Annotated in this window: 53 protein-coding genes and 1 pseudogene; 17 read left to right on the top strand and 37 right to left on the bottom strand. The window is 70.1% G+C overall.

The window, feature by feature from the left end:
* From ACZ6W9_RS35820 to ACZ6W9_RS35805, 4 genes are all read right to left on the bottom strand, one after another.
* The coding region (locus ACZ6W9_RS35820) for a lectin (protein WP_470121731.1) at positions 1 to 590 on the bottom strand (590 nt) is incomplete at its 3' end.
* A 518-nt stretch (positions 591 to 1108) separates the two neighbouring features.
* Positions 1109 to 1918 carry an alpha/beta fold hydrolase gene (locus tag ACZ6W9_RS35815; protein WP_470121729.1) on the bottom strand — a complete coding sequence of 270 codons (810 nt, stop codon included), beginning with the start codon at positions 1916 to 1918 and terminating at the stop codon, positions 1109 to 1111.
* A 19-nt stretch (positions 1919 to 1937) separates the two neighbouring features.
* Positions 1938 to 2507, bottom strand: a complete 570-nt coding sequence (locus tag ACZ6W9_RS35810) for a DJ-1/PfpI family protein (protein ID WP_389970473.1) — start codon at positions 2505 to 2507, stop codon at positions 1938 to 1940.
* A gap of 87 nt (positions 2508 to 2594) precedes the next feature.
* Positions 2595 to 3338, bottom strand: a complete 744-nt coding sequence (locus ACZ6W9_RS35805) for a GntR family transcriptional regulator (protein WP_470121726.1) — start codon at positions 3336 to 3338, stop codon at positions 2595 to 2597.
* 442 nt (positions 3339 to 3780) lie between these two features.
* Between ACZ6W9_RS35805 and ACZ6W9_RS35800 the strand changes: the two genes are divergently transcribed.
* The 6 genes from ACZ6W9_RS35800 to ACZ6W9_RS35775 all read left to right on the top strand — a co-directional run bounded on the left by ACZ6W9_RS35800 (position 3781) and on the right by ACZ6W9_RS35775 (position 10662).
* Entirely contained in the window at positions 3781 to 5151 is a 1371-nt protein-coding gene (locus ACZ6W9_RS35800; protein ID WP_389970467.1) for an extracellular solute-binding protein, read from the top strand.
* 80 nt (positions 5152 to 5231) lie between these two features.
* The gene (locus ACZ6W9_RS35795) at positions 5232 to 6098 is read left to right on the top strand and encodes a carbohydrate ABC transporter permease (RefSeq protein ID WP_470121724.1); all 867 of its coding nucleotides are present in this window, start codon (positions 5232 to 5234) and stop codon (positions 6096 to 6098) included.
* Positions 6098 to 7009 carry a carbohydrate ABC transporter permease gene (locus ACZ6W9_RS35790; protein ID WP_470121722.1) on the top strand — a complete coding sequence of 304 codons (912 nt, stop codon included), beginning with the start codon at positions 6098 to 6100 and terminating at the stop codon, positions 7007 to 7009. The genes ACZ6W9_RS35795 and ACZ6W9_RS35790 overlap by 1 nt, the downstream gene beginning before the upstream one ends.
* Positions 7009 to 8076, top strand: coding sequence for an ABC transporter ATP-binding protein (locus ACZ6W9_RS35785; protein ID WP_470121720.1), 1068 nt, complete (start codon positions 7009 to 7011; stop codon positions 8074 to 8076). The genes ACZ6W9_RS35790 and ACZ6W9_RS35785 overlap by 1 nt, the downstream gene beginning before the upstream one ends.
* A complete protein-coding gene (locus tag ACZ6W9_RS35780) occupies positions 8076 to 9152 on the top strand; it encodes an ABC transporter ATP-binding protein (protein WP_470121718.1) in 1077 nt (358 codons plus the stop codon). The genes ACZ6W9_RS35785 and ACZ6W9_RS35780 overlap by 1 nt, the downstream gene beginning before the upstream one ends.
* A 49-nt stretch (positions 9153 to 9201) precedes the next feature.
* Entirely contained in the window at positions 9202 to 10662 is a 1461-nt protein-coding gene (locus tag ACZ6W9_RS35775) for an NAD-dependent succinate-semialdehyde dehydrogenase (RefSeq protein ID WP_389970453.1), read from the top strand.
* On the opposite strand, the gene ACZ6W9_RS35770 is transcribed toward ACZ6W9_RS35775, so the two are convergent.
* Positions 10638 to 10826: a hypothetical protein gene (locus tag ACZ6W9_RS35770; RefSeq protein WP_389970450.1), complete on the bottom strand. Its 189-nt coding sequence runs from the start codon at positions 10824 to 10826 to the stop codon at positions 10638 to 10640. The genes ACZ6W9_RS35775 and ACZ6W9_RS35770 overlap by 25 nt on opposite strands.
* On the opposite strand from ACZ6W9_RS35770, the gene ACZ6W9_RS35765 reads away from it, so the two are divergent.
* Entirely contained in the window at positions 10825 to 12063 is a 1239-nt protein-coding gene (locus ACZ6W9_RS35765) for an iron-containing alcohol dehydrogenase (RefSeq protein ID WP_470121715.1), read from the top strand. The two genes, ACZ6W9_RS35770 and ACZ6W9_RS35765, sit on opposite strands and share 2 nt — an antisense overlap.
* Before the next feature lie 54 nt (positions 12064 to 12117).
* Here ACZ6W9_RS35765 and ACZ6W9_RS35760 read toward each other — a convergent pair whose 3' ends face one another.
* On the bottom strand, positions 12118 to 12876 hold the full coding sequence (locus tag ACZ6W9_RS35760; RefSeq protein WP_389970444.1) for a TetR/AcrR family transcriptional regulator: 759 nt from the start codon (positions 12874 to 12876) through the stop codon (positions 12118 to 12120).
* Between the two features lie 90 nt (positions 12877 to 12966).
* Here ACZ6W9_RS35760 and ACZ6W9_RS35755 point away from each other — a divergent pair, with 90 nt between their 5' ends.
* Positions 12967 to 13824, top strand: coding sequence for an NmrA family NAD(P)-binding protein (locus ACZ6W9_RS35755; protein ID WP_389970441.1), 858 nt, complete (start codon positions 12967 to 12969; stop codon positions 13822 to 13824).
* A gap of 167 nt (positions 13825 to 13991) precedes the next feature.
* Here the strand turns inward: ACZ6W9_RS35755 and ACZ6W9_RS35750 are convergent, their stop codons facing one another.
* Complete coding sequence (locus tag ACZ6W9_RS35750) at positions 13992 to 14939, bottom strand: SDR family NAD(P)-dependent oxidoreductase (RefSeq protein WP_389970438.1); 948 nt, start codon at positions 14937 to 14939, stop codon at positions 13992 to 13994.
* 105 nt (positions 14940 to 15044) lie between these two features.
* On the opposite strand from ACZ6W9_RS35750, the gene ACZ6W9_RS35745 reads away from it, so the two are divergent.
* Together ACZ6W9_RS35745 and ACZ6W9_RS35740 are read left to right on the top strand one after the other, a co-directional pair.
* Positions 15045 to 15710 (top strand): TetR/AcrR family transcriptional regulator, encoded by a 666-nt coding sequence (locus ACZ6W9_RS35745; protein ID WP_389970435.1) that lies wholly within the window; start codon positions 15045 to 15047, stop codon positions 15708 to 15710.
* A 342-nt stretch (positions 15711 to 16052) separates the two neighbouring features.
* Positions 16053 to 17003: a helix-turn-helix domain-containing protein gene (locus ACZ6W9_RS35740; protein ID WP_470121712.1), complete on the top strand. Its 951-nt coding sequence runs from the start codon at positions 16053 to 16055 to the stop codon at positions 17001 to 17003.
* Here the strand turns inward: ACZ6W9_RS35740 and ACZ6W9_RS35735 are convergent.
* Together ACZ6W9_RS35735 and ACZ6W9_RS35730 are read right to left on the bottom strand one after the other, a co-directional pair.
* Positions 17000 to 17581, bottom strand: coding sequence for a hypothetical protein (locus ACZ6W9_RS35735; RefSeq protein WP_389970429.1), 582 nt, complete (start codon positions 17579 to 17581; stop codon positions 17000 to 17002). The two genes, ACZ6W9_RS35740 and ACZ6W9_RS35735, sit on opposite strands and share 4 nt — an antisense overlap.
* Positions 17582 to 17948: 367 nt before the next feature.
* A pseudogene (locus ACZ6W9_RS35730) lies at positions 17949 to 18053 on the bottom strand (peptide-methionine (S)-S-oxide reductase MsrA); the annotation flags it as partial.
* A gap of 327 nt (positions 18054 to 18380) precedes the next feature.
* On the opposite strand from ACZ6W9_RS35730, the gene ACZ6W9_RS35725 reads away from it, so the two are divergent.
* Together ACZ6W9_RS35725 and ACZ6W9_RS35720 are read left to right on the top strand one after the other, a co-directional pair.
* Positions 18381 to 19292, top strand: coding sequence for a hypothetical protein (locus ACZ6W9_RS35725; RefSeq protein WP_389970426.1), 912 nt, complete (start codon positions 18381 to 18383; stop codon positions 19290 to 19292).
* Positions 19267 to 20109, top strand: coding sequence for a hypothetical protein (locus ACZ6W9_RS35720; protein ID WP_389970423.1), 843 nt, complete (start codon positions 19267 to 19269; stop codon positions 20107 to 20109). Before ACZ6W9_RS35725 ends, ACZ6W9_RS35720 begins: the two co-directional genes overlap by 26 nt.
* Before the next feature lie 87 nt (positions 20110 to 20196).
* Here ACZ6W9_RS35720 and msrA read toward each other — a convergent pair whose 3' ends face one another.
* Positions 20197 to 20856 (bottom strand): peptide-methionine (S)-S-oxide reductase MsrA, encoded by a 660-nt coding sequence (gene msrA, locus ACZ6W9_RS35715; protein ID WP_470121709.1) that lies wholly within the window; start codon positions 20854 to 20856, stop codon positions 20197 to 20199.
* Between the two features lie 167 nt (positions 20857 to 21023).
* Between msrA and rarD the strand changes: the two genes are divergently transcribed.
* A complete protein-coding gene (rarD, locus tag ACZ6W9_RS35710) occupies positions 21024 to 21944 on the top strand; it encodes an EamA family transporter RarD (protein WP_389970417.1) in 921 nt (306 codons plus the stop codon).
* Positions 21945 to 22082: 138 nt separating this feature from the next.
* Here rarD and ACZ6W9_RS35705 read toward each other — a convergent pair whose 3' ends face one another.
* From ACZ6W9_RS35705 to ACZ6W9_RS35620, 18 genes are all read right to left on the bottom strand, one after another.
* Positions 22083 to 22505 carry a VOC family protein gene (locus ACZ6W9_RS35705; RefSeq protein WP_470121707.1) on the bottom strand — a complete coding sequence of 141 codons (423 nt, stop codon included), beginning with the start codon at positions 22503 to 22505 and terminating at the stop codon, positions 22083 to 22085.
* 276 nt (positions 22506 to 22781) lie between these two features.
* Positions 22782 to 23777 (bottom strand): polyprenyl synthetase family protein, encoded by a 996-nt coding sequence (locus tag ACZ6W9_RS35700; RefSeq protein ID WP_362938710.1) that lies wholly within the window; start codon positions 23775 to 23777, stop codon positions 22782 to 22784.
* Positions 23778 to 23791: 14 nt separating this feature from the next.
* Complete coding sequence (nuoN, locus tag ACZ6W9_RS35695) at positions 23792 to 25345, bottom strand: NADH-quinone oxidoreductase subunit NuoN (protein WP_389970408.1); 1554 nt, start codon at positions 25343 to 25345, stop codon at positions 23792 to 23794.
* Positions 25342 to 26871, bottom strand: a complete 1530-nt coding sequence (locus ACZ6W9_RS35690; RefSeq protein ID WP_362938716.1) for an NADH-quinone oxidoreductase subunit M — start codon at positions 26869 to 26871, stop codon at positions 25342 to 25344. The genes nuoN and ACZ6W9_RS35690 overlap by 4 nt, the downstream gene beginning before the upstream one ends.
* Positions 26871 to 28739: an NADH-quinone oxidoreductase subunit L gene (nuoL, locus tag ACZ6W9_RS35685; protein ID WP_389970497.1), complete on the bottom strand. Its 1869-nt coding sequence runs from the start codon at positions 28737 to 28739 to the stop codon at positions 26871 to 26873. Before nuoL ends, ACZ6W9_RS35690 begins: the two co-directional genes overlap by 1 nt.
* 70 nt (positions 28740 to 28809) lie before the next feature.
* Complete coding sequence (gene nuoK, locus ACZ6W9_RS35680; RefSeq protein ID WP_179820454.1) at positions 28810 to 29106, bottom strand: NADH-quinone oxidoreductase subunit NuoK; 297 nt, start codon at positions 29104 to 29106, stop codon at positions 28810 to 28812.
* The gene (locus tag ACZ6W9_RS35675; protein WP_389970403.1) at positions 29103 to 30059 is read right to left on the bottom strand and encodes an NADH-quinone oxidoreductase subunit J; all 957 of its coding nucleotides are present in this window, start codon (positions 30057 to 30059) and stop codon (positions 29103 to 29105) included. The genes nuoK and ACZ6W9_RS35675 overlap by 4 nt, the downstream gene beginning before the upstream one ends.
* Positions 30052 to 30567: an NADH-quinone oxidoreductase subunit NuoI gene (nuoI, locus tag ACZ6W9_RS35670; RefSeq protein WP_179820459.1), complete on the bottom strand. Its 516-nt coding sequence runs from the start codon at positions 30565 to 30567 to the stop codon at positions 30052 to 30054. The genes ACZ6W9_RS35675 and nuoI overlap by 8 nt, the downstream gene beginning before the upstream one ends.
* On the bottom strand, positions 30554 to 31891 hold the full coding sequence (gene nuoH, locus ACZ6W9_RS35665; protein WP_362938722.1) for an NADH-quinone oxidoreductase subunit NuoH: 1338 nt from the start codon (positions 31889 to 31891) through the stop codon (positions 30554 to 30556). The genes nuoI and nuoH overlap by 14 nt, the downstream gene beginning before the upstream one ends.
* Positions 31888 to 34311 carry an NADH-quinone oxidoreductase subunit G gene (locus ACZ6W9_RS35660; protein WP_389970400.1) on the bottom strand — a complete coding sequence of 808 codons (2424 nt, stop codon included), beginning with the start codon at positions 34309 to 34311 and terminating at the stop codon, positions 31888 to 31890. Before ACZ6W9_RS35660 ends, nuoH begins: the two co-directional genes overlap by 4 nt.
* A complete protein-coding gene (gene nuoF, locus ACZ6W9_RS35655) occupies positions 34308 to 35594 on the bottom strand; it encodes an NADH-quinone oxidoreductase subunit NuoF (RefSeq protein ID WP_362938728.1) in 1287 nt (428 codons plus the stop codon). The genes ACZ6W9_RS35660 and nuoF overlap by 4 nt, the downstream gene beginning before the upstream one ends.
* Positions 35591 to 36280, bottom strand: a complete 690-nt coding sequence (gene nuoE / locus ACZ6W9_RS35650; RefSeq protein WP_362938731.1) for an NADH-quinone oxidoreductase subunit NuoE — start codon at positions 36278 to 36280, stop codon at positions 35591 to 35593. Before nuoE ends, nuoF begins: the two co-directional genes overlap by 4 nt.
* Positions 36277 to 37605, bottom strand: coding sequence for an NADH-quinone oxidoreductase subunit D (locus tag ACZ6W9_RS35645; RefSeq protein WP_470121702.1), 1329 nt, complete (start codon positions 37603 to 37605; stop codon positions 36277 to 36279). The genes nuoE and ACZ6W9_RS35645 overlap by 4 nt, the downstream gene beginning before the upstream one ends.
* Complete coding sequence (locus tag ACZ6W9_RS35640; protein ID WP_362938734.1) at positions 37602 to 38276, bottom strand: NADH-quinone oxidoreductase subunit C; 675 nt, start codon at positions 38274 to 38276, stop codon at positions 37602 to 37604. Before ACZ6W9_RS35640 ends, ACZ6W9_RS35645 begins: the two co-directional genes overlap by 4 nt.
* Before the next feature lie 58 nt (positions 38277 to 38334).
* On the bottom strand, positions 38335 to 38886 hold the full coding sequence (locus ACZ6W9_RS35635) for a NuoB/complex I 20 kDa subunit family protein (protein WP_179820475.1): 552 nt from the start codon (positions 38884 to 38886) through the stop codon (positions 38335 to 38337).
* 2 nt (positions 38887 to 38888) lie between these two features.
* Entirely contained in the window at positions 38889 to 39248 is a 360-nt protein-coding gene (locus ACZ6W9_RS35630; protein ID WP_362938737.1) for an NADH-quinone oxidoreductase subunit A, read from the bottom strand.
* A gap of 127 nt (positions 39249 to 39375) precedes the next feature.
* On the bottom strand, positions 39376 to 40653 hold the full coding sequence (locus ACZ6W9_RS35625) for a geranylgeranyl reductase family protein (RefSeq protein ID WP_389970391.1): 1278 nt from the start codon (positions 40651 to 40653) through the stop codon (positions 39376 to 39378).
* A gap of 146 nt (positions 40654 to 40799) precedes the next feature.
* Complete coding sequence (locus ACZ6W9_RS35620; protein ID WP_389970388.1) at positions 40800 to 41525, bottom strand: demethylmenaquinone methyltransferase; 726 nt, start codon at positions 41523 to 41525, stop codon at positions 40800 to 40802.
* A gap of 78 nt (positions 41526 to 41603) precedes the next feature.
* On the opposite strand from ACZ6W9_RS35620, the gene ACZ6W9_RS35615 reads away from it, so the two are divergent.
* Complete coding sequence (locus ACZ6W9_RS35615) at positions 41604 to 42989, top strand: hypothetical protein (protein WP_470121698.1); 1386 nt, start codon at positions 41604 to 41606, stop codon at positions 42987 to 42989.
* Here ACZ6W9_RS35615 and ACZ6W9_RS35610 read toward each other — a convergent pair whose 3' ends face one another.
* Positions 42990 to 43187, bottom strand: coding sequence for a DUF4229 domain-containing protein (locus ACZ6W9_RS35610; RefSeq protein ID WP_362938749.1), 198 nt, complete (start codon positions 43185 to 43187; stop codon positions 42990 to 42992).
* Between the two features lie 283 nt (positions 43188 to 43470).
* Here ACZ6W9_RS35610 and ACZ6W9_RS35605 point away from each other — a divergent pair, with 283 nt between their 5' ends.
* Positions 43471 to 43710, top strand: a complete 240-nt coding sequence (locus ACZ6W9_RS35605; RefSeq protein ID WP_179820504.1) for a BldC family transcriptional regulator — start codon at positions 43471 to 43473, stop codon at positions 43708 to 43710.
* Positions 43711 to 43849: 139 nt separating this feature from the next.
* Here ACZ6W9_RS35605 and ACZ6W9_RS35600 read toward each other — a convergent pair whose 3' ends face one another.
* Entirely contained in the window at positions 43850 to 44104 is a 255-nt protein-coding gene (locus ACZ6W9_RS35600) for a hypothetical protein (RefSeq protein WP_470121696.1), read from the bottom strand.
* 11 nt (positions 44105 to 44115) lie between these two features.
* Entirely contained in the window at positions 44116 to 45042 is a 927-nt protein-coding gene (locus ACZ6W9_RS35595) for a hypothetical protein (RefSeq protein ID WP_389970382.1), read from the bottom strand.
* A gap of 116 nt (positions 45043 to 45158) precedes the next feature.
* Here ACZ6W9_RS35595 and ACZ6W9_RS35590 point away from each other — a divergent pair, with 116 nt between their 5' ends.
* Positions 45159 to 45452, top strand: a complete 294-nt coding sequence (locus tag ACZ6W9_RS35590; RefSeq protein WP_362938758.1) for a PLD nuclease N-terminal domain-containing protein — start codon at positions 45159 to 45161, stop codon at positions 45450 to 45452.
* Positions 45453 to 45627: 175 nt separating this feature from the next.
* Here ACZ6W9_RS35590 and ccsB read toward each other — a convergent pair whose 3' ends face one another.
* The 6 genes from ccsB to ACZ6W9_RS35560 form a co-directional block, all read right to left on the bottom strand.
* On the bottom strand, positions 45628 to 46677 hold the full coding sequence (gene ccsB / locus ACZ6W9_RS35585) for a c-type cytochrome biogenesis protein CcsB (RefSeq protein WP_389970377.1): 1050 nt from the start codon (positions 46675 to 46677) through the stop codon (positions 45628 to 45630).
* On the bottom strand, positions 46667 to 48361 hold the full coding sequence (gene resB, locus ACZ6W9_RS35580) for a cytochrome c biogenesis protein ResB (protein WP_362938764.1): 1695 nt from the start codon (positions 48359 to 48361) through the stop codon (positions 46667 to 46669). Before resB ends, ccsB begins: the two co-directional genes overlap by 11 nt.
* Positions 48362 to 48395: 34 nt before the next feature.
* The gene (locus tag ACZ6W9_RS35575; protein WP_362938766.1) at positions 48396 to 49130 is read right to left on the bottom strand and encodes a cytochrome c biogenesis CcdA family protein; all 735 of its coding nucleotides are present in this window, start codon (positions 49128 to 49130) and stop codon (positions 48396 to 48398) included.
* A 30-nt stretch (positions 49131 to 49160) separates the two neighbouring features.
* Positions 49161 to 49745: a TlpA family protein disulfide reductase gene (locus tag ACZ6W9_RS35570; protein ID WP_389970373.1), complete on the bottom strand. Its 585-nt coding sequence runs from the start codon at positions 49743 to 49745 to the stop codon at positions 49161 to 49163.
* 200 nt (positions 49746 to 49945) lie between these two features.
* A complete protein-coding gene (locus ACZ6W9_RS35565) occupies positions 49946 to 50584 on the bottom strand; it encodes a histidine phosphatase family protein (RefSeq protein WP_389970370.1) in 639 nt (212 codons plus the stop codon).
* Positions 50585 to 50623: 39 nt separating this feature from the next.
* Positions 50624 to 51523 (bottom strand): LysR family transcriptional regulator, encoded by a 900-nt coding sequence (locus tag ACZ6W9_RS35560; protein ID WP_362938775.1) that lies wholly within the window; start codon positions 51521 to 51523, stop codon positions 50624 to 50626.
* A gap of 74 nt (positions 51524 to 51597) precedes the next feature.
* Here ACZ6W9_RS35560 and ACZ6W9_RS35555 point away from each other — a divergent pair, with 74 nt between their 5' ends.
* Entirely contained in the window at positions 51598 to 52566 is a 969-nt protein-coding gene (locus tag ACZ6W9_RS35555) for an EamA family transporter (RefSeq protein WP_470121691.1), read from the top strand.
* Positions 52567 to 52757: the final 191 nt, after the last annotated feature.

Here is a 52757-nt window from a genome sequence, read left to right as displayed (position 1 = left end):
TTGAGCGACACCCAGCCCGACTTCGGGTTCGCCAGCGGGCCCGTCGAGGTCCAGCGGTAGCTCGTGGGGAGGTTGCACGTACCGGGCGACGTCGGCGTGACCGTCGGGTCCGGGTTTCCTCCGGAGCCGCTCCACTTCTGGTTGCTCTGCCCGTTGCAGGTCCACAGGGTGACCGCGGTGCCGTTGGCCGTACCGGCTCCGGTCACGTCCAGGCACAGGCCCGACTGCGTTCCCCTGATGGAGCCGTCGGCGTTCTGCTGCCACTTCTGGTTGGCCTGACCGCTGCAGGACCAGATGACCACCTTCGTGCCCGGTGAGGTCCCCTGGCCGTAGGCGTCCACGCACCGCGTACCGCCGAGCGTCCGCAGCTCACCCGCGGAGGTGAACTCGAACGCCTGGTTCGCCTGACCGGTGCAGTCCCAGATCTGCAGGCTCGCGCCCAGAGCGTCGGTGTTGCCCGCCACGTCCAGGCACCGCCCCGACGCCGCGCTCACCAGCGGCGCCACCGCCGCCGAGGCCGGCGCCGACCAGGTCGCGACGGCCGCGATCACCGTCGTCAGCACCGTGGCCAGCACCACCACGAGGCGCACGCCGGCACCGGCCGGCGAACGACGCCCGCCGCTCCTCACACGAATGGGGGGTGAATCCATTGTTCGCTCTCCTTGGGGGTGAGGGCGTGGCGAAGCTGGCCACACCAGGGAAAACCGCAGTGGTCTCACAGGAGTGTTAGCGCTCACATTTCTGCGGCGCGAGGAGCCGTGCCCACAGCTGGGGATGCTGGTGATAATTGCGGATCAAACTAGGATTTACAGGACGCGTCAAGAGAAAGGCCGGGAGGCGCGGCGACGCTTCGACCTCACGGAACGCACCCACCTGGCATTACCGGCCCGGCCCTCACCACGCGCGAGACGACCGGTGATGAAACTTTCAACCGAGTTCGCACCGACGCCGCAGCGACCGCTACGTGTACATGACATGACATGAGACGCGTCCGGTCCCCGCGTTCAGAGCCGTTCGGGCAGAAGGGGCGGCCTCGGGGAGAGCACCGGCTTCGTACTGATCTGCTTGAGCACGGGCTGCGGACCTGTCGCAGTGATCAGTGCCTTCGTCACCGGCCGAGGAAGCACGACAGGAGCCGCCTGAAGTCGTGCGGGTGCTCGAGCGCCGGCACATGCCCGCATCGGCCGAGCACGTGCAGACGGACATCGGCCAGGTGTTCGAGCAGGGGCAGGGCCGCCGTCCCGAGCGGGGTGACCCGGTCCTCGGCGCCGTGGACGAGCAGCACGGGCGCGCGGATCCCCGCCAGCGTTCGCGCCGAGAGGGTGAGGTCGTCGGCCCAGCGTGCCCTGGGTGGAGGGAACAACGACGCGAATGCGGCCGCCCCCGCCCGCATCGCAGCCGCACGGGCGGCGACGGCCGACTCGGTCACGAGCGCTTGGTCGAGGACGAGGCGACTCAACATGTCCCGTGCCCCGACCGGGCCGGCGGGGGCGGCCCAGACCGCGTCGAGCTCGGCGGACAGCGGCGCTCCGGGGGCGCCCATCGTCGAGACCGCCACGACATGGGTGACCTGCCGGGGACGCGCGGCCGCCAACGCCAGCGCCACGGCACCGCCCATGGAGTGGCCCACCACCGCGTAGTACTCGACACCTAGAGCGTCCATCAGGCCCGCGGCCTGCTCCGTCCACAGCCGGAGCCCGCCCCTGGCGCCCTCCGGGATCGGCGTACGGCCGAACCCCGCCTGGTCAGGAGCCACCAGGCGCCAGGACGTGCCCAGCGCCTGTGCCGTCGTCGCCCAGGCTCCGGATCCGGTCGTACCGGGTCCGGAGCCGTGCAGCATCAGCACCGCGGGCCCGGTGCCGCTCTCCATGACGTGGACGGGGGAGCCGTCGACGGTGACGGTCCGAAGTGCCGTCACCGAGACAGGCCAGGCGTGCTCATGCCGATGCGGAGTCGACGGACTTCGAGAAGAGCTCCATCATGGCCTTGCCGAATTGCGGCATGTCGGGCCACCCCCGACAGGAGACGAGGTTGCCGTCCACGACGTCGGGAGCGTCGATGACCGTCGCACCCGCGTTCTCCATGTCGCCGGTGATGGGGGGGAAGCACGCCGTCTTCCGGCCCTTCAGCAGCCCGTACACAGCCGGCACCTGCGCGCCGTGGCACACCAGCGCGATCGGGAGGTCGCGCGCGAAGAAGTGCTCGGTGATACGCCTGACGTCGGCGTCCACCCGGATCCACTCGGGGGCACGTCCCCCGGGAATGATGAGGGCGTCATAGCGCTCGACGTCGACCTCGGCCCAGGGCACGTCGACCGGCAGCTTCCGGCCGTTCTTCTCCACGTAGGCGTCGGAGTCAGGGTCGAACTCGTGGATGACCAGCTGAACGTCACGCATCGTCCTCGACGAGACGTCGACGTCCCAGCCGCCCTCCTGCACGCGATAGTAGGGATACATGGTGTCGAGCTCCTCGGCGGCGTCGCCGGTCAGGAGCAGCGCTCTGGGCACCTACTTCTCCTCGCATCTGAGGCGGGTGAGGTGGATCCAATCCGATCCGATCCGATTGAGTCAGCATTCCTTGGCCCAGCCCGCCCGTCAAGCCTCTGCCGCCATTCCGTCCGCCCCCTGGGCCACGTCGAACAATCGCCGGAACCGCTCGCCGGACAGCAGGATGTGCCGGCGCATGGCGTAGGCGGCGGCGTCGGGGTCACGCGCGGCGATCGCGGCCAGAACCTCTTCGTGCTCGGCCATGGCCAGGTGGGTGACCTGGGTGTCGTGGAGAAGCCGGAACAGGTGCACGTGCGCGTGCAGGCGGGCGAGCGCTTCGCGGATGACCTGGTTCTCCGTGCTCAGGGCGACGAGATCGTGGAAAGCGGCGTCGCGCAGCCCGAACGCGCCGTAGGCCAGGAGCCCGTCGCCCCCCTCCAGCTCCGCCATCTCCTCCAGCATCCGCCGCAGACCGGCCACCTGCTCCGAGGACGCGCGTTCGGCGGATCTGCGCGCGGCCGCCGGTTCGAGGAGCAGGCGGACCTCGAGCATGTCCTCGAATCGGTGACGGGTGATCTGGGGGGGAATGCGATAGCCGGCATGGGGCACACGCACGACCAGGCCCTCGGCCTCCATGCGGTTCAGAGCGTCCCGGATCGGCGTCTGCGAGACCCCCAGCTCTCGCGCCAGGGCGTCGATCGTGACGCGGGAGCCGGGCTCGATCCGTAGCGACATCAGCTGTCCGAGCAGCGTGTCGTACACCTCGTCGGCAAGCCGGCCGCGAGATCTTCCCGGCGACGTTCCGCCCGTCACGGCCCCCTGGCGCCGCGCGATCATCGCTTCGTCGTCCATCGTGACATGACGTCCTTTCTTGCGTCTTCGGGAACCTGCCGACATCGGCCGCAACGCTGCGGGATATTGACGCCCCCAATCGGATCGTATAGGAAAGGTGGCGGATGCCGGCCATCCTTCGCCCATCGCGGAACCGTCCGCCATCGCTCCGCTTCGATCAGTTGGAGCTCCATGAGCATGCTCGACGTCCTACTCGGGTCGCCACCGGGTCGCACAGGGACCGAAGGACTCCTCGACTGCCTGAAGCCCCATCACGTCGCGGCGTACCCGTGACGCCGGTCCGCGGGTCAGCCCCTGCGACAGCCGGTGACACGCCTGAACAACCCGGCGGCTGCTCGGCGAAGCACGCCGCGAGGCTCGGGAAGTCCCCACCCCCCAGAAAGCAGGCAAGAGGATGCGGTATCCACAGCGAACAGGACGAATATCCGTTCCCGGCCGAAAGGTGCAGCTGGCGACGGCGGCCATGCTGGTGGCCACGACCGTGGCGGCTTGCGGCGGTGACACGGAGGCGAGCGCTCCCAAGGCGCCGGCGACCATCCCGGAGCTCACCAAGGACCCGCTGACCCTCAGCTTCATCTGGTTCGACTGGCCCCCCGCCCACGCGCTGGAGGACTTCGCGAACGCGGAGTACACCAAGGAGCGGCCGAATGTGACCATCAAGGTCAACACCGTGCCGAACGCCAACTGGCACGACGCGATGTTCACCCAGTTCGCAGCGCGCAAGACCGACTTCGACATCCCGATCCTGGACTCGCAGCACATCGGCGAGGCCGTGACGAACGGCAACATCCTCGACATCACCGACTTCGTTAAGCAGAACATCGACGTCAAAGCCTACAACCCGTATCTCCTGGCGGCCTACGGCCAGTACCCCCAGGCGGAGACCGGGAAGCGCGACGAAAACGCCAGCCTGTACGGGCTGCCGCTGCTCGGCGACACCTGGACGATGATCTACCGCAAGGACCTGATCGGTGACAGGCCACCGCGGACCTGGGACGAAATGATCTCAGTCGCCGAGAAGTGCCAGGCGGACAACCCCGGCGTCAGCGGGCTGGCTTTCCACCAGGCCAACGGCTCCGACGCCGCGGCCGTGACCTACAACACGGTCAACGGCGTCTACGGCGGCAACCTCTGGAACCCCGGGACGCGCAAGATCGACGGCGTCATCAACGACGCGGCGGGCCAGGAGGCGATGGACGTCCTGGTCGGCAAGATGAAACCGCTGACCGCCAAGGGCTCCGGCAACTGGTTCATCGACGAGGTGAACGCGGCGGTCGCCCAGGGCAAGGCGTGCATCGCGTTCAACTGGATCGCCGCGAGCGGTGGCCTGCTCGACCCGAAGCAGTCGACGCTCGGCACCACGCGGGAGCAGATCCTCGACAAGCTGGGTTTCGCCACCCTGCCGAGCCAGAAGACGAACCTGGTGCCTCTCGGCGGCATGGGGATGCACGTGTCGGCCTACTCCTCCGAGGCGAACCAGGCGGAGGCCCTGAACTTCATGAAGTGGTTCGAGCAGGCCGACATCCAGAAGAAGTGGGCCGCGGCCGGTGGCGTGCCGTCGCGTACGGACGCCCTGGAGTCGCCCGAGTTCCTCGATGCCGGGCCGTTCAACCAGGTGTACGCCGACTCGGTCACACGGATGCGGGACATGTGGAACGTCCCCGAGTACGCGCGCCTCGTCGACATCGAGAACACCAACGTGAACGCGGCTCTCAACGGCGCGAAGAAGCCGAAGGAGGCGCTCGACGACATCGCCAGGGAGCAGCAGAGCGTGCTCGACTCCAGCAGCCGCAAGGGCGGCGGCGGGCTGTGAGTGACCCCGTCCCTCTGACGACCGATCACCCCGGGCAGGTGGCGTCCGCGACGCCGCCCGCACCGGGCCGGTCCCGCCGGTTGAGCGACCGCGGGCTCGCCGTGACCTTCGTCTCCCCCGCGCTGCTGCTGTTGCTCGCGATGTCGGTGTTCCCGCTGCTGTGGGCGTTGTACCTGTCTTTCACCGACTACTCGGCCACCCGCGGGGGGCCGGCCCATTTCGTCTGGTTCGAGAACTACACCGCCATCCTGACCTCGGCGCAGGTCCACCTGAGGGCCCTGACGACGTTGATCTACGTGTGCGGCGCGGTCGCCCTGCAGACCGTGCTCGGTTTCGCCATCGCCTACCTGATCTCACGGCGCACGCACGGGCGAGGACTGCTGACCACTCTGTTCCTGGTTCCGATGATGCTGTCGCAGGTCGTGGTCGGGCTGTTCTGGCGGTTCATGCTCGACGCGCAGTTCGGCGTGATCAACAGCATGCTCGGCTCGCTCGGCCTGGGCCAGGTGGAGTGGCTCACCCGGCAGCGAACGGCACTGATCTCCCTGATCGTGGTCGACACCTGGCAATGGACGCCGTTCATCATGCTCATCGCACTCGCGGGCCTCACCGCGGTCCCCAAGTACCTGTACGAGGCCGCCTCGATCGACCGGGCGTCCGAGTGGTTCCGGTTCCGCACCATCACTCTTCCGCTGGTGTGGCCGCTGCTCCTCATCGCCGTGTTGTTCAGGGCCATCGAGGCGTTCCGGCTGTTCGACCTCGTCTACATCCTCACCAGCGGAGGTCCGGGGGTCTCCACCGAGACGTTGTCGTTCCACGTCTACAAGGTCGCGTTCCTGGGCTTCAACACCGGAACCGCCTCGGCGTACGGGATCCTCATGGTCCTCGTCGTCATCGTCCTCACGCAGCTCTACCTGCGCTACTTGAACAAGCTCAAGGAGGACTGATGGCCGTCTCCGTCGACGAGGCCGTGTCCGCGGGTCCTGGCCGGGATCACACGCCCCCCACACGCCGCTTCGGCGGCCGGGGCCGCTCCGTGCTGGAGGTCGCGTTACTGACCGTGCTGGCCGTCGTGATGCTCTTTCCGGTGCTGTGGATGATCGAGACGTCCATCAAGGAGAACCGGGACGTCTACGCCGTCCCGGCCAAGTTCTTCGACTTCAAGATCACTTTGGACCATTTCAAGGACGTGTTCGTCGCCTCCGGCGGCGGTCGCTCGGCCTTGTCCGTCGCGTTCCTCAACTCCGTCGTGGTGGCCGGGACCTCCACGGCGCTGGCCACCGTGCTGGGGGTCCCGGCGGCCTGGGCCTACTCGCGCTTCGCCGTGAAGGCCAAGAAGGACCAGCTGTTCTTCATCCTGTCCACCCGCTTCATGCCGCCCGTGGTGGTCGTGATCCCGATCTTCCTCATGTACCGGCAGGTCGGGCTCATCGACACCAAGCTCGGCCTGATCCTCATCTACGCCGCGTTCAACGTCCCGTTCACGATCTGGATGATGAAGGGGTTCGTCGACGAGGTGCCCGCGGAGTACGAGGAGGCCGCCATGCTCGACGGCCACACCCGCTTGCAGGCGTTCCGGCGGTTCACCCTTCCCCTGCTCGTGCCCGGCATCGCCGCGACGGCGGTCTTCGCACTCATCTTCTCGTGGAACGAGTTCGTGTTCGCCATCTTCCTCACCTCCGGTGACACCGTGCGGACGGCCCCACCCGCCATCGCCGGCCTCATCGGTGGAACCACTGTGGACTGGGGTCTCGTGGCCGCCGCCTCCGTGGTGTTCGCCCTGCCGGTGCTCGTCTTCGCCTACCTGGTGCGCAGGCACCTCGTCGCCGGTGTGACGCTCGGGGCGGTGCGACGCTGATGGCGGGCATCGAGGTGACCGCCCTGCACAAGCGCTACCCGGACGGAACGGTCGCGGTCGATCACGTGGACCTGTCCATCGGCGACGGCGAGCTGTTCGTGATGCTCGGCCCCTCGGGTTGCGGCAAGACGACCACACTGCGGGCCATAGCCGGCCTGGAGAGGCAGACGGCGGGCGACATCCGCATCGGCACCACGCTGGTCAACGACCTGCCGCCCCCCGAGCGCGACATCGCCATGGTGTTCCAGTTCTACGCTCTCTACCCGCATCTGAGAACCCGCGACAACCTGGCGTTCCCACTGCGGGCCGAGGGACTGCCCAGGTCGGAGGTGGACGAGCGGGTCGGCGAGGCCGCCCGGCTGATGCGGCTCGGTCCGCTCCTGGACCGGCGACCGCACCGGCTGTCCGGAGGGGAGCAGCAACGCGTCGCGCTCGCTCGCGCCCTGGTACGACGACCGCGCGCGTTCCTCATGGACGAACCTCTCACCAATCTGGACGCGGAGCTGAGGGCGGACATGCGTACGGAGATCAAGCACCTGCAGGGGGAGCTGGGGACGACGATGGTCTACGTCACCCACGACCAGGTCGAGGCGATGTCGCTCGGTCACAGGATCGCCATCCTCAACAAGGGCCGCGTCGAGCAGATCGGCACGCCGCTGGAAGTCTACGACCGTCCGGCGAGTCTTTTCTGCGCCGCGTTCATCGGCTCCCCGCCGATGAACCTGATCGAGGTGGAGGTGGCCGACGGGAAGCTGCGCGGTCAGGGCGGACTGGTCCTCACGCCACCGCCGGGCCTGCCGCGCGACCGTCGCCTGGTCGCAGGCGTCCGGCCGGAGGCGCTGGAAGTCACGGAACCAGGGGCGGAACGTTCGGTCCCGGCCCGCGTGGTCTCGGCGGAGTGGCTGGGCGACGAGATCATCTACGTGGTCGACCACGGCGGCCGGCACGACGTACGGGTTCGGATGCCACCGACCGTCCGTTTCGCCACTGACGCATCGGTCGGGCTGCGGCACACCGGCGGGCCCCCGCCGGTCTACGACGTGAGCACGGAAGAGCTGGTGGCCTGATGGGAACCGTGGCGGTGCACGGGCTGTGCAAGTCCTTCGGCAAGGTCCAGGCCCTGGACGGGGTGACGCTGGACGTGCCGGACGGCTCGTTCTTCGTCGTGCTCGGGCCGTCCGGGGCAGGCAAGACGACGACCCTGCGGGCGATCGCCGGCCTTGAGAGGCTCGACGCCGGGTCGGTGCGTCTGGACGGGAGGGACGCGACCGGTGACACCCCGGCCGCACGCGACCTGGCCATGGTCTTCCAGAGCTACGCCCTCTACCCGCGGCACACGGTGTACGAGAACATCGCTTCGCCGCTGCGGGCACGCCGCCGTTCTTCGAGCGAGGTCGCCGCCGCCGTCGAGCGGATGTCGGACCTGCTGCACATCGAACGTCTGCTGCAGCGTCGTCCCGCGCAGTTGTCGGGCGGTGAGATGCAGCGTGTCGCCCTGGCCCGGGCGCTGGTCCGCCGCCCGCGCGCGTTCCTCATGGACGAGCCGCTGACGAACCTCGACCTCAAGCTCCGCGTCGAGATGCGCACCGAGCTCGCCCGCATCCACCGGAGCCTCGGGGGGACCTTCGTCTACGTGACCAACGACCAGGTCGAGGCCCTGGCCATGGCCGACCAGGTCGCGGTCCTCAAGGAGGGGAAGGTGCAACAGGTCGGAACGCCGGCCGAGGTGTACGAGCGTCCGGCCAACCAGTGGGTCGCGGGCTTCGTCGGGAGCCCTCCGATCAGCCTGCTCGCCTGCCGCGCCGAGGGAGACCGTCTGGTCGGGGCGGACGGCTGGACGCTGCCGCGGCCCCGCTGGACCACGGCTGAGGACGGTCGTCCGCTGCTGCTGGGCCTGCGCGCGGAGGACCTGTCCGTCGAGCGGCGTGGGAACGCGTCGTTGCCGGGTGAGCTCTACGGCCTCGAGCCGCTCGGTGACCGGACGGTGGTCGACGTGCAGGTGGGGACGGAGATCCTCAAGGTCAAGGCACGACCCACCGTCACCGGTACGCCGGGCGAGCGACTGCTCGTCACGGTCGACCTGGACCGCGCGCACCTGTTCGACGCGGCCACCGGGCTGGCGCTGTCCGAGGCCGGGAGGTGACCGCGCAGGACGGCGACGTCGAACCAGGGACATCACAGGAGGCGACGCGATGAGTGACCCGATGAACGTCCTGGCCCCCGAGCACCGGCGGCTCCGGATCGGCGACGCCTGGCGCGACGCCGCCGGCGGAGCCACCTTCGTCGTCGAGGACCCGGCCACCGGCAGGACCATCGCCGAGGTGGCGGACGCCGGCGTCGACGACGGGCTCGCCGCTCTGGACGCGGCGAGCAAGGCGATGGCGGAGTGGGCGGCGACCCCGCCGCGAAAACGGTCGGAGTTGTTGACCGCGACGTACCGGGCACTGACCGGGCGATCCGAGGAGGTCGCCCGGCTGATAACGCTCGAGATGGGCAAGCCGCTCGCCGAGGCTCGGGGAGAGGTGGCCTACGGCGCCGAGTTCTTCCGTTGGTTCGCCGAGGAGGCGGTGCGCGTCGAGGGGCGCTACAACACCGCTCCCGCCGGTGGATATCGCATCCTCACCGTGCCGAAGCCGGTCGGACCGTGCGTCTTCGTGACGCCCTGGAACTTCCCGTTGGCCATGGGCGCCCGCAAGATCGCTCCTGCGCTGGCGGCGGGCTGCACGACGATCACCAAGCCGGCGGCCCAGACGCCGCTCACCATGCTGTTGCTGGCCCGCATCATGGAGGAGGTCGGTGTTCCCCCGGGCGTCGTCAACGTCGTGACGACCAAGCGTGCCGGCGAGGTGGTCTCAGCGCTGCTGGCCGACCGCCGGACCCGCAAGCTTTCGTTCACCGGGTCGACCGAGGTGGGGCGCGTGCTGCTACGACAGGCGGCGGACAACGTGCTGCGCACCTCCATGGAACTGGGCGGCAACGCGGCCCTGATCGTGTGTGCCGACGCGGACCTGGACGTCGCGCTCGACGGCGCCATGGTGGCCAAGATGCGCAACATCGGGGAGTCCTGCATCGCGGCCAACCGGATCTACGTCGAGGAGCCGGTGCGCGAGGAGTTCACGGCGCGCTTCGCCGAGCGGATGGGCGCGCTCTCGGTGGGCCATGGTCTCGACGACGGCGTGGACGTCGGGGCGCTGATCGACGAGGCCGCGGTCACCAAGATCGACGAGCTCGTCGCCGACGCGGTCGATCGCGGCGCCCGTGTCCTGACAGGCGGCGAGCGTCCGGATGGGCCGGGCCACTTCTACCCGCCCACGGTCCTCGCCGACGTGCCCGAAGACGCGCGGATACTGGAGGCGGAGATCTTCGGCCCGGTGGCGCCGATCATCTCGTTCACGTCCGACGACGAGGTGATGGCGAAGGCCAACGACACCGAGCACGGCCTGGTCGGATACGTCTTCACCCGCGACCTCCAGCGGGCACTCCGGTTCACCGAGGGGCTGGAGACGGGGATGATCGGCGTCAACCGTGGTCTGATCTCGGACCCGTCGGCTCCGTTCGGAGGCGTGAAGCAGTCCGGGATCGGCAAGGAGGGGTCGCACGAGGGCATCCTCGAGTACCTCGACGTCACCTACGCGGCGATCGACCTACCGTGACCGGCCTGCCGCTCCGGGTGCCCGCCGAGGGTCACCGCGTCCGGGAGCCCGGCGCGCGCCCGCGCCACCCGGCAGCCGACCTTGCCGACGCCGTCCCGGTCTCGCGGGTGACCCGGACGTCCGCCCAGCGAATCACCGCCGACGTTCCAGGGAGGCACCGACATGCTTGAGACCGTCCGCGGACCACGCCAGCTGATGGTGGGCGAAGGGGTCGCGCAGAACATCCCACGGGTGGTGGCCGAGTGCGGCTCGCGAGTCCTCATCGTGACCGACCGGGTCCTTCTGGGGCAGCCGGGCGTGGCCGAGATCGTGGCCGCCGTACGGGAGAAGGCCGAAGTCGTCGGGGTGTTCGCCGATGCGACTCCGGACGTGCCGCTCACCGATGTCGCCCTGGCCGTCTCGGTCGCCGCAGAGGTGGACGCCGACGTGATCCTCGCCGTCGGGGGTGGCACGGTGATCGACCTGGCCAAGATCGTCGGCGTCATCCGGTGCCACGGTGGGACGCCGCGCGACTTCTACGGCGAGTCGAAGGTGCCCGGGCCGACGATTCCCCTCGTCGCGGTCCCGACGACGTCGGGCACCGGCTCCGAACTCACGCCCGTCTCCGTGCTGACCGACCCGGACCGCGAGCTGAAGGTGGGAGTCTCCAGCGTCCACATCGTGCCCGACTTCGCCATCGTCGACCCCGAGCTCACCTATACCTGCCCTGCGGCCGTCACCGCGCACTCCGGCATCGACGCGTTCTGTCACGCGGTGGAGAGCTACACCGCGCGACCACGGGTCCACGGACCGCGCGACCCGGTGGAGCAGGTCTTCCTCGGCCGCAACCCGATCACCGATCACTACGCGCTCCTGGCCGCGGAGCGGATCGCCCGCAGCCTGCCCCGTGTCGTCAAGGACGGAGGCGACAAGGACGCGCGCGCGGACATGTCCTATGGGTCCATGCTGGCCGGGCTCGCGTTCTCCCACGCGGGCAACGCGGCTCCACACGCCCTCCAGTACCCCATCGGAGCGGCCACCCACACACCGCACGGCCTGGGCGTCGGGCTGCTGCTGCCTTACGCGCTGGACGCGGCCAAGGGCGCCATCGGCGACCGGTTGACCGTCCTCGCCGGGGTGTGCGGGCTCGACGTGACCGGCGCCTCGGAGGCCGAGGCCGCAGATACGTTCCTCACCTGGCTCGACGGGCTCCTCGCCGGCATCGGCATCCCTGCCACCTTGGCGGACATCGGCGTGGCACGCGCCGACCTCCCGCGCTTCGCGGAGATGGCGGGTGGCGTCACCCGCCTGATCCAGAACCATCCGGGCCCGACCGACACCGCCAGCCTGACCGCGATCCTCGAAGCGGCCTGGATCGGGGACCGGACCCGGCGCGTCCCGGCTCCGGAGCGGAGACGGTGACGGGCCTTTCACACGACGACGAGTTCTTGGCTTCACGCAGTGGTTCGGGGCCGGTCAGGTCAGCGGTCGATCTGGGTCGGATTCGGCCGAGGCACGAGGAGGGGCCGGGCCGTCACCGACTCGGTCCAGCCACTCCGACAGCAGGGCGCGCTCGGTGTCGGTGAGCGTTGTGAGCCTCGGCACGACGGCCCGGAACGCGATGACGGCCGCGACCGGGCTGTCCGCGGCGAGCGTGGGCATCTCGGTGAGTATCGATCGCGCCACCGTCTCGTACATCGCGTCCGCGACGTCGAGGTCACGGTGTTGCGGCGGGGTGGCGAGCAGGGTGAGCACGGTCCCGGTCCCGGCGGCGTGGATGAGGTCGACGGCACGCTTTTCCGGGACCCTGAGCCGGCCGATCGCCGCCACGCGGTGCACCCGGGCGCGAAGAACCTCCAGGCCGGCGGCCGACGCCGGTGAACGAGCCCCGCGAACGGGGTCGGCGAGGAGACCGAACAACGCCGGGTTGGCGAGACCGAAGCCGATATGGGCGTCCCACCCCGCCCGAAGGTCCGCGATCGGATCGCCGCCGGCCTCAGCGAGGGTCTTCCCGGCGACATAGGTGGCGAAGACGTGTTCGGCGACGGCGTCGAGCAGCGCGTCCTTGTCTTCGAAGAACCGGTAGATGGTCGGCGCCTGCACTCCGGCCGCCTGCGCGACCGCACGGGTGGTGACCGCGCTCGCGCCCTGTTCACGCAGGAGGCGCGCCGCGCACTCCACGATGTTCACTCGCGTCTTGCGCCTACCGACGCCGTCCGCCCTCACCTCTGCCACGCTTCCAACGATAACGCACCCTTGCTATCTCGGTTATTAACACTGGTAGCATATTTTTGTTTCCATTGTTATCAGACGAAGAGGCAGGTCATGATCATCATTACCGGCGCCACCGGCCGGCTCGGCTCTCAAATCGTCGACCGGCTGCTCACCCGGGTCCCGGCGGACGGGATCGGCGTGAGCGTCCGCGACACCGGCCGTGCCGCCGACCTGGCCGGGCGCGGGGTACGCGTACGCCACGGAGACTTCACCGACCCCGGCTCACTCGCCCACGCGTTCGAGGGCGCGACGCAGGTGCTCATCGTCTCGACGGACCGGGCGGGCGAAGAGGCGGTCGCCCAGCACATCGCGGCGATCGACGCCGCCCGCGACGCCGGAGCCCGGCGCATCCTCTACACGAGCCACCAGGGCGCCGCCGAAGACTCGCTCTTCGCACCGATGCCCGACCACGCCGCCACCGAGCACCACCTGTCGAAGACGGGAACACCGTTCACGGCGCTGCGCAACGGGTTCTACGCCGACACCGTCCGGCATCTGCTCGGCCGGGCCCTCGAGACCGGCGAACTCGTCGCACCGGCCGATGGGCCCATATCCTGGACCACGCATTCCGACCTCGCCGAAGCGGCGGCGATCATCCTCGCGGACCCGGGCCGGTTCGACGGTCCGACTCCGCCGCTCACCGCACCGGAAGCGCTCGATCTGGCCGACATCGCCGGCATCGCCACCGAACTCACCGGGCGCGCCATCCGCCGCGTCGTCGCCGACGACGCGGCGTGGACGGCCACGATGATCGGCAATGGTGTGCCCGAGGATCAGGCGAACATGCTGCTCGGCATGTTCCGCGCGGCACGCCGCGGGGAATTCGCCACCACCGGACCAGAACTCGAGAACCTCCTCCAGCACCCGGCCACGTCAGTCCATTCGATGCTGAAGGGCCTCACCACGTAACCATGATCGAGACCTTGTGCCGATGCCACCGTTGACGGCACGCGAATTCGCAGCCCTGGGACCCGCGTCTCACGGATCAGGCTTCGCCGGAGACCAGACCGATCAGACAGCGGACGCCGATTCCGCAACGACCACCGGGACGAGCCGGCGCCTCCTGCCGGCGCGGGCTACATCGTGATGGCCGATCCGGAGGGAAACGGGTTCTGATCGGACCGGACCGCGGGGAACCTCACCCCGGTGAGGTCTTCGGAGACGGCCCACAGCCGCTGCTGGACGGCCACCTCGTACGACTCCGGACTGGAGGCGACCAGCCGGGGGTGGCCCATGACCTCGAAGCGTCCGCCGGGACCGTAGTACTGGCCGCCGAGCACGGCGGAGTCGGTGGCGGCGCGCAGGGTCGGCAACGCGCCCATCGCCGGCGTCTGGGTGATCAGCGGCGCGAGCCAGGTGAGCGGAAGCCGGAAGGCCGCGGGGGTGTTGCGGGCGAGCTCGGTGCTGGACACGCCGGGGTGGGCGGCCACCGCGACGGTGGTGCCGCGCGTGGCGAGACGGCGCTGCAGCTCGTACGTGAACATCAGGTTGGCCAGTTTGGACTGACCATAGGCGGCGACCCGGCTGTACGACCGCTCCCACTGCAGGTCATCGAAGTGGATCGCGGCCCGGATGCGGTGGCCGGTGCTGCTGACCGTCACCACGCGCGAGCCGGGCACCGGCAGCATCAGCTCCAGCAGCAGCCCGGTGAGCGCGAAGTGGCCGAGGTGGTTGGTGCCGAACTGCATCTCGAAGCCGTCCCGGGTGGTCTGCTTCGGGGTGTACATCACGCCGGCGTTGTTGATCAGCAGGTCGATGCGGTCGAACCGGGACCGCAGCGCCGCCGCGGCGGTGCGGACGGAGTCGAGCGAGGTCAGATCCAGGGCCTGCACGATCACGTCGCCGGTCATGCGGGCCGCGGCCCGCTCGCCCTTCTCGACGTCGCGCACGGCGAGGACCACGGACGCCCCGCGTCCGGCGAGCGCCTTGGCGGTCTCGTATCCCAGTCCGGTGTTGGCCCCGGTCACCACGGCCACCCGCCCGCGCTGGTCTGGGATGTTCGCCGTCGTCCACTTCTTGCCCATGCCGGGCTCCCATCTAAAGTACCGAAGGTATCTTCTGTCCGCAACGCTAAAGTACCCTCGGTACGTTGTCAACGTACCGAGGGTACTTAAGATAGGCTGGCGATCGTGGGCTTCAAGCGGGCGCGAACCGAAGAGCAGCGGGAGATCCGCCGGCGGGCGATCCTCGACACGGCGTCGGCGATGCTCCACGAGATGCCCGTGGCCGCGGTCACCCTGAACGAGCTCAGCCGCCGGGTATGCCTGGCGAAGCCGAACGTGCTGCGCTACTTCGAGTCCCGCGAGGCGGTGCTGCTGGAACTGCTGGACCGCTTCCTGCAGGAGTGGCTGACGGAACTGGCGGACGAGTTGGCCGCCGGAATCGACGAGAACCTCCCCATGGCCGAGCGGGCGACAGCCGTGGCAGAGATCCTCAGCCGCTCGCTCTCCAGCCGAACGGTGCTGTGCGACCTCTTCGGCGCGCAGGGCGGCGTCCTGGAGCACAACGTCTCCGTCGAGGTCGTGGCACGGTACAAGCGCGCCTCCCTGGACCGCCTGACGACCATGAGCGCCCTGATCCGGAACCACCTGCCGGAGCTGGGCGAGAACGCGACGCTGTTCAGCCTGCAGACCATGGTCATGGCCGGCGCGCTGTCGGCATACAGCACACCCCCACCCAGCCTGCAGGCGGCCTACCAGGCCGAGCCCGACCTCGCCCGCTTCCACGTGGACCTGAAGGACTCCTTGAAGCTGGCCCTGACCGCGACCCTCCTGGGCGTGCTACCCCGCCGCTGACCCGCCGTGCACCGGACAGGTCCCGGAGCCTCGATCCTCGGCCGGGACCGGCCCCGTCGGACACGCGACACCAACGCCAGGTGACCACTACGTGTACATGACACGAGACGCGTTCTGACTCCGCGTTCAGAGCCGTTCGGGCAGAAGGGTGAGGGCGTCCACATGCCGGGGGCGCACGACGGTGAAACGGCGGAGATCGAATAGCGTGGATCTGCGCGCAAAGCTTCAAGACATCGCCATCTATTCGCCAGGGCGTGCCTGAAGAGCTCCTCTCAACGGCATCACCGGTCGTGCTCCCCCGAAGGCCCACCGAAAGGGCGGCTGATAAGCCAGGCTGGACCTGTGAAGGACGACGGGCTCTACACGATCGGCCAGGTGGCACGACTCGCCGGGGTGCCGGTGCCGACGGTCCGGTACTACTCCGACGAAGGACTGGTGCCTCCGGTCGGCCGGTCGGCCGGTGGCTACCGGCTCTATGATCACGACGCCCTGGACCGGCTGGAACTCGTCCGGACGCTGCGAGATCTCGGTGTCGAGATCGCGACGATCACACGAGTGCTCGCCGACACGCAGACCCTGAACGAGATCGCCGACGGGCAGATCGCGGCCATGGAGGACCAGATCCAGACCTTGCGGGTACGCCAGGCGGTGTTGCGCTACGTCACCACCCGCCGTACCGGCACGGCCGGAATCGCCCACGTGAACCGGCTCGCCCGGCTACCGGCGGAGCGGCGCCGGCAGCTGGTGGCCGATCTCGTGGCCGAAGCGACTCGCGGGCTCGACATGGAGCCCGCGTTCGCCGCGCACCTGCGCTCGATGCTGCCCGACCTGCCCGGCGACCCATCGGTCGAGCAGCTCGACGCGTGGCTGGAGCTCGCACACCTGGTCGGCGACCCCCACTTCCGGGAGAGCGTACGCGAGGCGTTCGAGCGGCACGCGACGGACCGCTCCTCCGGCGCCGAGCACGGCGACCACGAGAGCTGGGCGCGAGCCGAGCAGGCCACGCTGGACCTCGTCGGCCGCGCGCTGGCGGACGGGATTCCGCCGGCATCCCCCCTGGCCCGGCCCATAGTGAACGAGCTGGTCGCCGTCTTCGCCCAGGCCCACCGGCGGTCCGACGACGCCGGGTTCCGGCTCTGGCTCGCCGAGCGGATCCGCATCGGAGCCGACCCTCGGGTCTCCCGATACTGGCGACTGCTGGCCATGATCAACGGTACGCCCCCGAAACCCAATCCGGTCCCTGCGGCCCGCTGGCTCCTCGCCGCACTCAACCCCCGCGTAGCCGGCCTTTAGGGAACGGGATGGTGCCGGAGCGCCTGGGTGAACCAGTCGAACGCCGGCGCCAGGCTCGGCGGCACCGGCCAGCCGTTGATCGTGGACAGCAAGGCGAAGTACCGCTCCGTACGGGGATCATTCGCGATCTCCAGCCGAGTCAGCAGCTTCCGGCGGTACTCGGCACTGTCGAGATGACCGAACGTCGCCGTGTATCCGGCGATCAGCTCGACCAGCACCATCCGCGCCTCCTGCGAACCCGGCTCGACCCCGTCCGCCTGCGCCTGCCGCACCCGTTCCCGGACCAGCTCGGTCACCTCGTGATGCAGGCCCGTCTGATCCCCGGCCGCCCTCTCGGCCGCCTGATGCTCGGCCATCCTGCGGACCCTGGCCTTGAAGTCGGCATCGCGGACCAGCTCGGACAGCTCCGCCCAGGCGCCCAGCTGCTCAGGGCTGGGATCGGCGGGCATCTCAGGCACCGCCGTACGCAGCATGGCGACGAAGTCTTGGTTGGCGTTCAGACCCCCGAAAGTCTCGTCGATGAAGTCGTTGATGAGGCGCTTGCCATCCTCAGCGGACGGCGTCACGTATCGCGGCATGGAATGCACTCTCCCGGAGTCGAATCGGATGGGGCGCGGACGGCGAAGACGAGCACATGCCGCCCACGTCGTCGATCCTGGAGTCTCCGGTTACTTGAGACTCAAGTGCCGGTCCGGACAAAGGCTCAGCCCACAACGCGATCAGGTGCCGGGAACATGGCCGTCCGGGCCGCCGCCGACAAGCTCATGGACCACGTGAGCCCGCTCTCAAACTCCGATGGCCCGCATCACGGACCATCGGTTCGAAGGGTTACGCCTCGCCGACGGTGAGAGTGACAGCCGCGCGGCGCGGCGGCTGATCGCAACCCGCCGAGAGCGGCTGTGCCGGCCCGGGGTCTGGGCTCCGGGCCGACTGGTTCCCGCGAAATCAGGCCTCGCCGGTCGTCAGGCCGACCGGACACGTCACCCCGGTACCGCCGATCCCGCAGTAGCCGTTTGGGTTCTTGAACAAATACTGCTGGTGGTAGCACTCTCCTTCGGGCGACAACTCGCCCGCGTAGAACGAACCGGCGGGCCTCAGAGGTGCTACGACGGCGATCGCCTCCGGCTGGCTGTTCAGAAAATCCCGACTTTCCGCGTTCAACGGAGTTAGGATTTTTCCCGAACACCGAGGGACTGGAGAGCACCAATGGAGGCGAGACCACAACCTAGGAACGAGGTTGAAGTTCTGCGAGCCGGAATGGCCGTGCTGGGTGACCGGTTGCCGAACGGGTGGGACGTTCAGCCACTAGGGCGCGGACTACCGGATGCTCGCTTCGACGCTCTCTGGAAGGTGACGGCACCGGACGGAAACTCGGTCGTGCTGATCGTGGAAGCCAAGAACGTGGTGGAGAGACGTGACACCGCCACGCTGCTCCAGCAGTTGAATGACGCGGCGGACGAGCACCCGGGCAGTCGTGGGGTTGTCGTCTCCCGGTACCTGTCGCCACCCGTGCGTAAGCGGCTCACGGAGGCCGGCCTGTCCTACATAGACGCGACAGGGAACATCACCTTGAACGTCTCTCAGCCCGGTCTGTACGTTGCGGATCGAGGAGCCGACCACGATCCATGGCGTGGTCCCGGAAGACCGCGCGGAACGTTGAAGGGCGCTCCCGCAGCGAAGATCGTGCGTGCGCTGTTGGACCACCGAAGATCATGGACGATCCGCCAGCTGATCGACGTCGCCGGCGTATCCACGGGGTCGACCTACCGGGTGATCGAGTTCCTCGAGAGCGAGAACCTGGCGACACGGAACAGCTCGGGTGCGGTCGTGGTTCCCGACTGGGTTGCCCTACTGAGGCGTTGGAGCGAGGACTACGGGTTCGTACGAAGCAATCGCATCACCCGATGGATAGCACCGAGAGGCCTACCCGACCTCATGCGGCGAGCGGCCGACAACCCCGCCCGGTACGCCGTAACCGGGACCTTGGCCGCAGCCGGCTGGGCCCCCCATGCTCCGGCTCGCTCCGCGATGATCTACACGACGGATGCTGAGCACACCGCCCGGCTCTGGGGTCTCCGTCCCGCTGACGCCGGAGCAAATGTGATGTTGGCCGAGCCGGAAAGCGACGTCGTCTTCACCCGTACCCTTACCGACGCTTCCGGTCTCACGATCGCAGCACCACCCCAAGTCGCCGTCGACTTGATGACAGGCCCTGGACGCAACCCCTCCGAAGCCGAAGAACTCATTGAATGGATGACGCGACATGAACCCTCTTGGCGTAAGCAGTAGCGACATCCTCGTCCGATCCCGATCCGCGCTTCTCGATGCGTTGGCCGCGCTGGATGCCCATCGCGAAGCTGTGATCGTGATCGGAGCGCAGGCCGTCTACCTGCGCACTGCGGGAAGTCCTGTCGCCCTCGCCGAGACGACGAAGGACAGCGATCTCGCACTTGACCCGAGAGTCCTGGAGGACGATCCGCTTCTGGAGCAATCCATGGGCCGCGCGGGGTTCTACCGTGATCCCATCGGCGGACAACCTGGGTCGTGGCTGAACCCCGCGGGCGTTCCGGTCGATCTGATGGTGCCCGAGGCTCTTGCAGGAGCAGGTACGAGGAACACGAGGGGAGCCCGCATCCCGCCACATGATCGCCGCGCCACCCGGCGCGCTCGAGGTCTCGAAGCCGCTGTCATCGACAACACGGTCATGGACGTGGCCGCCCTCGACCCGGCCGATGCCCGCGTATATCGAGTCAGAGTCGCCGGGCCCGCGGCCTTGCTGGTAGCCAAGCTCCACAAGATCGCCGAACGGGTTGCGGCCCCCCACCGGCTGAATGACAAGGACGCACACGACACGTACCGCATCCTTGTCGACGTCGACACCGCTGAACTGGCCACCGCGTTCAGGCTCCTGGCTCGCGACCCCATCAGCAGTGAGGTCACCGAGCAGGCGGTCGAACATCTGGCGGCACTGTTCGCGGCAGGACCGGACGCGCTCGGCTCAACGATGGCAGGGCGCGCGGAAGAGGGAATCGGCGAGCCAGAAACCGTTGCTTTGGCAACATCTCTGCTGGCCGCTGATCTCGTGCAGGCATTGGAACATACTTGAGCCCTCCAACTCCGCGGAGGGCTCGACCTCGACTTCAATGCCCGACCCTCTGCGCTGACGAGACCAGACTCCACCCAAGGTATCGAGCTACTCACCCGCAGGCGCGATGCCCACCGGACAGGAGACTCCGGTGCCGCCGATGCCGCAGTACCCATTGGGCACTTTGTACAGATATTGCTGGTGATACTCCTCCGCGAAGAAGTAGTCGCCCGCCGGGGCGATCTCGGTGGTGATGTCGCCGTAGCCCGCGTCGGCGAGCACCTTCCGGTAGGCGTCACGCGAGGCCAGGGCGGCCTTCTCCTGCTCGGGTGAGTGGAAGTAGATCGCCGAGCGGTACTGGGTGCCGACGTCGTTGCCCTGGCGCATCCCCTGGGTGGGGTCGTGGGCCTCCCAGAAGACGCGCAGCAGTTCCTCGTAGGAGATCCTGGCCGGGTCGAAGACCACGCGGACGGCCTCGGTGTGGCCGGTCCGCCCGGTGCAGACCTCCTCGTAGGTGGGGTTGGAGGTGTACCCGCCGGCGTAGCCGACGGAGGTGGTCACCACGCCGGGGGTCTGCCAGAACTTCCGCTCGGCGCCCCAGAAGCAGCCGAGGCCGAAGTCGGCGATCTCGGTCCCCTCGGGGTACGGCGGAGCCAGGGGGGCGTCGAGGACGGCGTGGCGGGCGGGCACCGCCATCCTCGTGTCACGGCCCGGCAGAGCCTCGTCCGGGGACACCATGGAAGTCTTGTTGCCGAACAGCCAGCCCATGTGCCGACATCCTCCTCACCTGTCGCTCCAGGGGGACCCGAACGTCCCCACCTGTCGCTACAGGGGGAACCAGCTTGCCTGCCCCGATGTTCCCGTAAGCGGCGCTTAACTCTTAGCGAAGCATCGCTAATTTGTATTAAATGTGGTAAGCAGCGAAAATGTAATACATGCCTGAAACGCGCCGAGGAGTCCTGTACGGCATCGCCGCCTACGCCATGTGGGGACTCTTCCCCCTCTACTGGCCGCTGCTGAAGCCGTCCGGCGCCCTGGAGATCCTCGCCCACCGCATGGTGTGGTCCCTGGTGGTCGTCGCCGCCATCCTGGCGGTCCGGCGGCACTGGTCGTGGTTCGGCGAGCTCCTGCGCACCCCCCGCAAGCTCGGCCTGCTCGCCCTGGCCGCGGCGGTCGTCACCGTCAACTGGGGCGTCTACATCTACGCGGTCAACACCGGCCATGTGGTCGAGAGCGCGCTCGGCTACTTCATCAACCCCCTGGTCAGCGTCCTGTTCGGCGTCTTCCTGCTCAAGGAGCGGCTGCGGCCCCTGCAGTGGGCGGCGGTCGGCATGGGCGCCCTGGCCGTCGTCGTCCTCACCGTCGACTACGGCAGGCTGCCGTGGATCGCGCTGGTCCTGGCCGCCAGCTTCGGCACCTACGGTCTCATCAAGAAGATCGCGGGGGTCGGGGCCGCGGAGAGCATGACCATCGAGACGCTGGTGCTGCTGGTGCCCGCGTTCGCCTACCTGGTCTACCTGCAGGTCCGGGGCGAGGGCACCTTCGCGACCGCGGGCGCGGGTCACGCTCTCCTGCTGGCCGGCGCCGGCGCGATCACGGCCGTGCCGCTGCTCTGCTTCACCGCCGCCGCGATCCGGGTGCCGCTCACCACGATCGGTCTGCTGCAGTACATCGCCCCGGTGCTGCAGTTCCTGTGCGGGGTGTTCATCGCCCACGAGGCGATGCCGGCCAGCCGGTGGGCCGGGTTCGCCATCGTCTGGCTGGCCCTGTCGATCTTCACCTGGGACAGCCTCCGAGCCGCCCACCGGGCGCGCCGCGTCGCGCTCCGCGACCTGGAGCCCGCGGGCACGCGTTGAGGGCGCGGGTGCCGAGGACGGTCATGGTCCGCATGGGCTCCGTTTCCTTCCTGTGCTGCGTGCTCGGCGCCCGCGCCGTCCGGGCCGCCCGTGTGGCTGCGGCGGCCCGGACGGCGCGGGCGTCCCGGTCCGGCCGGCTCAGCCGTTGTAGGGGGCGGCGACGTCCAGGACCCAGGTGACGCCGAAGCGGTCGGTGAGCATGCCGTACAGCGGCGCCCACTGCGCGGACTCCAGCGGACGCACGACGGTCGAGCCGTCGGCGAGCCTGCCCCACAGGGCGCTGATCTCCTCGGCGTCGTCACCGCGCACGGAGACGAAGAACGGGTTCTCACCCTGGTTCCAGGGCAGGTGCGAGGGCACGTCGTAGGCCATGACGTGGAAGCCGTCGTCGCCGACCACCTCGCCCCACATCACCTGGTCCGCCTCGCTCTCGTTCTGTACGGCGCCCGCGTCCCTATAGGTGACCGCGACGGTGCGTCCGCCGAAGACGGACCGGTAGAAGTCCAGCGCCTCGCGTGCGGCGCCCCGGAAGTTCAGGTGGGTGGTGGTCGTGACTGACATGCCATGTTCCTTGCCTGGATGGATGAACATGCCGCCGGCGACCGTCCAGGCCCCGGTGACGGCGACCGCCGGAACCAGGAAGACGATCTCTCGAACGGCTCGTCTATCACCATGGCGAAGGTGGAGGACAGGTTGTGTCCTGTACTGCGGCGGAAATCGGCCCGTCGCGCGTCATCGCCGGCCGAACGCCCACGGCCCGCGGCACCACCCGGGCCGGCCGCCGGCCGTCCCCGGCGACACGCCCCGTTCCGCGCTCCGGCGCCGGGGTACGGCCGGTCAGCCCGAGCGCTCGACCACGTAGTCGCACATCGCGAGGTAGGCGGCGCGGGCCGGGATGTCCGGCAGGCCCGACAGGTCCTCGCGGGCCCGGTCGGCCCAGGCGACGAGCTCGGCGCGGGCCCGCTCCATGGCGGGGTTGGCGCGCAGCAGGCGCAGGGTCTCCTCGACGTCCTCCTCCGCCACCGGGCCGGCCAGCAGCTCGCGCAGCCGGGCGTCGGCGGGGTCGTCGGAGGCCAGGACGTGCAGCACCGGCAGGGTCCGGACGCCCTCGCGCAGGTCGGTGCCGGGGGTCTTGCCGGACTCGGCCGACTCCGAGGCGACGTCGAGCAGGTCGTCGCTGAGCTGCCAGGCCACGCCGATGGCCTCGCAGGCCCGGGTCAGCCGCTCGACGACCTCCGGCGCGGCGCCGCTCAGCAGGGCGCCGAACCGGCCTGAGGTGGCGATGAGGGAGCCGGTCTTGTCGGCCAGGACGCCGATGTAGTGGGCGACCGCGTCCTCACCGGGGCGGGGGCCGATGGTCTCGCGGATCTGCCCGCGCACCAGGCGGGAGAACGTCTGCGCCTGGATGCGGATGATGTCGGCGCCGAGGTCGGCGAGGATCTCCGACGCCTGGGCGAACAGGTAGTCGCCGGTCAGGATCGCCACGGTGTTGTCCCACCGGGCGTTGACCGACGGGGAGCCCCGGCGCACCGGGGCCTCGTCCATGACGTCGTCGTGGTAGAGCGTCGCCAGGTGGGTCAGCTCGATGACCACCGCCCCCGGCACGACTCCCGGGGCGTCGGGGGCGCCGAACTGGGCGGCCAGCAGCACGAGCATCGCCCGGAACCGCTTGCCGCCGGCCTCGATGAGGTGCTTGGACGCCTCCGTCACGAAGGCGTCGTCACTCTCCACCGAGGCCCGCAGCAGCTTCTCGACCTCCGCCAGCCCCGCTGTGAGGTCCTGCGCCAGCCGCTCGTCGGTGAAAGCCAGATCAACAACCGGTGGCGCAGCCATGAAGCACTACTCCTCTAACGAATGAACAGAGCGGACGCAGCCTGGTCCGCGAGATCGAGCACCGGCTGGGGGAAGACTCCCAGCACTACGGTAGCCGCTGCCGCGAGTGCGACCACAGCCGAGGTCCCCACAGTGGGAACGGCGATGGTCGGGCCGTCCGCGGCCGGGTCGTTGAAGAACATCAGCACGATGACCCGGACGTAGAAGAACGCGGCGATGGCCGAGCTCACCACGCCGACGATGACCAGCGGCACCGCGCCGCCGGAGACCGCCGCCGCGAACACCGCGTACTTCCCGAAGAAACCGCTGGTCAGCGGGATGCCCGCGAAGGCCAGCAGGAAGAACGCGAAGACGCCGGCCAGGAACGGCGACCGCTTGCCCAGGCCCGCCCAGCGGGACAGGTGCCCGGCCTCGCCGCCCGCGTCGCGGACCATCGTGACCACCGCGAACGCGCCGACCGTGGTGAAGCCGTACGCGACGAGGTAGAACAGGATGCCCGACAGGGCCTTGGAGTTCTGCGCGGCGGCGCCGGTGGCGATCACGCCGGTGAGCAGGAAGCCCGCGTGCGCGACCGAGGAGTAGGCGAGCATCCGCTTGATGTCGGTCTGGGTGATCGCCAGGATCGCGCCGACGACCATGGTCAGGATCGCCACGCCCCACATGACCGGCTGCCAGTTCCACTCCAGGCCGCCCAGGGCGACCCAGAAGACGCGCAGCACCGCGCCGAAGGCCGCCACCAGCACGGTGGAGGCCATCAGGGCGGTGACCGCGGTCGGCGCGCCCTGGTAGACGTCGGGCTTCCACGCCTGGAACGGCGCGGCGCCGATCTTGAACAGCAGGCCGACGCCGAGCATCGCGGTGCCGATCAGCAGCAGCGTCTCCTGGCCGGAGACCGCGCCGAGCGCGTCGCCGATGCCCTTGAGGCTCACCGTCCCGGCGTAGCCGTACACCAGGGCCATGCCGTACAGGAAGAAGGCCGAGGAGAACGCGCCGAGCAGGAAGTACTTGACCGACGCCTCCTGCGACAGCAGGCGGCGACGGCGGGCCAGGCCGCACAGCAGGTACAGCGGCAGCGACATGACCTCCAGGCCGACGAACATCGCCAGCAGGTCGTTGGCGGAGGCGAACAGCAGCATGCCGCCGACCGCGAACAGCAGCAGCGGGTAGACCTCGGTCTGCGCGTAGCCGCCGCGGACCGCCTCCTCCTCGTCGGAGCTGCCCGGTACGGCGGCCGCCTGCGCGACGAACTGCTCGTCGTCGTTGATCAGCAGCACGCTGACGAACGCGAGGATGAGGATGATGCCCCAGATGAACAGGGAGGGCCCGTCGACCGCGATGGCGCCCATCGCGGCGGCGCTCGTCGGCAGGCCGTTCACCGCCCCGAGGACCGTGGTGGCGAACGCGCCGAGCAGCGCCAGCAGCGTCAGCGGCATGTGGATCGACTTGCGCAGGTAACGGGGCGCGAACGCCTCGATCAGGACTCCGATGATCGCCGCGCCGAACACGATCAGCATCGGGGAGAGCAGCGCGTATTCGATCGTCGGAGCCTGGATGGTGCCGTTGTTCACTGCCCGGCCCCCTTCTTCTCAGCGACGGCCGGGGTGAACGGGGTCACGTGGACGCTGGTGAGCGTCTTGTCCACCGCGGGATTGATCACGTCGAGCATCGGCTTGGGGAAGAAGCCGAAGACGATGAGGAGCGCGACCAGGGGGCCCACCACCCACCGCTCACGTGCGTTGAGGTCGGTGAAGCCCTTGACCGACTCGGCCGTGGGACCGTTCATCGTCCGCTGGTACATCCACAGGATGTAGATGGCCGCCAGCACCACGCCGGAGGCGGCGATGATCGCCGCGACCTTGTAGCGCTCGTAGGAGCCCATGAGGACCATGAACTCGCTGACGAACGTCGACAGGCCCGGCAGCGACAGGCCGGACAGTCCGGCGATCAGGAAGGTCCCGGCGAGCACCGGGGAGACCTTCTGCACGCCGCCGTAGTCGGCGATGCGGCTGGAGCCCCGGCGGTAGATCAGGAACCCGGCGATCAGGAACAGCGCGCCGGTGGAGAACCCGTGGTTGACCATGTAGAGGGTGGCGCCCGCGCCGGCGTCCTTGGTCATCGCGAAGACGCCCAGCGCGATGAAGCCGAAGTGCGAGATCGAGGTGTAGGCGATCAGGCGCTTCATGTCGGTCTGGCCGATGGCCACGATCGCGCCGTAGACGATGCCGACCACCGCCAGCACGATCACCAGCGGCGTGAAGAACTTCGAGGCCTCAGGGAACAGCTCCAGGCAGAAGCGGAGCATGCCGTAGGTGCCGACCTTGTCCAGCACGCCGACCAGCAGCACGGCGGCGCCGGCCGGGGCCTGCGCCGCGGCGTCGGGCAGCCAGGTGTGGAACGGCCACAGCGGCGCCTTGACCGCGAAGGCGATGAAGAAGCCCAGGAAGAGCCACTTCTGGGTGCCCGGGTCCTGGATGGCCCCGATCAGCTCGGGGAACATGAAGGTGTTCTTCTCGGCGATCACGTAGAGGGCGATCACCGCGACCAGCATGAGCAGGCCGCCGAAGAGCGAGTACAGCAGGAACTTCACGGCCGCGTAGGACCGCTGGACACCGCCGTACGACCCGATCATGAAGTACATCGGGATCAGCATGGCCTCGAAGAACACGTAGAAGAGGAAGACGTCGGTCGCCGCGAAGACGCCGATCATCATCGCCTCGAGCACCAGCAGCAGCGCGAAGTAGGTCCGCACCGACCGCTTGGGCGGGGCCGCGGCCCCGGTGCCGTCCGCGTCGTGCCAGGAGGCCAGGATCACGATCGGCACGAGCAGCGCCGACAGCGCGATCAGCACCAGCGCGATGCCGTCCACGCCGACGCCGTAGTGGACGCCGAAGCGCGGGATCCACTGGTGGACCTCGGCGAACTGGAACCGCTCGGCCGAGGAGGGGTCGAACCGGGTCGCCATGACGACGGTGAGCGCCAGCACGACCAGCGAGACCGCCAGGGCGACCTGTTTGGCCAGCTTGTCGTTCTTGACAAGGGAGACACCCACCGCGCCCAGTACGGGCACGGCCATCAGGGTTGAGAGCCAGGGCATCACATGGTCCCTACGTAGAGCAGCGCGCCAACGACCACGGCGGCACCGAAGAGGATGGACAACGCGTAGGACCGGACGTAGCCGGTCTGGATGCGGCGCACCCGCCCGGAGGTCCCGCCGATCCCCGCGGCCAGCCCGTTGACCAGGCCGTCGATGCCGCGGTTGTCGAAGAACACCGCGATCCGGGTCAGCCACTGGCCGGGACGCATGAACAGCGCCTCGTTCAGGGCGTCGCCGTACAGGTCACGGCGGGCGAAGACGGTGAGGAAGGAGCCGCGCGGGGCGACCTCGGGCACCTGGGCGGCGCCGTACCGGAACCAGGCGAACGCGGCGCCGATCGCGACCAGCGCGAGCGTGGCCAGGCCGACCGTGCCGACACCGAAGATGTGCGTCTCGGGCAGCTCCGCCGGCAGGCCGACGGCCGGGGCGAGGAACTTCATGAACCGGTTGCCGAGGATCAGGTAGGCGCCCAGGCCGATCGAGCCGATGGAGAGCAGGACCAGCGGGACGGTCATGACCGACGGCGACTCGTGCGGGTGGGCGTCGTCGGCCCAGCGCTTCTTGCCGAAGAAGGTCATGAAGACCATCCGCGACATGTAGAAGCCGGTCAGGCCCGCGCCGAGCACGGCGAGCCAGCCGAGGATCTGGTTGTGCTCCATGGCCGTCTCGATGATGCCCTCCTTGGTGTAGTAACCGGAGAGCAGCGGGAAGCCGATGATCGCGAGGTAGCCGATGAAGAAGGTGACCGCGGTGACCTTCATCACCGCGAACAGGCCGCCGTAGCGGCGCATGTTGACCTCGTCGTTCATGGCGTGCATGACCGAGCCGGCGCCGAGGAACATGTTGGCCTTGAAGAAGCCGTGCGTGATCAGGTGCGCGATCGCGAAGGCGTAGCCGACCGGGCCGAGGCCCGCGCCGAGCATCATGTAGCCGATCTGCGACATCGTCGAACCGGCCAGGCCCTTCTTGATGTCGTCCTTGGCGCAACCGATGATCGCACCGGCGAGCAGCGTGGCCACGCCGACGATCGTCACGACGAGCTGCGCGGTCGGGGCGGCCTCGAAGAACGCGCCGGACCTGACGACGAGGTAGACGCCGGCGGTGACCATGGTCGCGGCGTGGATGAGGGCCGAGACCGGGGTCGGGCCCTCCATCGCGTCGAGGAGCCACGACTGCAGCGGCAGCTGCGCCGACTTGCCGCACGCGCCGAGGAGCAGCAGCAGGCCGATCGCGGTGACCGTTCCCTGGGACAGGCTGCCGCCGGCCATGGCCTCCTGTACGGCGCCGGCCCCGAGGTTCTTGTACGCGAACGAGCCGAAGACCGACCAGATCGTGAACAGCGCGATCAGCAGCCCGAAGTCGCCGACGCGGTTGACGATGAACGCCTTCTTCGCGGCGGTCGCCGCGGTGGGCTTGAACTGCCAGAACCCGATCAGCAGGTAGGACGCCAGACCCACGCCCTCCCAGCCGACGAACAGGCCGAGGTAGTTGTCCGACAGCACCAGCAGCAGCATCGCCGCGACGAACAGGTTCAGGTAGGAGAAGAACCTGCGCCGGTCGGGGTCGTGCGACATGTAGCCGATCGAGTAGATGTGGATCAGCGATCCCACACCGGTGATCAGCAGTGCGAAGCTGATCGACAGCGGGTCGATCAGCAGCCCCATGTCGGCGACGCCGGGGATGAACTGGTACAGGCTGATCGCCTGGCGGCGCTCCCCTGCGGGCATGCCGAGCAGCTCGACGAAGGCGGCGACGGCCACCACGAAGGCGGCCAGCGACATCGCCACGCCGAGGAGGTGACCCCAGCGGTCGGTGCGGCGGCCGCCCAGCAGGAGGACCGCGGCGCCGAGCAGCGGCAGCGCGATCATCAGCCAGGAGACCCCGATCACCCCACCGGAGTGCTGGAAGATCTCAACGGGAGATTGCACCGGCCACCTCTTAGTACTTCAGCAGGTTCGCGTCGTCCACCGACGCCGACCTGCGGGTTCGGAAGATCATCACGATGATGGCAAGGCCGACCACGACCTCGGCCGCGGCCACCACCATCACGAAGAACGCGATGAGCTGACCGTCAAGGTTTCCGTGCTGCCGGGCGAAGGTCACGAACGCGAGGTTGCAGGCGTTGAGCATGAGCTCCACGCACATGAACACCACGATCGCGTTGCGCCGGATCAGCACGCCGACGGCGCCGATCGCGAACAGCAGCGCGGAGAGCACCAGGTAGTGGGTGGTCACTGGCCTTCCTCTCGTTGAGCCGCTTCCCTGTCGTGCCCGGCGACGGCGGAGTCGCGCCCGGCGACGCCGTCCTCGGCGGGGGCGTTCTGGGCGGCCGCGGGACTCTCGACGGCGGGGTTGCGCCCGGCGACGCTCTCCTCGACCCGGAAGCCCTCGCCTCGGGCGGCCTCACCGGCCGCCTCGTCGGGCTCGCCGGCCTCCTCCTTGCCGATGACCTGGCGGATGAGCGCGGCCTTCTCGGGGTCGGTGGGCCGGACGCCGTCCTCCAGGTCGTGCCTGGCGAGGACCCGGTTGATCGACTTGACCGCCACCGAGCCGTCGGGCAGCAGGGCCGGCATGTCGATGGCGTTGTGCAGGGCGTAGGTGCCGGGGCCGGGCAGCGGCGACGGCTGCGGCCCGGCGAACCGGGCGCGGGCCAGGTCGCGCTGGGTGGCCTTGGGCCGGACCCGCTCGCGGTGGGCCAGGACCATGGCGCCGAGCGCGGCGGTGATCAGCAGCGCCGAGGTGACCTCGAAGGCGAAGACGTACCGGGTGAAGATGAGCTGGGCCAGCGCCGGGACGTTGCCGCCCGCCTCCTTGACCGCGCCCCCGACGCCGGGCGCCCGGCCGAACGTGGCGTTGCCGACGCCCAGGGCGAGCAGGAGCGCGAAGGCCAGGCCCGCGATCGCGGCCCAGAAGCGCTGTCCCCTGATCGTCTCGACCAGCGAGTCGGCGGAGTCGACGCCGACCAGCATGAGCACGAACAGGAAGAGCATCATGACCGCGCCGGTGTAGACGATGATCTGCACCGCGGCGAGGAACGGGGCGTCCTGGACGGCGTAGAGCACCGCGAGGGACAGCATGACGACGCCCAGCATCAGCGCCGAGTAGACGGCCTTGCGGCTGAAGACCAGGCCGAGGGCTGCGGCGACCGAGACGACGGCCAGCACCCAGAACGTGACGGTCTCACCCATTGTTGCGTCCCAGCCGGTAGTAGTCCTCTTCGGTCTCGCCGAGGCGCATGGGGTGCGGCGGAGTCTCCATCCCCGGGCCGAGCGGCGCGAGGAGCATCTCCTTGGTGTAGATGAGGCTCTCGCGGCTGGAGTCGGCGAGCTCGTACTCGTTCGTCATGGTCAGCGCGCGGGTCGGGCAGGCCTCGATGCACAGGCCGCACAGGATGCACCGCAGGTAGTTGATCTGGTAGACGCGGCCGTAGCGCTCACCCGGCGAGTAACGCTCCTCGTCGGTGTTGTCGCCGCCCTCGACGTAGATCGCGTCCGCCGGGCAGGCCCAGGCGCACAGCTCGCAGCCCACGCACTTCTCCAGGCCGTCGGGCCAGCGGTTGAGCTGGTGCCGGCCGTGGAACCGCGGAGCCGTGGGCCGCTTCTCCTCGGGGTAGTTGACCGTTTCGACCTTCTTGAACATCGTGTGGAAGGTCACGCCGAACCCCTTGACGGGGTTCAGCCAATCAGTTGCTCCCACTGGAAACCTCCTTGCGCGCCACTCCGTGGTAGTGCGGCAGGTCGAGCGGCGGCACGGGGAACCCGCCCGCGGCGGGCTCGGCGCCGAGCTCCTCGAACTCGGCCTGGACCTGGGCCTCCCGCTCCTCCTTGCGCCTCTGCAGGACGCTGTCGAAGCGCCACCAGATGAGGGCACAGCCGATCAGCACCACGACGCCCAGCACGTACACGAGGGTCCGGTCCGTGCCGGCCAGGCGGAACGCCTTGGCGGTGGCGATCAGCAGGATCCAGGCGAGGTTGACCGGGATGAGGATCTTCCAGCCCAGGGCCATGAGCTGGTCGTAGCGGACTCGCGGCAGCGAGGCGCGGCACCAGATGAAGAACGCGAAGACCAGCACCATCTTCGCGAAGAACCACAGCAGCGGCCACCAGCCGCTGTTCGCGCCGTCCCACATGGAGATCGGCCACGGGGCGCGCCAGCCGCCCATGAAGAGGGTGATCGACATGGCCGAGACGACGAAGACGTTGACGTACTCGGCGAGCATGATGACCGCGAACTTCAGCGAGTTGGAGTACTCCGTCTGGAAGCCGCCGACCAGCTCGCCCTCACCCTCGGGCAGGTCGAAGGGCACACGGTTGGTCTCGCCCAGCATCGTGATGACGTAGATGACGAAGGACGGGAACAGGACGATCATGTACCACGACGGCATCGGCACGCCGAAGATCTCGTTGCCGCCCGCCTGCGCGCCGACGATCTCGGAGGTGGACAGCGTCCCGGCGTACAGGAACACGCCGACGAACGACAGTCCCATCGCGATCTCGTACGACACCACCTGGGCGCTGGCCCGCAGGCCGCCCAGCATCGCGTACGGCGAGCGCGACCCCCAGCCGGCGAGCACGATGCCGTACACGCCGACCGAGGCCATCGCCAGCACCAGCAGCACCGCGACCGGCAGGTCGGTGAGCTGCAGCGGCGTCTCGACGCCGAACATGGAGACCTTCGGGCCCATCGGGACGACGGAGAAGGCCAGGAACGCCGGGACCGCCAGGACGACCGGGGCGATGAAGTAGATCACCTTGTCGACGGTCCGGGGCATCAGGTCTTCCTTGAGACCCATCTTCAGGCCGTCGGCGACCGACTGCAGGAGGCCGAACTTGCCGGCCCGGTTGGGGCCGTAGCGGTTCTGCATGCGGGAGATCAGCTTGCGCTCGAACCACACGCCGAACAGCACGCCCAGCATCAGGACGACGAAGATGACGACGGCCTTGATGATGCTGATCCAGAGCGGGTCATGGCCGAAGTCGGCGAGGGTCGGATCGGCCGCCGCCAGCAGGGTAGTCCTCACGAGACACTCCCGATCTTTACGGTGTCACCGGCGACGGCGCCCAGGTCGCGGGTCACCGAGCGGCCGGCGGAGTTCGACGGCAGCCACACGACCCCGTCGGGCAGGTCGGCGATGCGCACCGGGACGCTCAGCGAGCCCCGCTCGCCGGTGACGACGATCTTGTCACCGTCGGAGACCCCCGACGCGGCCGCGGTGGCCGCCGACACCAGCGCCGCGGCCTCCCGGGCGGTGCCCGCGAGGTACGGCTCGCCGTCCTGCAGGCGCCCGTCGTCGAGCAGTAGGTGCCAGGTGGAGAGGGTCGCCTCGCCCGGTCGCAGGGCCGGGACCCTGCGTGAGGCGACGTCCGGGGCTGCGGCCCGGGGGCCGCGCCAGGCGCCGATCGAGCCGAGCTCGCGGCGGGCGGCGGCCGGGTCGGGCAGGCCGAGGTGGACGTCCATGTGGTCGGCGATCGCGGTCAGGGCCCGCAGGTCGCTCATCACCCCGGGAACCCGGAGCGCCTGCTCGAACGTGCGGCCGCGCCCCTCCCAGTCGACGAACGTGCCGGACTTCTCGGCCGTCGCGGCGATCGGCAGCACCACGTCCGCGCGGTCGGTGACGGCGCTGGCCCGCTGCTCCAGGCTCACGATGAACGGGGTGTTCTCCAGGGCCGCCAGCGCGGCCTCGGGGTCGGCCAGGTCGTAGGGGTCGACGCCGGCCACGACGAGCGCGTCCAGCTCGCCGTCCAGCGCCGCGCCCAGGATGCCGGAGGTGTCGCGGCCGGGGGTGTCCGGCAGCGAGGCGACGTTCCAGATCCGGGCCACCTCGGCGCGGGCCGCCTCGTCGGCGACCGGGCGGCCGATCGGCAGCAGGTTCGGCAGCGCGCCGGCCTCGACCGCGCCGCGCTCACCGGCACGGCGCGGCACCCAGGCCAGCCGGGCGCCGGTCGCGTCGGCCAGCCGTACCAGCGCCGACAGCGCGCCCGGCGAGGTGGCGAGCCGCTCGCCGGCGAGGATGACCGCGCCCGGCTTGCGGAGGGCCTCGGCGGCCGGAGAGCCACCGGAGACCAGTTCGCCCAGGGCCTCGGCCTCGGCGCCGGGCAGCGTGCGCAGCAGCGTGCCGCGCATCTTGGCCAGGCCGGGGCTCGCGAACGGGGCGATCGAGAAGACCGGCAGGCCCCTCTTACGCCACGCCTTGCGCAGCCGCAGGAAGACGATCGGCGACTCCTCCTCGGGCTCGAAGCCCGCCAGGAGCACGGCCGGGGCCGTCTCCAGGTCGGAGTAGCGGACCTCGATGCCCTTGCCGGCGACGGCGTGCGCGAGGAACAGCGTCTCCTCCGCCGACAGGGGGCGGGAGCGGAAGTCGATGTCGTTGGTGCCGAGCGCGGTCCGGGCGAACTTGGAGTAGGCGTAGGCCTCCTCGACCGTGACCCGGCCGCCGACGAGCACGCCGGCGCGGCCGCGGGCGGCGGCCAGCCCGGCGGCGGCGACGGCGAGCGCCTCCGGCCAGGAGGCCGGGACCAGGCGGCCCTCCTCGTCACGGACCAGCGGGGTCTTCAGCCGGTCGGCCGCGGTGGTGTAGGCGAACGCCCAGCGGCCCTTGTCGCAGTTCCACTCCTCGTTGACCTCCGGGTCGTCCCCGGCGAGGCGGCGGGTGACCTTGCCGCGGCGGTGGTCGGTGCGCAGCGAGCAGCCGCTGGCGCAGTGCTCGCACGCGCTGGGCGTGGAGACCAGGTCGAACGGGCGGGCCTGGAACCGGTAGGCGGCGCCGGTCAGCGCGCCCACCGGGCAGATCTGCACGGTGTTGCCCGAGAAGTAGGACTCGAACGGCTGCCCGTCGGCGGCGCCGACCTGCTCCTTGGCCCCGCGCTCGAAGAAGTCGATGAGCGGGTCGCCGGCGATCTCGTCGGAGAAGCGGATGCAGCGGGCGCACTGGACGCACCGCTCGCGGTCGAGCAGCACCTCGGTGGAGAGCGCGACCGGCTTGGGGAAGGTCCGCTTGCTCTCGGTGAAGCGGCTCTCGCCCTGCCCGTTGGACATCGCCTGGTTCTGCAGGGGGCACTCGCCGCCCTTGTCGCAGACCGGGCAGTCCAGCGGGTGGTTCATCAGCAGCAGCTCCATGACTCCGCGCTGTGCCTTCTCCGCCACCGGGGAGGTGAGCTGGGTCTGCACCACCATGCCCGGGGCCACCTCGATGGCGCAGGACGGCTGCGGCTTGGGGAAGCCGCGGCCGTTGCCGGCGTCGGTGATGTCCACCAGGCACTGGCGGCAGTTGGCGGCCGGCTCCAGCAGCGGGTGGTCGCAGAACCGCGGGATCTGGATGCCGAGCAGCTCCGCCGCCCGGATGATCAGCGTTCCCTTGGGGACGCTGACCTGGAAACCGTCGATCGTGAGGGTCACCAGGTCTACCGGCGCCTGGGCCGGGGTGGTCGCTTCGACTGTCATGCGGTCCCCCACACCGTGGACGGAGCGTGATCGAACGGGCAGCCGCCGATCTCGAAGTGCTTGAGGTACTCGTCGCGGAAGAGCTTCACCGACGAGTGGATGGGGCTGGTGGCGCCGTCGCCCAGGGCGCAGAAGGAGCGTCCCAGGATGTTGTCGGCGATGTCGGTGATCGTGGTCAGGTCCTCCTCGCCGCCCTGACCCTTCTCCAGCCGCTTGAGGACCTGCTTGAGCCAGTAGGTGCCCTCCCGGCAGGGGGTGCACTTGCCGCAGGACTCGTGCGCGTAGAACTCGGTCCACCGCAGTACGGCGCGCACCACGCAGGTGGTCTCGTCGAAGATCTGCAGGGCCCGGGTGCCGAGCATGGAGCCCTTGGCGCCGACCGACTCGAAGTCGAGCGGGACGTCCAGGTGCTCGTCGGTGAAGATCGGGGTGCTCGACCCGCCGGGGGTCCAGAACTTCAGCCGGTGGCCCGCGCGGATCCCGCCGGCCATGTCGAGCAGCTCGCGCAGCGTGATGCCGAGCGGCGCCTCGTACTGGCCGGGGCGGGTGACGTGCCCGCTGAGGGAGAAGATGCCGTAGCCCTTGGACTTCTCCGTGCCCATCGAGGCGAACCACTCGGCGCCGTTGGCGATGATCGAGGGAACACTCGCCACCGACTCCACGTTGTTCACGACGGTGGGCGAGGCGTACAGGCCCGCCACGGCGGGGAAGGGGGGCTTGAGCCGAGGTTGGCCGCGATAGCCCTCCAGCGAGTCGAGCAGCGCCGTCTCCTCGCCGCAGATGTAGGCGCCCGCCCCGCTGTGGACGACCAGCTCCAGGTCGAAGCCGGAGCCGAGGATGTCCTTGCCGAGCAGGCCCCGCTCGTACGCCTCGGCCACGGCCGCCCGCAGGCGGCGGATGACGTGCAGCACCTCGCCGCGCACGTAGATGAACGCGTGATTGGCGCGGATCGCGTAGGAGGTGATGATGACGCCCTCGACGAGCGAGTGCGGGTTGGCCATCATCAGCGGGATGTCCTTGCAGGTCCCGGGCTCGGACTCGTCGGCGTTGACCACCAGGTAGTGGGGCTTGCCGTCGCCCTGCGGGATGAATCCCCACTTCATGCCGGTGGGGAAGCCCGCGCCGCCGCGGCCGCGCAGACCGGAGTCCTTGACCGCCTGGATGACGGCGTCGGGGTCCATGGTCAGCGCCTTGCGGGCGGCGGCGTAGTCGCCGTAGCCGTCCAGGGTGAAGGAGTCGGGCTGGTCCCAGTTCGCGGTCAGGACCGGGGTGAGAGTGGTCATGGTGCCTCGGGCGCCTTCCATCCGTTGGCCTTGGCGACCTTCAGGCCCTCCAGCGAGGGGCCGGCGGCCGAGGGGCCTTCACCGGCCAGGCCGTCGGACAGCCCGGCGAGCACCCGGGACGCCTCCTTGAAGGTGCACAGCCTCTTCGGGCCGCGGGTCGGCACGACGTCCTTGCCGTCCCTCAGGTCGTCGACGAGCTGCTTGGCCGACTCCGGGGTCTGGTTGTCGAAGAACTCCCAGTTGACCATCATCACCGGGGCGAAGTCGCAGGCGGCGTTGCACTCCAGCCGCTCCAGCGAGACCTTCCCGTCCGGGGTGGTCTCGTCGTGACCCACCCCGGCGTGCTCGGACAGCTCGTCCCAGATCTGGTCGCCGCCCATGACGGCGCACAGCGTGTTGATGCACACGCCGACGTGGTACTCGCCCATCGGCCTGCGCTTGTACATCGTGTAGAAGGTCGAGACGCCCACGACCTCGGCCTTGCTCAGGCCGAGCATCTCGGCGCAGAACTCGTGGCCGGCGTCGGAGACGTAGCCGTCCTCCGACTGCACCAGGTGCAGCAGCGGCAGCAGGGCCGAGCGCGGCTTCGGGTAGCGGCCGATGATCTCCTTGGCGTCCCGTTCCAGACGCTCGCGGACCTCCGGCGGATAGGTCGCGCCCACGACGGCGCCCTCCTCATGGCTCATCGGTCCACACCTCCCATAACCGGGTCGATGGAAGCGACCGCGGAGATCACGTCGGCCACCATGCCGCCCTCGCAGGTGGCGGGGATGGCCTGCAGGTTCGTGAAGGACGGGTCGCGGAAGTGCACGCGGTAGGGGCGGGTGCCGCCGTCGCTGACGACGTGCGCGCCCAGTTCGCCGCGGGGCGACTCGACCGAGGAGTAGACCTGACCCGCCGGGACCCGGAAGCCCTCGGTCACCAGCTTGAAGTGGTGGATCAGCGCCTCCATCGAGCCGCTCATGATGTGCGCGATGTGGTCGGGCGAGTTGCCGTAGCCGTCGGGGCCGAGCGCGAGCTGCGCGGGCCAGCCGATCTTCTTGTCGTCCACCATCACGCGGCCGCCCTTGAGCGGCCCGGACAGCCGGTCGAGGGCCTGCTCAATGATCTTGAGCGACTCCTCCATCTCGGCCATCCGCACGAGGTAGCGGCCGTAGACGTCGGCGCTGCGCTCGGTCGGGACGTCGAACTCGTAGGTCTCGTAGCCGCAGTAGGGCTGCGTCTTGCGCAGGTCCCACGGCAGGCCCGCGGCCCGCAGCATCGGCCCGGTGACGCCCAGGGCCATGCAGCCGGTGAGGTCGAGGTAGGCGACGTCCTTGGTGCGGGCGAGGTAGACCGGGTTGGCGTCGAGCATCTTGCGGAAGTCGCGGATGCGGCCCGGCATGACCTTGAGCAGCTCGCCGACCTTGTCCACGGCTCCGGCCGGCAGGTCGGTGGCGACGCCGCCGGGCCGGACGTAGGCCATGTTCATCCGCAGGCCGGTGATGTACTCCATCACGTCGAGCACCATCTCGCGCTCGCGGGCCCCGAAGAGGAACGGCGTGGTCGCGCCCAGCTCCATGCCGAAGGTGCCGATGGCCACCATGTGCGAGGAGATGCGGGTGAGCTCCATCATCATCACGCGGATGGCCTGGGCCCGCTCGGGGACCCGGTCGGTGATGCCGAGCAGCTTCTCCACGCCCATGCAGTAGGCGGTCTCGTTGAAGATCGGCGAGAGGTAGTCCATCCGGGTGACGAACGTGGTGCCCTGGGTCCACGTCCGGTACTCGAGGTTCTTCTCGATGCCGGTGTGGAGGTAGCCGATGACCGTGCGGGCCTCGGTGACCGTCTCGCCGTCGAGGTTCAGCACCAGGCGGAGCACGCCGTGCGTGGACGGGTGCTGCGGGCCCATGTTGACGACGAGCTGCTGGTCCTGCTGACCGCTGAGGGAGTCGACCAGCTCCGTCCAGTCGTTGCCGGAGACGGTGTACACCCTGCCCTCGGTGACCTCTTCGTCGTATGAGGCACTCACTGGTAGGACCTCCTCTGGTCCGGTGCCGGGATCTCGGCGCCGCGGTACTCCACCGGGATGCCACCGAGCGGGTAGTCCTTGCGCTGGGGGTGGCCGTCCCAGTCGTCGGGCATCATGATGCGGGTCAGCCCGGGGTGACCGTCGAAGACGATCCCGAAGAAGTCCCACGTCTCACGCTCGTGCCAGTCGTGGGTCGGGTAGACCGAGACCGTGGACGGGATGTGCGGGTCGGCGTCGGGGCAGGAGACCTCAAGGCGCAGCCGCCGGTTGTGCGTGATCGAGCACAGGTGGATCACCGCGCGCAGCTCCGCCCCCTCCATGTGGGGGTAGTGCACGCCGGAGACGCCGAGCGACAGCTCGAAGCGCAGCGCCGGGTCGTCGCGCAGCGTCCGGGCGACCTCGGGCAGGCGCTCGCGCCGGACGTGGAAGGTCAGCTCGCCGCGGTCGACGACCACGCGCTCGATCGCGTCGCCGAAGTCCGCGCCGAGCGCGCGCTCCAGCTCGTCGGCGACGGTGTCGAAGTAGCCGCCGTAGGGGCGCGGGGTGGCCAGCTCGGGCTTGCGCCGCACGACCAGCCGGCCGTACCCGGAGGTGTCGCCGGTGCCGGTGGCGCCGAACATGCCCGTGCGGGCGATCGGCTCCTCCGGGATCTCGGGGAGGTTGTCAGTCATCGGTCGCCTTACCGCTCCTCGTCCGCCGTGCGCGGGCCCGCCGCAGGGAAACCGCCGGTCACTTCGCGGCCTCCTGGTCGATCAGCGGCAGCGTCCGCAGCGCCTGCAGTTCGAGCTCGTCGATCTGCTTGGCGCGGTGCGCGCCGAACTTCATGTTCTGGATCTTGTCGTGCAGCTTCACGATCGCGTCGATGAGCATCTCGGGCCGCGGCGGGCAGCCGGGCAGGTAGATGTCGACGGGCACGACGTGGTCCACGCCCTGCACGATGGCGTAGTTGTTGAACATGCCGCCGCTGGAGGCGCAGACGCCCATGGCGATGACCCACTTGGGCTCGGCCATCTGGTCGTAGATCTGGCGCAGGACCGGGGCCATCTTCTGCGAGAGACGGCCCGCGACGATCATGAGGTCGGCCTGCCGCGGAGACGCCGAAGCGCGCTCCATGCCGAAGCGCGCCAGGTCGTGCTTGGGACCGCCGGTGGACATCAGCTCGATGGCGCAACAGGCCAGGCCGAAGGTGGCCGGCCATACGGAGTTCTTGCGCGCCCAGCCGGCGACCTGCTCGACCGTGCTGAGCATGAACCCGCTCGGAAGTTTCTCTTCAAGTCCCATATCTAGTCCCAGTCCAGACCCTTGCGGCGCCACACGTACGCGTAGGCCACGAGCACGGTGACGATGAACAGCACCATCTCGACCAACCCGAAGACGCCGAGCTGGTCGAAGGCGACCGCCCACGGGTAGAGGAAGATGATCTCGATGTCGAACACGATGAAGAGCATCGCGGTGATCATGTACTTCAGCGGGAAACGGCCGCCGCCGACCGGCTGGGGCGTCGGCTCGATACCGCACTCGTAGGCGTCGAGCTTCGCGCGGTTCCAGCGCTTGGGACCGGTGAAGGGCGCGATCGTCACCGAGAAGATCGCGAATCCCGCCGCGAGAACGGCGAGCACCAGGATGGGCGCGTACAGGTCCATCGCTACGCCTCCTCTCCCATCTCCACGCGCGCCGGCGCGTAGCTGGTCGTTTCTGTGTGGTGTGCAAGTCTAGGGAGGGCGGTCGTCAGGTCCGCCTCCCGCTGGCCGGGCTTCGTGAAGCAGGGGTTCATGCCGGTGGCGCCACCTTCGACAGGGCGTTGATGATGCGGTCGGACGCGTCACCGCGCCGGTCGGTGAGGTTGGCCAGGAGTTTCAGGGCGAACCTCATCAGCGGCGGGTGCGGCAGCGCGTGGCGGGTGATGAAGTCCATCACCCCGCGACGGCCGATGAGCTCGACGAACCCGCGGCCCAGGGTGAAGTATCCGCCGTAGGCGTCCTTGAGGATACCCGGGTAAGCCCGCAGCACCCGCTCGCGCTGGGCGGCGGTCGCCCGGCCGAGCGCCTGGACGATCGTCTCCGCCGCGATGTGGCCGGTCTCCATCGCGTACGCGATGCCCTCGCCGTTGAACGGGTTGATCATCCCGCCCGAGTCGCCGACGAGCACCAGGCCGCGGGTGTAGTGGGGCTGGCGGTTGAAGCCCATCGGCAGCGCCGCGCCCCGGATGGGGGCGGTCATGTTCTCCTCGACGTAGCCCCACTCGGGCGGCATGGTCGCGACCCAGCGCCGCAGCAGGTCGCGGTAGTCGGTGCCCTTGAACGCCTCGCTGGTGTTCAGCAGCCCGAGGCCGACGTTGGAGGTGCCGTCGCCGACGCCGAAGATCCAGCCGTAGCCGGGCAGCAGGGTGTCGCCGGCCCACAGCTCCAGCCAGGTCTCGAGGTAGTCGTCGTCGTGGCGCGGGCTGGTGAAGTACGTCCGTACGGCGACGCCCATCGGGCGGTCCTCGCGCTTGTGCAGCCCCATCGCCAGGGAGAGCCGGGTGGAGTTGCCGTCGGCGGCGACCACGAGACGGGAGCGGTAGGAGACCTCCTCGCCGTCCTTCTTCGCGGTGACGCCGACGACGTGACCGCTGCGCTCGTCGAGGATCGGGGCGATGACGTTCACGCCCTGCAGCAGGCGGACCCCGGCGCGCTCGGCGTTGGCCGCGAGGATCTGGTCGAAGTCCTGCCGGGTGCGCACCAGGCCGAAGTCGGGGTAGCTCGACAGCTCGGGCCAGTCGAGCTCGAAGCGCAGGCCGCCGCCGACCACCCGCAGGCCCTTGTTCCTGACCCAGCCGGGGGCGTCGAGGTCGATGCCCATGGCGATGAGCTGCTTGACCGCCCGGGGCGTCAGGCCGTCGCCGCAGACCTTCTCGCGGGGGAAGGTCGTCTTTTCGAGCAGCAGGACCTCAAGGCCGGCCCGTGCGAGGTGGAATGCGGTCGTCGAGCCGGCGGGTCCGGCACCGACGACGATGACGTCGGCGTCGATTTCGGTGACGTTCCGCTGCGCGGCGGCTGGCACGGTCACGGGACCCGTCCTGTCCTACAGCTTCGAGGCCTTTGAGTATTCGGCCCTTCGTTCCTTTGTGAAGTGCTTCACAAACTTGTCGGCCCGAAGTCTAGCCCCTTTACGGCCTGAAGTGTCAGCGGGGTCCGTCAATGCCCGCGAATCCTTCACGCCGGCTTGTACGCGCGGTGAATCGCCACGATCCCCAGGGCGAGGTTGCGCCACGCGACCCGTTCCCAGCCGGCCTCGCGGATGATCCTGGCCAGCCCCGGCTGGTCCGGCCAGGCCCGGATCGACTCGGCCAGGTATTCATAGGAGTCGTCGTTGGAGCCGAACAGCCTGGCGGCCTGCGGCATCATCCTCATGAGGTACTGGGTGTAGACGAGGTCGAACGCCTTGCTGGTGGGGTGGGAGAACTCCAGGATCACCAGGCGCGCCCCCGGCTTGGCCACCCGCAGCATCTCGCGCAGCGCCTGGCCGGTGTCGTGGACGTTGCGCAGCGCGGTGGAGATCGTCACCGCGTCGAAGACGTCGTCGGCGAACGGCAGCCGCAGCGCGTCGCCGGCGACGAAGGTGACCCCGCGCACCCCGCCGCCGGACAGGCCCGAGCCGCCCCGCCGCCGCACCCCGGTGCGCAGCATGCCGAGCGAGAAGTCGGAGGCGATCGCGCGGGCGCCGAGGGCGGTGAAGGCGTCGGTGGAGGTGCCGGTGCCCGCGCCGAGATCGAGGACCAGCTCACCGGGGCCCGCGTCGACGGCCGCCGCGGTCGCCTTGCGCCACAGCCGGACCTGGCCGAGGGAGATGATGTCGTTTACCAGGTCGTAGCGCCGGGCCGTGCGATCGAACATCGCGGCGACCTCATGCGGTTGCTTGTCCAGCGAAGCGCGCGTCATGAGGACAAGACTAGGGCCGCAGGGACATTCCACGGAAAGTAGCCACTCGGTTACTCACGGTCTGCTAGTAATTGCGGAATGCTCCCCGAAACTACCCCCACCCGGGCCGCCCCCGCTCCGGTCCCGCCCCTGCTCACAGCGCAGCCCCCGGTCGCCGCGCCGCCTTCGGTCCCGGCCCCGGCGGCGGCCATCCCCGCCCTCCGCCGGGCCACCGTCCCCGCCCTCGCCGCCCTCTCCGTCCTCGCCGCCCCTCCGCCGCCCGCCGCGGCCGGCACGGTCCCGCACCCCGCGGTCGTCTCGGCCGACCCGGTGGACACCACCCCGCACGTCCTCGACGGGATCGTCAACGCCTTCGCCCTGGTCGGCGGCACGGTGGTGGTCGGCGGCAGGTTCGGCCGGGTGCGCGAGGCCGGCACGGCCCGGGAGGTGGAGCGGCGCAACCTCTTCGCCTACGACCTGGCCACCGGGCGGATCCTGCCGGACTTCGCCCCGCGCCCCGACCGCCCGGTCCGGGCGCTGGCCGCGGGCGACGACGGCACCGTCTACGCCGGCGGGGAGTTCACCACGGTGAGCGCCTCCGCCCGCGGCCGGACCGGTGCGCTGGCCCGGCTGCGGCTGTCCGACGGTTCGCCGGTGGCCGGCTTCGCCGCCCGGATCAGCGGAGGCCCGGTGACCGCCCTGGTCAGGGATGGCGCGGCGCTGTACGCGGGCGGGGGCTTCACCCGCGCGGGCGGCCTGGCCCGCCCGGCCCTGGCCCGGCTGGACGCCGCCACCGGCGCCGCCGACGTCGCGTTCGACATCCGGCCGGACGCGCCGCGAGGCTCCCGGGCACGGGTCCACGCGCTGGCGCTCGGCGGCGGGAGGCTGGCGGTCGGCGGCGACTTCACCACCCTGGGCGGGCTGCCGCGGGCCCAGCTCGGCCTGGTGGACGTCCGCGCCGCCCGGGTCGACGCCTGGCGGACCGCCTTCTACGCGCCGCGGTGCGCCCGCGACTTCCCGGGTTACGTGCGCGGCCTGGACTTCGCGCCCGGCGGCTCCTACTTCGCCGTCGTCACGACCGGCGGCCCGCGCGGGGCGGAGCGGCCGTGCGACACCGCCGCCCGCTTCGAGACCCGCCCGCCGCGAGCCTCGGGTGAGGTCTCCCCCACCTGGGTCAACCACACCGGGGGCGACTCGCTGTACGCGGTGGCGGCGACCGGGGCCGCGGTCTACGTCGGCGGCCACCAGCGCTGGCTCGACAACCCGGAGGGCCACGACTCGGCCGGGCCCGGGGCCGCCCCGAGGCCGGGGATCGGGGCGATCGACCCGCGCACCGGCCGGGCTTTACCGTGGAACCCGACCAGGGAGCGGGGAATCGGAGTCAAGGCGTTCCTCACCTGTCCCCGGGGACTACTCGTTGGTAGCGACACAACTCGGCTCGGTCACGAGTACCATGCCCGAGTCGGCATGTTCCCGCTGCCGTGATCACTTCTGATTCTTGGCGATTCGCGCACTCACCGCGTCCCGCTGTTTGGACAGCAGGACGTAACTGGCCACCCCGCTGACCAGGAATGCGGCGACTATCAGGATCAAGGGCTCACGCAGGCCGAGGAGATACAGCACGCCGAAGCTCACGGCGAACAGTCCCAGCCGGGAGACGGTGTAAACGAAGACGGGATGCACACCGTCGAGGTTACGTCACTCTCCACGTATGGTCCGTGCCGCCCGGGCGTATGACGGTGCCATAAAGACAGAGCGGACGCTCTTCGCACCGAGCACGGGCGCTGCTAGTGTGCCCAACAGATCAGTTTTGTAAAGAAACACCCACGAGAGCGTCAAAGAGGCTCTATCATATAACAATCGGGCAGTCAGTCGGTAACAACCCGTGATCTTTGTAAGAAACCACGGATAAATCAGACTTCGCTCGGCACACTGGTTACCTGTCCGCCCGCTGGCAGGAAGCGGGATGCGAGGGGGAGAGATTGTGGAGAGTAGCAGCGAGCGTCTGCTGACGCCCGGAGAGGTCGCCGCCCTCTTCCGGGTCGACCCAAAGACGGTCACGCGGTGGGCCGCGGCAGGCCGCATCAGCAGCATCCGTACCCCCGGGGGGCACCGGCGGTTCCGCGAGTCGGAAGTGCACGCCCTCCTGCGCGGAGAGGACGTACTGACGGCCGAACGGCCGGCAGGCGAGACCCCGCGTGTCTGACGACTGAGGACGTCACGTCATCGGTGGTCCTGCGCGCCTTACCCGGAATGCCGCAGGATCGCCGATGGAGTCGCACGGCCCACGGGCGGACCGGTCCGCCGGCCGCGTGCCCGTGCGAAGCGGCGAGCCGACCCGCCGCTCACCCCTCCTGTTCGGCCTTGAACTGTTCGGCCTTGAACGCCAGGAACTCCCGCTCCAACTCGTCGTTCTCCTCCAGCCAGCGCCGCCGCCGGAGCGCGAACTCCTCCTCGGTGAGCGACTCCGCCAGCCAACGGTCGTAGTCCGGGTCCCCCGGCGAGATCTCCACGTACGCGTTGCCGATCAGACGCCCGTCATCGCTGGACAGGCTCTGCGGCACGCGCAGAGTCCCGTCAGCGAGCCTGATGACGTACATCCCCAGATCACCTAGATTCCGTAGCGCCGGTTGAAGAACAACATGACATTGAGCGCCATCCGCGTGTCACCGCCGAGCATGTCCACCAGGGCCGGCCGCTGCCGGGAGGCGATGGCGGCGAACGCGTCCGCGAAGAACTCCCGGCGCCCCAGCTCCCCCGCCTGCAGGTGGAAACCCGACGCCAGCACCGGCACGCACTGCTCGTAGAGGGCGACGAACTCCGCCGAGTCGGACACCCAGCCGTCGTGGGGCATGTCCACGTCGTCCAGGGCGTGCCCGATCTCGTGCATCATCACGTCGGGCGTGGGCGAGGGGCGGTCCCCCACGACCACCTTTCGGTCACCGTACGCGCCGGCGCAGACGTCCCAGGTGGCGCGGCCCGACGGCAGCGCCGCGCCCCGCAGGTAGCCCATGTCGTCCAGGTCGGGCACCCCGCCCTCGCCGACGTAGATCCCGGTGAGCCCCTCGGCCAGCTTCTCCTTGAGCCTGTCCGGCAGCCGGGCGAGGCTCTCCACCGCCCGCACCGTCTCCGGGGAGGGCGGGCCCTCCCGGGAGTCCCACTGGCGGTGCAGGATCGTCTCCAGGGGCCCGCAGTGCCGCAGGCCGTCGCCGAAGCCTGGGGCGTCGGGCGGGTGGGGCCGGGCCCGTGGCCGCTCGTCCGCCAACTCGAAGTCACGCCAGGTGTACCGCGGGCGGTCCTCCGCGGACGCCGTCACGGTGCCGGCCCTGCGCTCGGGACCGGCCCCTGTCTCGCGCACCGCGCCCGCCTCCCGCACCGCGCCGGGGTCGCGCGCCCTTCCCGCCTCCCGCACCGCGCCGCCGTCGTGCGCCGGGTCGGCCTCGCGCGGCGCCCGCCCCGCGCCGTCCACGCGCCGGGACGACAGGCCGCCCTGCCACCAGCGCCGCCGGTGGCGGCCCTTGTCGGCGGAACTCGCCATCGCATGCCCTCCAGGGGAAGTGGCAACGGATCCCACCGTACGACGTGGATCTTCACCAGTCATCCGAAACCGGGCTCTTGCCTCACCCGGACCGGTGATGGCCTACAGTGCGGAACATGCCCTTGCTAGCTCTGGCGCTGCTCGCCCTGTGGCTGTACTGCCTGTTCGACGCCATCACCACGCCGGACGAGGAGACAAGAAACCTGCCCAAGCTGCTGTGGGTGATCATCATCGTGCTGGTCCCCCTGGCCGGCGGGGTGTTCTGGCTCCTGCTCGGCAGGCCGTCCGGCCCACGCGCGCCCCGCGTCCCCCTGCCCCCGGAGGCGCCGCGGCCGCAGGCCCCCCGGGGCCCGGACGACGACCCCGACTTCCTGCGCGACCTCGACCGGCGCCTGCGCGACGACGACTGACGGCACGACACCCGGCGGACCGTTCCCGGCCCGCCAGAGGGTCCTACGCCGGATGCCCCGGACCCGCCGGAAGACCGCGTGCCGGAAGGCCCCGGGCCCGCCGGAGAACCCGCCGGAACACGGACGGGGCGGCGCGGGATCACCCCGCACCGCCCCGTCACCGGACGCCCGCCGGTCAGCCCGGCACCTCCGCGTAGGAGTGCAGGCCGCCGAGGAAGACGTTCACCCCGACGAGGTTGAACAGCAGGCAGCCGAACGCGATGAGCTGCACGATCATGGCGGCCCGGCCCTTGAAGCCGGCGGTGGCGCGGGCGTGCAGGTACGCGGCGTAGGCGATCCAGGTGATGAACGCCCAGACCTCCTTGGGGTCCCAGCCCCAGTAGCGGCCCCACGCCTTGTCGGCCCAGAGCGCGCCGGCGATGACGGCGAAGGTCCAGATCGGGAAGGAGATCACGATCGCCCGGTGCGCGATCCGGTCCAGGTCCTCCCGGGACGGCAGCCGCAGCGCGGTGTCCTTGCGGACGAGGTAGAGGACTCCGCAGACCGCGGCCATGGTGAACAGGCCGCTGGCGATGATCGCCGCCGTCACGTGGATCGCGATCCAGTAGGAGTTGAGCGCCGGAACCACCGGTCCGGCCTGCACCTCCAGGTACTTCACGGAGAAGCCCAGCCCGAGCGCGGCGGCGACCGTGACGAACGCCCCGAGGAAGCGGATCCGGTAGCGCAGGTCCATGAACAGGAACGCGGTCACCGCCGCCAGGCACATGGCGACCACGAACTCGTACATGTTGCCCCACGGCCACCGGTTCACCGATATGCCCCGGGTGAGGACCGCCGACAGGTGGGCGGCCCAGCCCAGCCAGGTGAGCGCGACCGCGACCGTGCCGGCCCGCGACGCCCAGGACGGGGGCTCCTTCCCGGCGGGAACCTCCCGCCCGGCGCCCTCCGTGCTCTCCGAGCTCTCCAGGACCTCTGCGGCCTCCGGGGGCTCTCCGGCGGACCCGGCCGCGGGCGGTGCCGTACCGCCGCCGACCGTGGCGAGCACGGCGTCGGCCTTGACCTCCGCTCCCGCGTCCGCCGTCGTCCCGGCGGCCTTGGCCGCGGACCGGGGACGGCCGAAGCCGAGGTCCAGGGCGTATCCGATCATTGCGAAGACGTACAGCAGCACCGTCACCAGGACGAGCTGGTCGCTCAGTACGGCGAGGCCGCTGTTCTCAACGGGCATCCTTAACTCCTGGATTCAAGGCGGCGACGACCCCGGCGAACTCCTCGCCGAAGTCACCGCCTTCGGTGCGCGTCAGACCGCCCACCTCGATGTGCCGAAGGCCGGGCTCGGACCCGTCCGGTCCCTGCCCGGTGGCCACGGCCTCGTTCTTCACCCGTACCCACACCCGGCGGCGGCGGACGGTCAGGGACAGCACCAGGCCGAGGACGGCCAGCACCGAGAAGACGAACGCGGGCATCCGGCCCGGGTCGTGGGTGATCTGCAGGGCCACCCACTCCTTGACGCCGGTGAACTCGATCGAGCCCGCGCCGCCGGGCAGGTCGAGCTTCTGCCCGACGGCCAGCGGGTCGGCCCGCGTGACCGGCGCCCCCGCCCCGCCGGGCAGGTCGGGCCGCTGACCGGCGGGCGGCTGACCGGCCTTCATGACCAGCGGCCTCATCTTCTTCAGGCTTTCCGGGTCGAGCTGGTACACCGACTGCGGCCGTCCGTCGCCCATCCCCAGGTCACCGGCGAAGACGCCGTAGATCTGGGCCAGGGGGTTGGCCGCGCCGGGGAAGACCGACACCCACTCGCCGCCCATCGGCACGCCGCTCGGCAGGAAGCCGACGAGGATGCCGAGCTGCTCGGGCCGGGCGTCCGGCACCTTGATCGTGCACTCGGAGGTGAACGTGCTCGGCTGGGCGACCAGGCACGGCACCGGGCCGTCGTAGGCGACCTGGCCCTTGCCGTCCGTGACCTTGAAGGTCGGCGCGTAGCCGTGGTCGATCAGGTAGGTCAGCGTGCCGTTGACATCCAGCGGCTCGTTGACCTTGAGGGTGTAGTCGCGCTCGGGTGCGCCGGGGGCGTCGGTGACCTTGAGCGCGGCCGAGAAGTCGAGGGGCTGACCGCGCCGCTGGCCCTGGGCGACGTAGGTGGCCTGGAAGTCGTCCACGGTGAACGAGAACGGCTCCAGCGACTCGGCGCTCACCTGCTGACCGGGGATGTAGCGGTCATAGGCGGCGACCGTGTTGGAGAACCCCTCCCCCTCCACGACCAGCACGTTGCCGCGGTAGCCGTACAGCGCGCCCACGGCCACGGCGACCAGCATGCCGAGCAGCGCGACGTGGAACAGCAGGTTGCCGGTCTCGCGGAGATACCCCTTCTCCGCCGACACCCAGCCGGGACCGGTGGTGACGCGGTAACGGCGGGCACGCAGCCGCGCGGCCGCCTCCTCCACGGTCAGACCGGCGTCGAAGGAGGCGTGGTGCGGCAGCCGGACGAGGTTGCGCGGCGGCGCGGGCGGCTTCCTGCGCAGCTCGCGCAGGTGGGCGGCGGCCCGGGGCAGCACGCAGCCGATCAGGGAGACGAACAACAGCAGGTAGATCGCGGCGAACCACGGCGCGCGGAACACGTCGAACAGCCAGAGGCGGTCCAGCCACTCGGCGAGCCCGGGGTCGTCGCGGAAGTACTGGGCGACCCTGGCGTCGGCGATGCCGCGCTGCGGCCACAGCGACCCGGGGATCGAGGCCAGCGCGAACAGGAACAGCAGGATCAGCGCGGTCCGCATCGACGTCAGCGTGCGCCAGAACCACCGCGCCCACGCCACCGCGCCGAACGACGCCGGCCGTACGGCGGGCTCCCGCCCGGCCGGAGGCGGCGTCTCCACGGCCGTGCCGGCCCGGCCGGTCCGCTCGGTCTCGCTCACCGCACCCCCCTTTCGTCGCGCTCGGCCCGGTCCATCAGATCACCGGCTCGAATCCGCCGATCCACGTCTGCATCGTCGCGATCAGCCCCGACCAGAGCCCGGTGACCAGCAGCAGGCCGACGGCGACCAGCATGGCCCCGCCCACCCGGGTGATCAGTCGTGAGTGGCGGCGGAAGACCTTGAACGTGCGCAGCGCCTTGCCGTAGGCCAGTCCCGCCGCGAGGAAGGGCAGACCGAGGCCCAGCGCGTAGGCGAACGCCAGCAGCGCGCCGCGCCCGGCGCTGCCCTCGTTGAGCCCGAGGGTCAGCACCACTCCCAGGGTAGGGCCGATGCAGGGCGTCCAGCCCAGGCCGAACACCACCCCGAGCAGCGGCGCCCCGGCCAGGCCCGCCGCCGGGACCCGGTGGATGCGCAGATCCCGCTGCAGGCCGGGGATCGCGCCCATGAACGCCAGGCCCATGACGACGGTCACCGCGCCCAGCACCCGCGTGATGACCTCGGCGTTGCCGAGCAGCACCGAGCCCAGCCCGCCGAACAGGGCGCCGCCCGCCACGAACACCACGGCGAACCCCAGGACGAACAGGGCGATGCCCGCGGCCATCCGGCCGCGCCGGGGGTCGGCGCTCATCCCGGTCACGTACGACAGGTAGCCGGGCACCAGCGGCAGCACGCACGGCGACAGGAAGGACACCAGCCCCGCCGCCACCGCGATCGGCAACGCCAGGGCGAGCGACCCGCCCGCCACCGTCCCGGCCAGGTCAGCGCTCATCACGCCCGCGTTCATCGGGTCCGCCGCCGGTCACCGTGACTCGGCGCTCAGCTTGGTGACCGTCGCGAGCAGCTCGCTGTGCTTGACCGCGCCGAGCGCGCGGGCGGCGATCCGGCCCTGACGGTCGATGACCAGCGTCGAGGGGATGGCCGCGGGCGGCACCGTGCCCTGGAAGGAGAGCGCGATCTTTCCCGGCTGGTCGAAGATGCTGGGATAGCCCGGCTGCTGCCCCCGCTCGAAGGCCAGCGCGTCGGCCTTGCGGTCCTTGAAGTCGATGCCCACGAACTCCACTCCGGAGTCCTTGGTCCTGGCCGCGATGTCCTTGAGCGTCGGCGCCTCCGCCCGGCAGGGCGCGCACCAGGAGGCCCAGAAGTTCAGCACCACGACCTTGCCCCGGTGCTCGGCGAGCGTGGTCCGGCCGCCGTCCAGGGTCTCCCCCGCGACCTCGGGGGCGGCCTTGCGGGAGGCCGCGTCGAACACGGTGATCTTGCCGTCGCCGGCCACGAAACGGGTGTCCCCCGCCTGCGGCTGCGACCCCTGGTTCCCGGCGCACCCGGACGCGGACACGGCGACGGCGGCGCACAGCGCGGCAGCGGAGAAGAGTTTTGCGCGCATCGGTGGCGGGGTCTCCCTGTACTACAACCGGTAGAGCAGCCACTCTACCGGCGGGGTCACGCGCCCCGGCACAGTGGGGCGTCCGGCGGGCGCGTCCACCGGCGCCACGTGCCCGGCGACGGGTGTGACGCTCCCGGTCACGCGCCCGCGCGTACCCCGTGCCCGCGGGTGTCAGGCGCCCGGTGACGCGTCCGCGGGTGTCACGCGCCCGGTACGGCGGGGCGTCTGGAGAGCGCGCCGGCCGGCTCGCTGTAACCCACGCTGGTCAGGCGGTCGCCCTCGAAGGACAGGGTGGTGAGGCTGGCCAGCCCGCACTGCCTGCGGCGCGGATCGTGCGGCAGCCGCCGGCCCTCCGCCGCGAGCCGGATGATCCAGATCGGGAGCTGGTGGCTGACCAGCACGGCCTCGTGGCCGCGCGCCGCGTCGCGGGCGACGTCGATGGCCGCCTTCATCCGCCGGACCACGTCGGTGTAACGCTCGCCCCAGGAGGGGCGGAGCGGGTTCCACAGGTAGCGGTAGCGGCTCGGGCTCCGGAAGATCCCGTCACCGCCCCCGACCATCAGGCCCTCGAAGATGTTCTCCGCCTCGATGAGCCGGTCGTCGAGGGTGACGTCCAGCCCGAAGGTGGCGCTCAGGGGGGCCGCGGTCTCCTGGGCCCGCTCCAGCGGGGAGGAGAACAGGGCGACGACGTCGCGGGTGGCGATCGCCTTGGCGACCGTCTCGGCCATCTGCACGCCGGTCTCCGAGAGGTGGAAACCGGGCAGCCTGCCGTACAGGACGTTGGCGGGGTTGTGCACCTCGCCGTGGCGCAGTAAGTGAACGATGGTGGTCTCGGCCATGGTGTCATCAGCCTACCCATCCGTACGGCGCGGCCCACGTCAGAGGTCGGCGGCCACCGCCTTGAGCGCCTCCACCGCGGCCCGGATCGCCGGGCGGCGGGCCGCGTCGGCGCGCCACAGGGCGTAGACCCGGCGGGACGGGCGGGGCCGCAGCGGGACGATCCTGACCCCCTCGGGCACGAAGTCGCGGCCGAGGCGCGGGATGATCGCGCATCCCTGTCCGGCGGCGACGAGGGCGAGCTGGGTCGGGTACTCGTCCGCCATGCAGGAGATCTCCGGCTCCAGCTCGGCCGCGCGCAGCGTGTGGACCAGCCAGTCATGACAGACCGTGCCCGGCGAGGAGCTGACCCACCGCTCCCCGGACAGGCCGGCGAGCTCGATCTCCGACCGCCCGGCCAGCGGGTGCGCCTCGGGCAGGACCACGTCCGCGATGTCGTCGAGGAGTGTCTCCCGCGACAGCCCCTCGGGGATGGCCATCGGCCGGTTCGACCAGTCCTGGGCCACCGCGAGATCCAGCTCACCCCTGGCCACCTCGCGGATCTGCCGGGCGGGTTCGCGCTCCATCATCTGCAGCCGCAGGTCGGGATGGCGCCTGTGCAGCAGGCGCAGCGCCCCGGGCAGCAGGCCGCGGGCCGCCGTGGGGAAGGCGCCGATGCACAGCCGTCCCACGACCTCCCCGCGCAGCGCCTCGAAGTCGGCCTCGGCGGTCTCCACCAGCGCGAGGATGCGCCCGGCGTGGTCGGCGAGCAGCCCGGCCGCGTCGGTCAGCCGTACCCCGCGTCCGTTGCGTTCCAGCAGGGGCGCACCGGTCTCCCGCTCCAGCTTGGCGAGTTGCTGGGAGACCGCCGACGGGGTCACCATCAGGGCCTCGGCTGCCGCGCCCACGGAACCGTAGACCGCCACGGCGTGCAGGGCCTTGAGGCGGTTGAGATCCAACATGTAAGCGATTCTAAAGCCACCAGCAAAGAAAGTCTCGCTTGTCCTGAATTATCGGTACGGTCAACGATGAAAAAATGAGAACCAGACACCTCCTGCTGGCCGTCGGCCTCGCCGCCGTCTGGGGCTTCAACTTCGTCGTCATGGAGGCGGGGCTGCGCCACTTCCCGCCCCTGCTCTTCGTGACGCTGCGGTTCGCCCTGGCGGCCTTCCCGGCGTTGCTGTTCATCGGGGGTCCCGGTGTGCCGTGGCGGCGGGTCCTGGCCGCCGGGGCCACGCTCGGCGTCGCGCAGTACAGCCTCCTGTTGCTGGGCATGCGGGCCGGCATGCCCGCCGGACTGACCTCGGTCGTCATCCAGGCCCAGCCGGTGTTCACCGTGCTCCTGGCGGTGCTCCTGCTGAAGGAGCGGATCACCGCGCGACGGGCGACCGGCCTCGGCGTCGCGCTCGCCGGACTGGCGCTGATCGGCGCGGACCTGGGCGGCGAGGGCGGTCCGGTCGGCGCCTTCCTCCTGGTCGTCGGCGGCGCCTTCGGCTGGGGGCTGGGCAACATCGCGGTGCGCAAGGCGGCGCCGCCCAGCACCATGCGATTCATGATCTGGCTGAGCGCGGTGGCGGCGGTTCCCATGTTCGGCCTGTCACTCCTGGTCGAGGGCGTCCCTCAGGTGCGGCTCTCCACCGAGGGCGTGCTGGCGGTCCTGTACGTCGCTCTGCTCGCCACCCTCGGCGGCTTCGGGGTGTGGGGTTTCCTGCTCAAGAAGTACGACGCGTCCGTCGTCGCGCCCTACAGCCTGCTCGTCCCGGTCTTCGGCATGTCCTCGGCCTTCCTGGTCACCGGGGAACCCGTCTCCCCGGTGAAGCTCGCCGCCGCCGCGCTGATCGTCTCCGGAGTCCTGTACGCGGGCGCCCGCCCGCGCCGGAAGGCTGTTTCCGGCGGGGCTTCCGGCGGGGCTTCCGGCGGGGCTTCCGGCGGGGCTTCCGGCGAGGAGGGACGGCTGGATGGCGACCGGCCCCGTGCGGGCAGCGCCGTCACCGCCGGGGGATGACCCGTACGGCTCCGCTGCGGCTGGGGCTTTTCGCGTCGCGGGGCGGTTCCTCCGGGCTTGGACGGGTCGCCGCTTGCCGTGCTGGTCGGTGGTTCGCGCTGCGGTGGGTGGGTGTTCCGGCCGGCGCTGTGGCTGATGTCCGGTGCCGACCGGCCTCCGGCCTGGTCCCGGGCGCGATGGTTTCTGGCGTT

This window comes from Streptosporangium sp. NPDC053982 (assembly GCF_055585205.1).
Note: the sequence above shows the minus strand (reverse complement) of the source record. Positions and strands in the feature narration are given on the sequence as shown.

Excerpts from the sequence above, each read along its gene's own strand:
- ACZ6W9_RS35805 (WP_470121726.1), bottom strand. The coding sequence starts at position 3,338 with ATGGACGACGAAGCGATGATCGCGCGGCGCCAGGGGGCCGTGACGGGC.
- ACZ6W9_RS35790 (WP_470121722.1), top strand. The coding sequence starts at position 6,098 with ATGGCCGTCTCCGTCGACGAGGCCGTGTCCGCGGGTCCTGGCCGGGAT.
- ACZ6W9_RS35785 (WP_470121720.1), top strand. The coding sequence starts at position 7,009 with ATGGCGGGCATCGAGGTGACCGCCCTGCACAAGCGCTACCCGGACGGA.
- ACZ6W9_RS35780 (WP_470121718.1), top strand. The coding sequence starts at position 8,076 with ATGGGAACCGTGGCGGTGCACGGGCTGTGCAAGTCCTTCGGCAAGGTC.
- ACZ6W9_RS35775 (WP_389970453.1), top strand. The coding sequence starts at position 9,202 with ATGAGTGACCCGATGAACGTCCTGGCCCCCGAGCACCGGCGGCTCCGG.
- ACZ6W9_RS35765 (WP_470121715.1), top strand. The coding sequence starts at position 10,825 with ATGCTTGAGACCGTCCGCGGACCACGCCAGCTGATGGTGGGCGAAGGG.
- ACZ6W9_RS35770 (WP_389970450.1), bottom strand. The coding sequence starts at position 10,826 with ATGTCGGTGCCTCCCTGGAACGTCGGCGGTGATTCGCTGGGCGGACGT.
- ACZ6W9_RS35755 (WP_389970441.1), top strand. The coding sequence starts at position 12,967 with ATGATCATCATTACCGGCGCCACCGGCCGGCTCGGCTCTCAAATCGTC.
- ACZ6W9_RS35750 (WP_389970438.1), bottom strand. The coding sequence starts at position 14,939 with ATGGGCAAGAAGTGGACGACGGCGAACATCCCAGACCAGCGCGGGCGG.
- ACZ6W9_RS35735 (WP_389970429.1), bottom strand. The coding sequence starts at position 17,581 with ATGCCGCGATACGTGACGCCGTCCGCTGAGGATGGCAAGCGCCTCATC.
- ACZ6W9_RS35720 (WP_389970423.1), top strand. The coding sequence starts at position 19,267 with ATGAACCCTCTTGGCGTAAGCAGTAGCGACATCCTCGTCCGATCCCGA.
- msrA (WP_470121709.1), bottom strand. The coding sequence starts at position 20,856 with ATGGGCTGGCTGTTCGGCAACAAGACTTCCATGGTGTCCCCGGACGAG.
- rarD (WP_389970417.1), top strand. The coding sequence starts at position 21,024 with ATGCCTGAAACGCGCCGAGGAGTCCTGTACGGCATCGCCGCCTACGCC.
- ACZ6W9_RS35705 (WP_470121707.1), bottom strand. The coding sequence starts at position 22,505 with ATGTCAGTCACGACCACCACCCACCTGAACTTCCGGGGCGCCGCACGC.
- ACZ6W9_RS35700 (WP_362938710.1), bottom strand. The coding sequence starts at position 23,777 with ATGGCTGCGCCACCGGTTGTTGATCTGGCTTTCACCGACGAGCGGCTG.
- ACZ6W9_RS35690 (WP_362938716.1), bottom strand. The coding sequence starts at position 26,871 with ATGCCCTGGCTCTCAACCCTGATGGCCGTGCCCGTACTGGGCGCGGTG.
- nuoL (WP_389970497.1), bottom strand. The coding sequence starts at position 28,739 with ATGATCGCGCTGCCGCTGCTCGGCGCCGCGGTCCTCCTGCTGGGCGGC.
- ACZ6W9_RS35675 (WP_389970403.1), bottom strand. The coding sequence starts at position 30,059 with ATGGGTGAGACCGTCACGTTCTGGGTGCTGGCCGTCGTCTCGGTCGCC.
- ACZ6W9_RS35660 (WP_389970400.1), bottom strand. The coding sequence starts at position 34,311 with ATGACAGTCGAAGCGACCACCCCGGCCCAGGCGCCGGTAGACCTGGTG.
- nuoF (WP_362938728.1), bottom strand. The coding sequence starts at position 35,594 with ATGACCACTCTCACCCCGGTCCTGACCGCGAACTGGGACCAGCCCGAC.
- nuoE (WP_362938731.1), bottom strand. The coding sequence starts at position 36,280 with ATGAGCCATGAGGAGGGCGCCGTCGTGGGCGCGACCTATCCGCCGGAG.
- ACZ6W9_RS35640 (WP_362938734.1), bottom strand. The coding sequence starts at position 38,276 with ATGACTGACAACCTCCCCGAGATCCCGGAGGAGCCGATCGCCCGCACG.
- ACZ6W9_RS35635 (WP_179820475.1), bottom strand. The coding sequence starts at position 38,886 with ATGGGACTTGAAGAGAAACTTCCGAGCGGGTTCATGCTCAGCACGGTC.
- ACZ6W9_RS35630 (WP_362938737.1), bottom strand. The coding sequence starts at position 39,248 with ATGGACCTGTACGCGCCCATCCTGGTGCTCGCCGTTCTCGCGGCGGGA.
- ACZ6W9_RS35620 (WP_389970388.1), bottom strand. The coding sequence starts at position 41,525 with ATGACGCGCGCTTCGCTGGACAAGCAACCGCATGAGGTCGCCGCGATG.
- ACZ6W9_RS35615 (WP_470121698.1), top strand. The coding sequence starts at position 41,604 with ATGCTCCCCGAAACTACCCCCACCCGGGCCGCCCCCGCTCCGGTCCCG.
- ACZ6W9_RS35605 (WP_179820504.1), top strand. The coding sequence starts at position 43,471 with ATGCGAGGGGGAGAGATTGTGGAGAGTAGCAGCGAGCGTCTGCTGACG.
- ACZ6W9_RS35600 (WP_470121696.1), bottom strand. The coding sequence starts at position 44,104 with ATGTACGTCATCAGGCTCGCTGACGGGACTCTGCGCGTGCCGCAGAGC.
- ACZ6W9_RS35595 (WP_389970382.1), bottom strand. The coding sequence starts at position 45,042 with ATGGCGAGTTCCGCCGACAAGGGCCGCCACCGGCGGCGCTGGTGGCAG.
- ACZ6W9_RS35590 (WP_362938758.1), top strand. The coding sequence starts at position 45,159 with ATGCCCTTGCTAGCTCTGGCGCTGCTCGCCCTGTGGCTGTACTGCCTG.
- ccsB (WP_389970377.1), bottom strand. The coding sequence starts at position 46,677 with ATGCCCGTTGAGAACAGCGGCCTCGCCGTACTGAGCGACCAGCTCGTC.
- ACZ6W9_RS35575 (WP_362938766.1), bottom strand. The coding sequence starts at position 49,130 with ATGAGCGCTGACCTGGCCGGGACGGTGGCGGGCGGGTCGCTCGCCCTG.
- ACZ6W9_RS35570 (WP_389970373.1), bottom strand. The coding sequence starts at position 49,745 with ATGCGCGCAAAACTCTTCTCCGCTGCCGCGCTGTGCGCCGCCGTCGCC.
- ACZ6W9_RS35565 (WP_389970370.1), bottom strand. The coding sequence starts at position 50,584 with ATGGCCGAGACCACCATCGTTCACTTACTGCGCCACGGCGAGGTGCAC.
- ACZ6W9_RS35560 (WP_362938775.1), bottom strand. The coding sequence starts at position 51,523 with ATGTTGGATCTCAACCGCCTCAAGGCCCTGCACGCCGTGGCGGTCTAC.
- ACZ6W9_RS35555 (WP_470121691.1), top strand. The coding sequence starts at position 51,598 with ATGAGAACCAGACACCTCCTGCTGGCCGTCGGCCTCGCCGCCGTCTGG.